Here is a 55,902-nt window from a genome sequence, read left to right on the forward strand (position 1 = left end):
CTGCTATGTAAAACACTAAATCTGCGAAAAGGACTCGCTGGTTTTACGGCAATTCCCGAAATTTGCTTTACTCGTGCAACAGGCTCTATTATAGTTTTTTTCCGCACATTCATGCCTGATCCTTTTCCCCGGCCCGAATCTTCTCCCCTTCGCCCGGCGGAGACCGGGGGAAGCGAAGCCGGGAATGGGGTCTGGGACGGAGGGGGGAGCTGGTTCGAGCAACCGCAAGGAATTTACCATCTTCGCCGGAGCGGAGGGGCGCAGGAACCGGCCCCCGGCGAACCGCCGGGGGCCGGTTCCTGCTGAAGCTTCCACGCTTACGCTTTCGCGCCGCGGGTCCGCCACCAGTCTCGGAAGATCATCCACAGCGCCCCAAGGCCGAAGAGGATTACGATGAAGCTCACCAGGAAACCCAGCACCGGGATGGCATCGACGAAGACCATCACCAGGATGCCGAGCAGCAACGGCCAGAAGCAGCTGGCGGAGTAGTCCTTGCGGAACAGGCGCAGGATCAGGTCCCCTATCAGCAGGGCGACGACCAGTTTGCTGCCATACAACATGACCGCCAGGAAGACGGCGCCCGCCAGGCCGAGGGCCGAAAAGCCGATTCCAAACACGGACGACATCAGCCCGAACAGGGTCACCACCCCGATCGCCAGCCCGAGCATCAGGATGATAATGCCGGTTATGATCCACGCGGTCCATCCGCCGACCAGGACGACCCCTCCCCAGACCAGGGCGGGCAGCGGTTTGGCGCGCAGGGTTCCGACGGCCCGATTCAGGACTGAGGGGATCAGCCAGACCGCCAGCGCCCCGAGCAGGACCAGGGTCAGCAGCTCGCGGATCACCCCGAAGACATAATTCATAAACATCGCGCCGAAGTCGATGACATGGATCTTCGCGTTTTCTCGATCCTCGCCGGCTTTCGGGAAGTCCTCGCTCTTGCGGTAGTGGTAGACGACGCCGCCCTCGGGCGCGGCTTGGATTCCGGCCGACTGCGTGACCGCGCTGTGGTATTCCAATTTTCCGCCGATGGCGGCCTCCTCGGAAATGTGCAGGCCGGGAGGAAGGATCCGACCGGTGGATGTAAAAGGGGTGTAGATAAAGTACGCGTAATCCTCCGCGTCCTCGTCCGGCTCCCCGATGTCGACGATCACATCGCGGCCGACCTTGCCGTTCACCTCCAAGGCTCCCAGCGCCGCCTGCACGTCGCGTTTCACTTCGCCGTCCAGGATGGCCTGGTATCCGAGCAGGAAGGCGTCCCGTTCGACGATCGATCCGGCCGAGAGGGTGATGCTGAAGGCGCCCCCATAGAGGTTCCCGCCGACGGTCCCCTCCGGACCGAGGATGATGGTGTTGCCGCCGAGGAACAGGCTGTCTCTCACGCTGCCCTCGACGATGATGTCCCCTCCCGCGGAGATGAGGTTGCCGTTCACCGCCCCGCTGATGCGGACCGTGGATCCGAAGGCCAAAACGTCGCCGTTGACGGTTCCGCGGATGAGGACGTCGGTTCCCATGGCGATCAGGTTGCCGTTGACCGTTCCGGCCATCTCCACCGATTCGTAAGCCAGGAACAGGTCGTCGTCGACCACCTCCCCCTCGCCGAAATATCCGTCGCGGTCGATCTCCAACGCCCGCGCGGGTTGCGCGTGGACGGCCGCCGCGGCCAGGACGAGCGCCGATGCGATCAGCACACGGACCGCCGGGATGCGAGATTTGGCAATCATGGTTTTCTCCTTTTCAATACCGTTTAACGAGCCCGGAATCCCTACCCCCGGTTTTTTTCCTCGTCCACCACCTGCCGCAGGGATTTGCTTTTCTCCACCCACATCCCCAGCAGGCCGAGTTTCCATCCATACGCTTCTCCGTAAGGCAGGTCCGGCCGCTGGACCACGGAGAAAATATCCCGCGCCGCAAGCCGCTGGAAGGCGCCGATAAGCTCCGTCCGGTCCGCCGCAACCCCGCGATGCGCGAGGCTGTCCGCCGCTTGGATCGGGGTGAGAATCGCCGCTCTTCCCGGCTGGCTCATGGCGAACAGCGCCAGCTTTTGGGCCGGAGTGGATTCCGTCCAAAGGTAGACAAAGTGGGCTTCCCCGGCGGTGAGAATTTCCTCCAGCGAGGCGTTCACGTCGGCCACGGTGAGGTAACTGCGGGTTAACCGGTTGTGCAGGTTGACCAGATTGTGGCAAACCAACTGCAGAAAGTACGGGTGTCCGGCGGTGACGCGCCAGATTTTTTCAAGCGCCAGATCGTCGTACTGCATCCCGCCGCCGGCCACGGGTTCCTGGATCAGCCGCATGGCTTCCTCGCGGCTGAGCAAGCCGATGTGGCGGTAGAGGCTGATGTTGAACAGGACGCTCCAATAATCCGACGCCAGTTCCTCCAGCCGGTGGGTGCCGCAGAAAACGACGCTTAGGTTCTCGGAATGCTGGATCAGGTGCCGCAGGAACGGGAACACCGCCGCATCCAGAGTCCCGCGCCGCACCGACGATTCCAATTCCTCGAATTCGTCCAGCAGGAGAAGCAGCGGGCGCGAGCCGAGACTCCGCCTCACCTCGGGCAGGAAATTCCGCTCAAAGAAGTACGTCGGATTCTCCGCGTACGCATCCAAACTCGGCGGAGCGACCGCCATCCCCCGGTCTTCCATCGCAAAGGCGATCTCCGAGGCGACCGAGTGGAGGAAGGCCGGCATGCCGGGATCCAACCCGAGCGCCTGGCCATCCAGGTAGACCGGAAGAAAGCCCTCGCCCAAGCGCAGGGTGAGTTGTTTGAGCAGGGAGGATTTGCCCGTCCGGCGCTGGCCGATGAGAACCAGGTTGTTGCGGTGTGCGGCCGTCAGGTGCTCGCACAAGAAACCCATGACGTCTTCGCGGCCGAAGAACAGCGGCGATCCGGCGCGCAGCGGGGTGCCGACCACATAGGGATTCGGGATGGCGCGAAATTCGCGCGGGGTTTCCAGCAGTTGTACGGCGTCGGCGAAGCTTTCGCATTGGTCCGCTCCGCGCGGATCGGTGTAGCGGATTTCGAACAGCGCGCGGAAACGCCGCAAGCCGGAAGCGAGCCGGGGGCGGACCCGGAATTCCACCTGCGCGTCCTCTCCCGGGCCCAAATGTGCGAGCGCCGCCGCACCGTCGAGAACGGCGTATTCGCCGGAAGGCTGGAGGCGCACCTCGACCCGGACCGCCGCGCCGCGGCCGGCGTTGCGCAGGGAAAGCCCGAGGACGACCACGTCCTCCTGCCAGGTATGGCGGGTGAGCAGTTCGCAAACGATCTGCGCCCGCGAATGCAATTCGCCCATCGCCCCGGTGACCACCGCCATCCAGTGTTCGGCGATGCGGCGGATGACGGGACGGTCGGCCGCCCCGAGGGCGGAGTGGGCCGCGTGATGGAGCCTGCCCAGCCGTTCCATGGCGCCGGCAAGATAGGCGAGCTTATCCTGCGCGGTGTCGACCCGTTCGTACGCCTGGAGCGAATTCGAGGCCGCCTGCAGTTCGGCCAGCATCGCCCGCAATCCGGTAAAGAACTCCTCCTCCGGCCCGGGTGGATCGGACGCGGCCGTCCAGCCGGCGATCTCCGAGACCGAACGCGCGGCTGCGGCGTTCAAGCAGGCGGAGTAGATTGCCAAACCCCGGACGGCGCCGGCCGGGGCGTTTCCAAGCTCTTGAAACTGGCGCAATTGGGCGGTGATTGTCCGCAGGGAGACCGGGAGCATCTCGGGGGAGTTGTGGCTTTCCAGCAAGTAGCTGAAGCCCTCCGCCAAGCGGGCGAGGCCGCCCGCCTTGGCGTTTTCCAGCGCGTTTGGAAGGTTGGCCACCAGCGCGGCGGAATCCGGGTTGTCGCGGGCCTCCTGGGTCAGCCGGTGGAACTCGGCCAGCGCTCCTTGCGGGTGGAGCAGGATTTGGTCGGCCGTCGCCTCCGCCCGGCCCAGCGGCGAATTCCAATGCTCGGCCAATTGGCGCTCAATCTCCGCCCGCTGGCGGGCTTCGGCCTGTTTCTCCTCGATCAATTGGGCGACGCGGATCGCGGTGCCGGCCTGATCGGCCAGTCCGAGCAGGAGCGACTGATCCTCGCGGGAATACTCCTCTCCGGAAAGCCGCGGCCCGAGGGCGAGGATGCCGACCAGGTCCTTGTGTCCGGTTCGCGGGGCGATCAGCGGGAGGAGCAGGGGGAAGGGCATCGCGCCGGATTTGGCGGCGATTCCTCCGCCTTCCAGCCGTTCGAGGATGTCCGGCCGCGGCGGAAGCGTGGGCGCCCCTTCCTCCGGCAATCCATGGGCGTGAGTCAGGGCGAACGATCCGCCCCCTTCGCGGAGGAACACCGCGCCGTATTGGATGTGCAGGAGCTGGGTGACGCGCAGCACCAGGGTCCGCTGCAATTCGTCGAGGTCGAACAGTGTCCGCAGTTCCCGTCCGAACTCGGTGAAGGCGAGGCGGAAATCCACCTTCTCCCGGTAGAAGCGCCGGTCGATGAAATCCTGCAGGCGGTCGCGCAGGGGGCGGAAGAGCGCGGCGATCGCCAGGGTGGACCCGACGATGACCAATTCCGAATTCTGGCCGGTGGCGGCGCGGACGATCGCCTGGAAGAAATAAATCCCAAACAGATACAGCGCGCCGAGCAAACCGGTCAGGAGGGCGTAGACCAGCGTGCGGTTGATCAGCTGGTCCACGTCCCACAGCCGGTATCGCAGGACGGCGATCATCAGAAAAACCGGGACCAGAACCAAGGCGATCGAATACGCGGTTTGGCTGACGGCCTGGAAGACAAGGCGCAGACCGCCTGGCTCGCGAAGCGGGGGGGCGAAGGCCGGCAGGAGGTAATAGGCCAACGAAGCGGCCACCGCGATGGTCAGGCCGAACACCACAAGTTTGGTCTGCTGTTTTTCCTGCCGGTTGGAGGCATGCAGGTAGCGGTAGATCTGGGAGAAGGCGCCGGCGCCGAAGCCGCCGATCAGCATCGACAGAAGACCCAGAGTGCGGAATGCGGCCACCGCTTGGTCGATGAAATCGGCCGAGATGTCGGTTCCCAACAGCCAGGCGACGACCCGCAATCCGGTTTGGACCGGGGCCAGCCAGCTGACCGAACTCGCAGCGGCGGTGATCTCCGGAAGGACCAGCAGGGCGGTCAGCCAGATGCCGAGCCCGAACGCCAGCGAGCGGGTCCACGACGGAACAAACCGGCCGTCGGGAAAGAGGAAAACGGTCAGCGCCGCGGCGGCGATTCCGAAGATCTGCACCGGACGCGCCAGCCACGCGAACCCGGCGCTCGAAAGGAAGGGGAAAACGGTGGCGCCGAAGGTGATCAGCGCGAAGGATACGAGCAGGGCGGTGCCGTCGTCGCGCTTCGACCAGAAGATCACCAGCGCCGCCGTTCCGAAGGCTGACGCCACCAGGAGTTCCAAGACCGCGAGAAAGACGCTGTAGGCGGCAGCCGGGATCCCGGCGTCGGCAAGAATTTTCAACTCCGACGCCGGAAGATCGGTCGCGATCCACCTCGAATGCGAGGCGACGGCGTACACCGCCATCGCCAAGAGGGCGGCCGCCACCAGAACCCAGGCCAGCCGGGCAACAAACAGCCGGCGGTCCGACGTCCGGGAGCCCGGGATGATCAATTCCAGCCGCTTGCGCAAAGAAGAAATGTTCATCTCGGTTAAAGAATATCCGGGGATCGGTTTCTCCGGTAGGTGGAGGGCGGGGGCGTTGTGTGCCGATTTCGGGTCAGTTGCGGGACGGGCGCGGGAGGTGACCGGAATGCCCCGGCGGGACGGAAAAGGGAACGACGATCCAAAAAGCCGTCAAGCCGCCGTGGTTTCGGCCGGCGTCCAGAAACCGGTCGGGCGCTTTCCGTGCCGAAGCCCTCGGTGTGCGCTCCAACCCATCGCGAGGGACGGGAAGTCAATCCAATGCCAGCAAGTAGCCTTGACCGCGCCGATTGACCAACAATTCCCCGGCGCTTCCCAGGGCGTTGCGCAGCTTCTTGACGACGCCGCGGGCCCGTTCAGGGTCCAACGTCTTCTCCCCGGGCCACAGGGCGGCTTCGATGTCCTGCGGAGCCAGCACGCGGCCGGGTTTCTCGAGAAAAACCTTCAGCAAGGAAAACTCGGTCGGCGTGAGATGGACCGCCTTTCCGGAGACGGTCGCCAGACTCCGCCGCAGGTCGATCAGGAAGGGGCCGCCTTGCAGCAGGCCGGGAACCGCCTGGCGGCGGACGAATTGTTCGAGCACCGTGCCGACGTACTTCCCGCCGCAGACCAAACCGGCCTCCGCCAATCCGGGACTTTCCCCGCCGGTCATCGGCAAAGCCGCCAGCGCATACCGGTCCTCCTCCCCCAGCTCGCTCCAGTAATATTGCAGGTGGGGTTCCAAATCGGCGAGCATCTGCTGGCGGATTGCGGGAATCGCTTCCGGAGGAACCTCGCCGGAAGAGTCCGCGGATTCGAACGCGCGGTAGCCCGCCACTTGAAGGAACAGCGGGTGAGTCCCCGCGAGCGAGAGGATCGGATCGAGGGAGCGGTCCGCGTACGGTTTGCCGGCTTTGGCGGAAAGGGTTTGAAGCATTTCGCGCGCTTCCCTCTCCTCCATCAAGCCGAGGCTCATGGGCGCGAAAAAATTAAAGAACGGGGACGAAAGCGTTTCCGGATTGACCCGTCCCAGTCTCCACAAAGGGTTTTTTGAGGCGGTGACGAAACGGACCGGATACTGGGCCGCCAGACCCCGCAAACGGTTGAACAGTGCGGTGCCGAACCGCGGATTCGACGCGACCAATTCGAATTCATCCAGCAGGATAACCAGGCTGCGGCGGCCGCCGGAGAATTCGCGCCGGATGCTTTCCAGAAAATCCGCGTACGGAACGCCGCCGGATCCTCCGTCGAGGGAGCGGCGGACGGCGCCGTAAAAATCCGCTTCTCCCAAACCGTCGAGGGTTCCGCCGTCAAGGAGCAGGAATTCCATGCGCTCCGGCGGGCATTCGTGCGCGGCGGCGACCGCCGGATTCGAGGCGTGCATCAGCAGCGACGTTTTGCCGATCCGCCGCGGTCCGGAAATCGAAACGCTTTGCCCTTTGCGCAGAAGGTCGAAAAGGTAGGCCAGCTCCCGTTTGCGGCCGAAGAAGAATTCCGGACGGGATACCGGACCGCGGTGGTAGAAGGGGTTGTCGGCCATCTCGGGGATATTGTAGCACGGGCGGACCACGGGCGATTCCCGCCCACGCTCCCCCGCCGGAATGCCCGCCGCCGGCGTTTAACCCGCGGCCATTAGGTTCGAGATGCACGGCGAAGAGCGATGAAGGAGGAACGATCCCGTTTCGCTTTTGCGGGAAGTTGGGCGGGCGGCCGACGGTAATTATTCTCCGGCGTGAATTCGATCGGTGGAGGAAGCATTCCCCCGGTCGGTAGTCCTTTTTGCCAAGCGGGGTTAAAATTGCGCCGCGATCGCCAAGCAGAGGGTTGAAAATGCGATGGAAGATGGTCGGCCCGATCTAAGCCGGGGCGGGGCTCGGCCGGCTTGTTCCACGGCCTGCGGCAAGCAATGCTTATTATAGGAAGCGCGGGAGGGCTTATGCGGGTTTTCCGGCGGGGACGTCTGGCCGGCATCGGGGCGGTTTTGGCGGTCATCCTGGCGGCATGCGGACAAAGCGCCGGCGACGGCGGGGCTGTCACGCCGATGGAATCCCCCACGCAATGGCAGCTGCCGCCGGCCTTCACGCCGACCCTCAGCGCAACGGCGACCCTCGAACCGCAGGCGGAGCCCTCGGCAACCCTAACCGCGCCGCCCGCCCCGGCGATGACGTTCCGGCCCCTCGCGGCCGGGTGGAACCATACCTGCGCCGTCACCGCCGAGGGGGGAGTGATGTGCTGGGGAAGAAACGATAACGGCCAGTTGGGAGACGGCTCCCGGACCAATCGAAACCGGCCGGTCGGCGTGAAGGGCCCAACGGTCCTTGCCGTGGCGGTCACCGCCGGATGGGGCCACACATGCGTCCTAACCGAGGACGGCGGCGTCCTGTGCTGGGGCCGCAACAAGTACGGCCAACTTGGCGATGGGACGAACCAGCGCAGCAGCGAGCCGGTGGCCGTATCCGGGTTGGATTCCGGCGTCGTCGCGATTGCGGCCGGAGATGACCACACCTGCGCGCTGACCGCTTCGGGCGGCGTGCAATGCTGGGGGTTGAACGAATCTGGCCAACTCGGCGACGGCACGACCGAATCGCGGAATACCCCCGTCGACGTTCCGGCGCTCAAGGATGGCGCGGCGTTCATTGCGGCCGGGACGGCCCACACCTGCGCCGGGACTCTCCGCGGGGAGGTGATGTGCTGGGGGAACAACGAACTGGGGCAGTTGGGCGACCGCTCGGAAAGAACCGCCTGGTACGCTCCGGCGCCCGTTGTCAACCTCTCCGGAGGCGTCGCCGCGCTGGCCGCCAAAGGCGGACACGCGTGCGTCCTGACCGAAGCGGGCGGTATTCTGTGCTGGGGGCAGAATGCGTACGGGCAACTCGGCGATGGAACCAAGCAAAACCAATCCGCCCCGGTGAACGTCGCCGGCTTCGACGGTGCGGCGGCGGGCCTCGCGGCCGGATGGAGCCAGACCTGCGCGTTTTCCGCGGACGGCGTCCTGAGGTGTTGGGGGTGGAATTTCTACGGCCAGTTGGGCGATGACTCCGTCGTCAGCCGGCTTCAACCGGTGGAGGTGAAGGGCATCACCGGCAAGGTCGCCGCAGTCGACGGCGGCGGAGGGCACACCTGCGCGCTGACGGACGACGGCGCCGTGCATTGCTGGGGATTCAACGAAAGCGGTCAGCTGGGCGATAAAACCAACCAGGATCGCCTGCTTCCGGCAATCGTAAGCGGAATCACCGCCGAAGTGAAATCCTGACGTGCACATCTCGACCTCGCCGAACGGGGTCTCCGATGGACGGCCGCGGATCGGCACAGGCTGAATGGCAAGCCCCGACGCGTCCCGCAAGACGGATTTTTCATTGCGATCCGCTTTTCCGGTTTGGTCTTCCCCGGGAGGAAGAGCCGGCGAATACCCTGCGTTCTTCCCCTTGTCGTTTTTTCCGCATCGTCGGCGGATGACGCAAGCGCCGGCGCCGAACCGCCGGCGCCGTTTCCCGGCTTGGTCTTTACGACCCCAAGCCATAAAGCGCTCGGATCGGCATCCCGCCGCGGTGGCGGTCCGGAGGTCGTCCCGCCGCGGGGAACCCGCCGGCGATATTCCGACCTGCAGGCAGGATCGGGAAAGAGGCGAGGGATCGGGTTGATGTCGGTCTGTCCGGGATTATTTTCTATGCGCGGGATCGGCGGGAAAAAACCAATTGTCTGCCCACCCCGATGCGGGAAAAACACAACCCGCCGGAAAGGCTTTTTTTTTCCCCCCCCATCCGATCCTCCCGTCACCGTCACACGCTCCGCTCGTGACGGGCGTTCCGGGATTCATTTTTCCAGCCCGGATCTCATGATCGACGGCTTCGGGAAAGTGCACTCCTTTTTCCGAGGTTGTGGAGCCGGGAACCGATCCCGGCGCAATTCCGGGAAAGGTGATCGAACCTGTCCCGAGCGATTGTCAAGAACGGGGCGAGGGAAAGCAAGGGGGCGCGAGGGGAAGGCGGAGGAACGGGTAGCTGATCCTGAGGTTGAGGAGATATAAAACCAGCAAAGGAAAGCGTTTGTTCTTTGTAGAAAACCGTTTTGATTTATGAAAAATTTGCTCAGCTACATTGACTAGCCTATGCAAGGATGCTATGATTTTTCCTTGTACGCTTCCGCATCCTTGAGACGATTTGATCGTCTTTCGCAATCCAAAGAAAACGGATTTCCGTTGCCTCTTTTTCGGACCAGTATCTGTTTGGAAGAAGACGGAAACCGCGGCGGTTATCATGCGCGGGCTGGGGGGAGAAGCCGAATTCATTTTCCGGTAACGTTTTCATGATTACTCATTCGACTCATGCCCGACGGGTACCGCCGACGGTCGGACAACTAATGTGCGATACCGGTTGTCGCTTCCCGTCGGTTTCTGCCGATACCGGGGCTATGCAGACGCCGTTTAATCCGGCAACTCCCGGAACGATTATTCGATTTTTCCATAAAAAAAGCCCAGGGTGGTTTCCCCGTTCAAACCAAACGGCGATCTGTCAATCTCGCAAAAACCGAAGGCGTTGCCTGCCTGGGCAAGCTTCGGATCCCTTGGCCGGGTATATCCGGGCTGGGGGAACGCTGCGGTTGGCCAATACCTGTAATGAATTCGGCGAACGGAAATCCCCAGGACGACAGGCAGCGGAAAACCTGAACTGTTCTGGGATCTACGATGTCTCCCGGCGTGATCCGGCTGAGCCGCTTTGCGGCCGCCGGATGGACGAGGTCAAATTCGGAAATCCGGACTGCCGCGGCAACCCATCCCGCCGGGCGGGGAGGAATTTCAACCGCGGTGGCAAACCGGCAATCCAAAGGGCGGGAGTGATGCCGGCCGAAAAAAAACAACCTCGTCCTGGTCGTCCTTTTTCCGCCGCCCGCTTGACGATCGCGGGCTTTTCCGAAAACCGTCGGTCGGCATCTCCGGCGGCACTCCGACCGGCGCATTCCGATTCCGGAAGGGCGCGATGAGATCCGAACCGAAGGCGGCCTTCCCGTACTTGCTCGAGGTGAGAAACCTCAAAAAGCATTTCCCGATTCAAAAAGGCTTTTTTTTCACCAAGGTCATCGGACACGTAAAGGCCGTCGACGACGTCAGCTTTTTCATCCGGCCCGGCGAAACGCTGGGGCTGGTGGGGGAAAGCGGATGCGGAAAAACCACCACCGGGCGGCTGATCATGCGCGCCTACGATCCGACCAGCGGCGAAGTGTGGTTTGACGACTGCAAACTCGGACGGGTGAACGTCGCCGAATTGGATTCCAAACAGCTTCGCCAAATTCGCATGAACATGCAGATGATCTTCCAGGACCCATACTCCTCCCTGAACCCGCGCATGAACCTGCTGCAGATCGTCGGGGAGCCGCTGTTGGTCAACGGAGTCGCCAAGGGAAGGGAATTGCGGGAGCGGGTCGCCGAATTGCTGCGCGTGGTCGGCCTTCGTCCGGAATATATGATCCGATACCCGCACGCTTTTTCGGGGGGCCAACGCCAGCGGATCGGCGTGGCCCGCGCCCTGGCGCTCAATCCGCAATTGGTGGTTTGCGACGAGCCCGTCAGCGCGCTCGACGTTTCGGTCCAGGCCCAAACCCTGAACCTTTTGCAGGACCTGCAGAAGGATTTCAACCTGACGTACCTGTTCATCTCCCACGATCTCAGCGTGGTGGAGCACATCAGCGACCGGGTGGTGGTGATGTACGTCGGCAAACTGGTGGAGCACGCGCGCACCGAGGAGCTGTTTTACAACCCGAAGCATCCCTACACCGAAGCCCTGCTTTCGGCGGTGCCCAAGCCCGATCCGCGCCGTCGGACGACACCCATCATCCTGCAGGGGGATGTGGCCGACCCGGCCCACCCGCCCGGCGGATGTTATTTCCACCCGCGGTGCCGCTTCTGCATCGAGCGGTGCAGGACGGAGGAGCCGCAGTTGCGCGAGATTGCGCCCGAGCATTACGTCAGCTGCCATCGGGCAGACGAGTTGGCTTTGGCCGGGGTGTCGGAAATCGCCGGAAAGGAGTCGGCGAATTAACCCGGCCTGCGGAGAACGCTTTGAGCGAGAAGAAGAGATTTGCGCAGGAAGAAAGGAGGAACCCCGGCGACCATTGATGGCAACGACGATCCCGTCGAATCAAGACTGGAATCCATCCAAGGAGGAAACCCTATGAGCAAGCGCAAGATCACCAGACGCGAATTCTTGCAGGTTACCGCGATGACCGTGGGCGGCACCACCCTGGCGGCCTGCGGCACCGCCACCCCCACGCCGGCCCCGACCACCGCGCCCAAGCCCACGGCCGCCCCCACCGTGGAGACCGGCGCCGCTTATAAAGAACCGGCCATGCTGGAATCCTTGGTCGCCGACGGCACACTGCCGCCGGTTGCCGAGCGTTTGCCGGAAAATCCGTGGGTCGCCCCCGTCCTGGACAGCAACGGCGTCTCCGGCGGGATTATCCATCGCGGCTACACCGGCCCGGGCGACAAATGGGGCATGTCCAAACTCTGCGACCGCGGCATGGTCTGGTTCGACCTGGACCTGGTTATGCAGCCGCGTCAGTGCGAATCCTGGGAGGTCAACGAGGACGGATCGCAGTACACCTTCCATATCCGCAAGGGCATGAAGTGGTCCGACGGCGTGGAATTTAAATCGAGCGACGTCCGCTTTTGGTACGAGCAGGTCAAGCTGAACAAGACCCTCTACCCCGCGACGGACGGCAAGTGGTGGACCGGCAGCAGCGACGCCAAGCGCTATATGACGGTCGAAACGCCGGACGACTACACCTTCATCTTCAAGTACCAGGACCCCAAACCGCTGTTGATCTACATCATCGGCCGCGAAGGGATCGGAACGCCCGAGCACTACATGAAGGAATGGATCATGGACACGGCGACCGACAAGGACGCCTTGCAGGCCAAGGTCACCGCGGCGGGCTTCGAATCCTGGGACAAGTACTGGATCGACAACCGGCAGTTCTACATGTGGAACACCGAACTGCCGCACCTCGGCCCCTGGACCGCTAAGAACGATCTCAACTCGGAAAAGTGGATCATCGAACGCAACCCCTACTTCTTCGGGGTCGATTCCGACGGCATGCAGCTCCCGTACCTCGATGCGGTGCACAGCCGGAAATTCGCCGACACCCAGACCTTCAACCTCTGGATCGCCAACGGCGAGATCGACTTCCAGGCGCGCCGGGTGCAGGTCGGCGATTACACCTACTTCAAGGAAAACGAATCCTCCGGCGATTACCAGGTCGTGGTCTGCCCGTCGGCCCGGCACATGGTGGTGGTGCTCAACCAGGCCAGCAAGAACGAGCAGCTGCGCGCGTTCTTCATGAACCGCGACGTGCGGATCGCCCTCTCGCTGGCGATCAACCGGCCCGGAATCAACGAGTTGAACTACCTCGGCCTGGGCACCCCGCGCCAGTACAGCCCGTTGACCCTCTCGCCGCAGTACTACGAAAAACTCTCGAACGCCTACATCGAGTACTATCCGGCCAAGGCCAATCAGATGCTCGACGACGCCGGATACGCCGCCAGGGACGCGGAAGGCTTCCGCAAGTATTCGGACGCCGAAGACGCGGAGACGATCTTCTTCGTCCTGGAAGGCCAGTTCGGCGCCGGAACGCCCGACGAGGACGCCGGCCAGCAGGTGGTCAAGATGTTCAAGGCCGTCGGCGTGAAGTGCGAGTACAAGTTCGTGGAGCAGACGCTCTACAACCAGCACTACACCTCCAACGACATGGACGCCGCCTGGTGGTTCGCCGACCGGACGGTCGTCCCGCTCGCGGCCGAAGCCCTCATCTTCCGCGGCGTGGCAAGCGACCGGCCCTTCGTCGACGCCTACAACAAGTTCTTCGACGATCCCGAAAACCCGATCGCCATCGAACCGCCGGCGGACCACTACGTCCGCAAGCTCCACGACCTCTGGGACCAGATCCTCAAGACCGGCGATCCGGCCGCGCAGAACGACCTCTTCCGCCAGATGCTCGACATCTGGGCCGAGGAACTGCCCATGATCGGCGTGGTCGGCGAACTGCCCGCGCTGACCATCGTCAAGAACGGGCTCAAGAACTTCGCCTCCAGCCCGAACGACGACACCACCTGCGACGAGTACGTCCGCAATCCCGAAACGCTCTTCTGGGAGGATCCGTCGCAGCACATGGACGACGCGTAACAAATCCCAGATCGCCGACGGCGTTCCCCCTTCCCGCAAGGGAGGGGGGAACGCCGTTCCCGGGCGGAGAATCCTCCTCCCCGGGAAAAACCGCGAATCGGGATGAGACGGCAATCCCCCGCCGGAGGTAACGCATGCTCGGATACATCCTGCGCCGGATCGCGATCATGATCCCGACGCTGATCGTCATCTCCATCATCACCTTCATCATCATCCAGCTGCCGCCGGGGGATTTCCTGACCTCGTACGCCGCCAGCCTGCGGTCCCAGGGCGAAGTCGTCGACGAGGCCGAATTGGAAGTGATGCGCGAACGCTATGGGCTGAACCAGCCCGTCTACGTGCAATACGCAAAGTGGATCTGGGGGATCGTATCCCGCAACGACTGGGGGCAGTCGATGTCGTTGCAGGTGCCGGTCAAGGACCTGATCTGGCAGCGGATGGCGCTTTCGATGGTCCTGTCGGTGGTCTCGCTGATCGTCGGCTGGTTCATCGCCATCCCGCTCGGGGTGTATTCCGCCACGCACCAATATTCCATCGTCGATTACGTCGTAACCTTCATCAGCTTTATGGGGATCGGCACGCCCAGCTTTTTGCTGGGGCTGGTCGTGATGTACGTTGCCATGAACTCCCTCGGGCTTTCCGTGGGAGGACTGTTTTCCGACAAATATCTGCTGGCGCCCTGGTCGTGGGAGAAGGTCGTCGACCTGGCCAAGCACATCTGGATTCCGATTTCGATCCTGGCGTTCAACGGGACGGCCGGCGGGCTGCGCACCACCCGCGCCAATTTGCTGGACGAGCTCAACAAACCGTACGTCGAGACGGCGCGCTCCAAAGGGCTGAAGGAAGGGCGTGTCATCTGGAAGTACCCGGTCCGCGTGGCGCTCAACCCCTTCTTCAGCACCGTGGGCTGGGAACTGGCCAACCTGATCGGCGGAGCCACCTTGCTGTCGATCGTCCTCAACCTGGAGACCGAAGGCCCGATGCTGCTCAACGCGCTGACCGCCCAAGATATGTACCTGGCGGGCAGTTTCCTGTTCCTGCTCAGCATCATGACGGTGATCGGAACCCTGGTGTCCGACATTCTCCTGGCGTGGGTCGACCCGCGCATCCGCATGACGTGAACCGGAGGGCCGCGCCTTCCGTGCCGCCGCGAGGGAATATGCCGAAGCCGCCCAAGGTTGTCTTGGAAAAGGAAGCCCAGATAGAGGAGAAGATCGCCGTCGCTTCGCCGCTGACGATGATGTGGTGGAAGTTCCGCAAGCACAAGATGGCGGTGGCGAGCAGCGTGTTCCTGGTTTTCATGTACCTGTTGGCGGTCTTCTGCGAGTTCGCTTCGCCCTATCTGCCGGATGAAACCCTCGCCCGCTACAAATCGGCGCCGCCGTCGGTCATCCGCCTCGTCGACGCCTCGGGCAGGCTGCACCTCCCGTTCGTGTATCAAAGCGAGGTCTCGCGGGATCCGGAAACCCTGCGCACCATCTACACCGAAAACCCCGAAATCCGGCATCCGATCAAGCTCTTTGTCAAAGGCCCGCCCTACAAATTTTGGGGGCTGTGGGAAACCGACATCCACCTGTTCGGGTTGGACGCGTCGACCGAGGAGGAGCGCCTGATGCTCTTCGGCGCCGACCGGATCGGGCGCGATGTGTTCACCATGACGATTTACGGCGGGCGCATTTCGCTCTCGATCGGCCTGATCGGCGTAGCCATCAGCCTGAGCGCGGGGATCATCATCGGCGGAATTTCGGGCTACTACGGCGGCGGCGTCGACAACGTCATCCAGCGGATCATCGAATTCATCCGATCCATTCCGCACATCCCGCTGTGGATGGCGCTCTCGGCCGCGCTGCCCCTGGAGTGGTCGGTCCTTAAGGTGTATTTCGCCATTTCGATCATCCTTTCGCTGGTCGGCTGGACGAGCATGGCCCGCACGGTGCGCGGCCGCTTCCTAGCGATGCGCGAGGAGGATTTCATCCTATCGGCCCGGCTGACGGGCTCGAGCGAGGGGCGCATCATCCTGGTGCATATGGTGCCCTCTTTCCTGAGCTACATCATCGCCATCCTCACCCTGGCCGTTCCGTACATGATCCTGAGCGAGACGAGTTTAAGCTTCATCGGCTTGGGCCTGCGCGCGCCGGCCGTCAGCTGGGGCGTGCTGCTGGCCGAGGCGCAAAACGTCCGCTCGATCGCGCTGACGCCGTGGGTCTTTTGGCCGGCGGTGGCGGTCATCTCGACCGTGCTGGCGTTCAACTTCCTGGGCGACGGAATGCGCGACGCCGCCGATCCCTACGCGCGGTAGGAGTCAGCCTTGGACCAAAACAACCTGCTCCTGAAAATGACGGACCTGAAAACCTATTTCTTCCTCGACGAGGGGACGGTCAAGGCCGTCGACGGCGCCGACATGGAGATCCGCAAGTGCAGTACCCTTGGGGTGGTGGGCGAGAGCGGCTGCGGAAAAAGCGTCGCCGCGCGGTCGATCATGCAGATCGTCGCCAAGGGTGGACGGGTGGTCGACGGCAAAATCCTGTTCCATCACCAGTTGTGCGAGCCCGGCGCGGACCGGCGCGGGAGTCCGTCGGCGGAAATCATCGACCTGGCCAAGCTCGATCCGCAGGGGGAGGCCATCCGCGCGATCCGCGGCGCCGAGATTTCGATGGTGTTTCAGGAGCCGATGACATCCCTCAGCCCGGTCCACACCATCGGCAACCAGATCGGGGAAGTGATTTCCCTGCACCAAAAATTGTCGCCGAAATTGGCGCGCGAGCGGGCCATCGAAATGCTCGACCATGTCGGCATGCCCCTCCCCGGGCGCACCGTCGACCGCTACCCGCACGAGCTTTCCGGCGGCATGCGCCAGCGGGCGATGATCGCCATGGCGCTTTCGTGCCATCCCAGCCTGCTGATCGCCGACGAACCCACCACCGCGCTCGACGTGACCACCGAAGCCCAGATCCTTGCCCTGATGCGCCGCCTGCAGGAGGAGCTCGGGATGTCGATCCTGTTCATCACCCACAACCTGGGGGTGATCGCGCAGATGGCGGACCGGGTGGCGGTGATGTACCTGGGGAAGGTGGTGGAAGACGCCGCGGTGGACGAGCTGTTCTATAACCCCCTGCATCCCTACACCCAGGCGCTGCTGCAATCCATCCCGCGCCTGGGGTTTAAGCAGGGGCGCGCAGAGCGGCTGGCGTCCATCAGCGGTTCGGTGCCGGATCCGTACAACCTTCCCAAAGGCTGCCCGTTTCATCCGCGCTGCGCCCGGCGCGTTCCGGGCGTGTGCGAGAAGGAAGAACCGCCCCGCGTGATCGTCGAGCCGGGGCACGAAGTGCGCTGCGTTCTCTACAAGCCGCCGTCGGGATAGAATACAATACGTCCGCTTGCCGACCGCACCGGGAAAGGCCAAGATAGCCGGAGGAGGAATCTCGGCCTTTTTCTTCGGCGCGGATGGAGGACGGGCGTGCGGATCCCCGTCCAGGAGGTGACGCTATGGTCGAAGCTACGCTCGATCCTTTTGCCGCGAGGGCTCCTTCCTATATCTCCTTCGAGGAACGGGAAGGGGCCTTTCCGTTGTCGACTACGCGGCGATCCGCGCCTTTGTGCGTCTCCCCGGAGGATCATCCGGGAGTGGTCCGGATCGCCCGGCTGCTGCAGGAGGATCTCCGCCGGGTGACGGACGCGGAGCCCGACCTGCTCCAGGACTCGGTTCCGTGCGCGAAGGCGGCGGTTCTGATCGGGACGCTCGGCCGCAGTCCGCTCCTCGACCGGCTGGGGAAAGCCGGGACGTTCGACGCGGTGGGCTTGGCCGGAAAGCGGGAGGCGTTCGTTCTGCAAACGGTCCGCCATCCGCTTCCCGGCCTGGAAAGCGCGCTGGTGATCGCCGGCAGCGACAAGCGCGGAACGCTGTATGGAATGCTCGACCTTTCCCTGCGGATCGGCGTCTCACCCTGGTATTGGTGGGCGGACGTGCCGGTGCCGAAGCGGCGCGGGCTGTTCGTCCTGCCGGGGCGCCACACCCTGGGCGAGCCGGCCGTGGTCTACCGCGGCATTTTCATCAACGACGAATCGCCCTCGCTCGACAAGTGGGCGCACGAAACCTTCGGCGGGTTCAACCATGCCTTTTACGAAAAGGTCTTCGAGCTGATCCTGCGTTTGAAGGGCAACCTGCTCTGGCCGGCGATGTGGGGGCGCGCCTTTTACGACGACGACCGCCTGAATCCGGAGTCGGCCGACCTGTTTGGGATCGTGATCGGGACTTCGCACCACGAGCCGATGATGCGGGCGCATCAGGAATGGTCGCGCTACGGAACCGGATCCTGGAACTACCAAGCCAACGAGCAGGTCCTGAGGGAATTCTGGGAGGCCGGCATCCGCAGCATGGGCCAGAAGGAAACCATCGTCACCCTGGGCATGCGCGGCGACGGCGATATGCCGATGACCACAGAGACGAACCTCGAACTTCTGCAGCGGATCATCCGGGATCAGCGTGGGATCCTCGCCCGCCTCACCGGGAAGGATCCGGCCGAAATTCCGCAGCAATGGGCGCTCTACAAAGAGGTGCAGGAATACTACGACCAGGGCATGCAGGTGCCCGACGACGTCACCCTGCTCTTTTCCGACGACAACTGGGGCAATATCCGCCGCTTGCCTGAGCCCGGCGCGCCGCCCCGGAGCGGCGGATACGGCGTCTACTACCATTTCGATTACGTGGGCGATCCGCGCAATTACAAGTGGCTGAACACCAGCCCGATTGCGCGGACCTGGGAGCAGATGCATCTGGCGTACCGCCACGGCGTGCGGCGGATATGGATCGTCAACGTCGGCGACATCAAGCCGATGGAGTTTCCGGCGTCCTTCTTCCTGGACTACGCCTGGAAGCCCGAAACCTGGCCGGCGGAACGCCTGCCCGAATACACCCGACTTTGGGCCGAACAACAGTTCGGCCCCGGGCACGCGGAAGCCGTCGCCCGGATTCTCGCCCAGTACACGCAGTTCAACAGCCGCCGCAAGCCCGAACTGCTCAGCCCGGAAACGTACAGTCAGGTGAACTACCGCGAAGCCGAAACTGTTGCCGGCGAATACCACCGGTTGGCCGAGGAAGCCGAGCGGCTTCAAAACGCCCTGCCGGAGGAATATCGAGATGCCTACCACCAGCTGGTGCTCCACCCGGTGAAGGCTTGCGCCAACCTGAACGCGCTTTACGTCGCGGCCGGCCGCAACCGCCTGTACGCCGGCCAGGGCCGGGCCGCGACCAACGACTTGGCCGAAGAGGTCCGGAGGCTGTTTGCCAGGGACGCGGAGTATTCCCGCTATTACAACGAAACGATGGCGGCGGGCAAATGGAACCACATGATGGACCAGACGCACATCGGATACACGACCTGGCAGCAGCCGAAGGAAAACGTCATGCCCGAGCTGCGGGAGATCGAGCTCCCCGACGCGGCGGACATGGGCGTGGCGATGGAGGGCAGCGGCGCTTGGTGGCCGCATGCTGCGGCCGAGGCGGTTCTGCCGGAATTCGATTGCTACCGGCGGCCGGCGCGCATCCTGGAAGTGTTCAATCGCGGCCGCCGGCCTTTCGACTTCGAGGTCCGGACCGAACAGCCTTGGCTGTCCGTCTCCCCGGCCCGGGGCACGGTGGAAAAGGAGCGCCGGCTGGAGGTGCGGGTGGATTGGGACAGGGCGCCGCGGGGCGCAAGCCGTGCGGCGCTGACGGTCATCGGCCCGCGCGGCGCGCGGGTTGTGGTGCAGGCGCCCGTGCATAATCCGTCGGCGCCCAAAGCGGAGCAGGTGTGCGGGTTCGTCGAGGGCGGCGGCTGTGTTTCGATGGAAGCGGAGCACTACAGCCGGGCGGTGGAGACGGCGTCGGTCCGCTGGCTGCGGATCCCGGATTTCGGCCGGACCCTTTCGGGCATGACCCCGATGCCGGTCACGGCTCCGAGCCAAACCCCCGGCGGCGAAACTCCCCGCTTGGAATACCGGATGCATCTCTTCCGCGGCGGCAAGGTGCGCGTGCTGGCGTATCTGGCTCCGACCCTCGACTTCCGGAATGCCCAAGGCCTGCGCTACGGCGTTTCCTTCGACGACGAGCCTCCGCGGACCGTACGTTTCCTGGTGACGAATCCCCATCCGGATTGGATGAAGGCGGTCAGCGACAACATCATCCTCGCCGATTCCGAACACGACCTCGGAGCGCCGGGAGAGCATGTCTTAAAATTCTGGATGGTGGATCCGGGCGTGGTCCTCGAGAAGCTTGTCGTCGACACCGGCGGCGTGAAGCCGAGTTATTTGGGGCCGCCGGAGAGTTACCGCCGGCTCGATCCCGCATGATGAACGAATCCCGGCGGCCGCCCAACGGATCGGCGGGAATCCCGTGCGCGCGCGGTTGTTCGAGGTTCCGGATCCTGTTGGACTGGACGGCCGGATTTCTGCTGGCGATGGTCATTGCCTCCCTGGGGCACGAATTGTGGCTGGTGTTCGTCGTCCGGACACTGCACGGCGACCAGTACGTCGTTCCTTTGGCGCACATTGCCTATTGCATGATCGCCGGGCTGATCTGGTTGGTTTTTTTCCTCGTCAGCCTGGAACACTTGAAACGGTCGGCAGGCCGGGGGACGTTTTGGGGAAGCGTCCTTCGGATTCTCGGTGAGCTGTTGCTGGTCCTTGCTCTGGGGGAGGCCTGCCTCATGGCCTACGGGTTCCATCCCGCCGACCGGGTCAGCTTTCTGCTGACGGCGCTGGAAGGTGCGGCGGGTGCGGGGATGTTGGCGCTTTCCGGCCGCTTCGCCGGGCGCTTCCCGGCGGACGCCGCAGCCGACCAAGGACATTTACCGCGCGGCCGATTCCCTGCAGATCGTTGCGAAAGGACGCCTTAATTTCAGGATGGCGGTTGCCGTTTCCCTCCGCTGGACCGGGAGAAAAGCATGACGATGGAAACCCTGGGATACCCCTTGGCCGACGGCTACATTCACCATTGGCTGGTGGCCGGACCGCAGGCCGTTCCGGTGGAGATCGAGCAATCCCCCGCCGGGGCGGAAGAGAAGCGGCGGATCGCAAGGCGTTTTCATCAAGCGGACATCGGTGTCGAGGGCGATCCGGTGGAGTACGGGGAGTATCACATCGGTGAAATTAAAGATCGGTGGCGGTACGTGCGGACCCGGCATGACCATTTGGTGGATCTTTCCGCCGACTACCCCTCCGTCCGCTATCTTCGCGCCTGGGCCTATGCCGAACTCTGGAGTACGACGGACCGGGATGTGACCGTCCGCCTCACAACCCATGGTCCGGCGGATTTGTGGATCAACGGACGGCATATCCACCGCCGGGAGCACTTTCAGGAACCGCTGCCGGCCACGGCCGCTTTCCCGGCCCGGATCAGCGAGGGTGTCAACCGATTGGTGGTGCGGTTCGAATCCGTCGCCGTGCGCGCAGGCCCGCTGGCCATGGCCCTGCGGTTGACCGGTCTGCCGGAGAAGAAAGGACCCGACGAAAAAGCGGTCCGCATTCCGACCTGCGCTCCGGCGGCGCGCTACCGGCTGAAGCTGGAAGAGTTGTTTGAAGCCTGTCATACCCGGCAGGATGTTTTCACCCGCAACGAGAAGATCATGGTCTATTTGCCGGAAGGGAAACGTACGGCCGAGGTTCCTTTCGTGATCCGCCTGCAGTCGCCCGAAGCCAGAATATACGCCGAGGCCAAGCGGGACGGCACGCGGTCCGAAGCCCAACAGCCGATGGGGTATCCCTACCAATCCCCGGAGGGCGACTACCGGTTGCGGTTTTTGCCGATCCCCGAGGAATTCTACGAGAAGAACGTCCGGATCACCCGCTACCGGGATCTGTCCACGGTGACGAACGAGTTTTCCCTCCGGCCATACGGAACCTATCCGGAACGGAAACGCGAGTGCCTGCAGGATGCCGCCCGCCGCCGAAGCGGCTTGTTCTCCGAGATCGCGAAAATGGAGGGGGGCTGGTGGAAGGATCTGGATCCTTCGGCTGTCCGGCAGGCTGCGGAGGAGGTGAACGCGCATGCCGCCGATTCGGTGCTTTCGCTGTGCGGCTTGCTGGGGGCGGAGTTCCGCTATTCCAAGGCAGAACGGTTTCCAGCGGACCTGCTTCCGCCGCTCGAAACATGCATTCTCGGCTATCGGTATTGGGACGACGAGCCGGGCGGCGACGCCATGGATTTCCGCGGCGAAAGCCGCGCCATCCTCTTCCACGCCTGCGAGATCCTGGCGGGACAGCTGCATCCGGATGGGGTCTTTGTCCACTCCGGAATGACCGGACGGCGGCACCGGGAGAAGGGGGAACGGCTGGCCGCGGAGTGGCTGGAGAAGCGGCTGCGCCGCGGTTTTGCGGAATGGGATTCCAGCCTCGGATTCGCGGAGATCGTCCTTGCCCTCTCCACCCTCACCAGCCTCGCCGAAGACGACCGGATGGTGGAGCTGGCGGCGCTCGTGCTGGACAAGCTGTTTTTCACCATCGCCGTCAATTCCTTCCGCGGAGTATTCGGTTCCACCCAGGGGCGCGCGCAGACTTCCCAAATCCTGACCGGATACCGCGAAGCCGCCTCCGGAATCACCCGCCTGTTGTGGGGCATGGGAATTTTTAACGCGCGGAACGCCGCGCCGGTGAGCTTGGCGTGCTCGACGTACGAGCTCCCCCCCTTAATCGCGGCGATCGCCGCCGATTCGCCCGCGGAAATCTGGAGCCGCGAACGGCACGCGGCGGGGGAGCCGGGCGGAGCCGTTGTGGACAAAGTGACGTACAAAACCCCAGACGGAATGTTGTGCTCCGCTCAGGATTGGAGAGCCGGCGAAATGGGTTCGCGGGAGCACATCTGGCAGGCCACCCTGAGCCCGGCGGTGACGGTGTTCGCCTCCCACCCGGCTTGTGCCTCGGAAGAAGACGCCCGCCGCCCGAATTTCTGGCTTGGAAACGTCCGCCTGCCCCGCGTCGCCCAGTGGAAGGATCTGCTCGTCGCAATCTACCGGCCGGAGGACGACGATTGGATGGGATATACCCACGCCTATTTTCCGGTGCACGGGATGGACGGATACGAGATCCGGGAGGGATGGGCTTTTGGCCGGGTCGGGGACGGCTATATCGCCCTGACGGCCGCCCGGGGGCTGGAGTTCATGAAAACAGGCGACAGCGCTTTTCGTGAGTTGCGCTCGACCGGAACGCCCAACGTGTGGGTGTGCCAGATGGGGCGGGCCGCCCTGGACGGGGATTTTGAATCCTTCAAGAGCAGGGTGCTGGAGATGCCTTTGAAAGTCGACGGCGACCGGGTGGAGGTCACCGGCCTGCGCGGCGGGCAGTGTCGTTTCGGGTGGGAATCCCCGTTTCTACTCGACGGAAAGGAACAACCGCTCGGGAATTTCAAACACTACGAGAACCCATATTGCACGTGTGAAATGGACGCGCCGCAAATGGAGATCCGTTTTGGGGCGGATATCCTCCGGCTGCATTTTGAGGACTAGGCGGGTCCCTGAAAGGGAATGGAAATCTCTCCAAGGGATAAAAACTCTAAGGAAGTACACCCCCGGGTTCTCCTCAGCCTATCCTTCATCCGCATCTCGGGTACCTTTTCCGGAATTGCACCGGGACCGGCTTCCCAGCCCCACAACAGCGGAAAATGCAATTAATCGAATCCGTCAGTCTTAAGAGATGGGCTGGGAGAATGTATCCCGGAACGCCTGTCCCGCGCGGAGTGCAGAACAGTGACGGGAGGATGGAATGAGGGGGGAAAGATGAAAAAAAAGGTAGGTTGGGAAAGAGGAACTGGTTCTTTCCACGATTACTCTTCCGGCTTTCCATTGCCGAGGCTGCCGAAAGCGGGAAATCCAGATGGAAAAACAGCCTTTCGTAATCGGACCGTGCTTGCCTATTACCGTTATTCGGCCGGCGGAGTATTTTCCCTATGCGGTCGTGTTTTTTTTAAGCGCCGGCCGTGTGGGGAGCGGCGGTGAAGCATTGTTAAAGCGCCGGGTCGTAGGACCGGTCCTGCGGGCCGTGCCGGGGCGGAGATCACTCGAATTCCTCGGATTCGTCGTCGGTGTAAAAAAGCCCGAGGTCGTCACGGGTCGGGTTCTCCTCGGCGGCGAGCAATTGCCGTTCCTGCTGTTCCCGCGCCCGGGCGGCCGCTTCCTCCATCGACCGTAGCCGCTCGACGACCCCGCACTCGCGAAGCAGCTGCTTCCCTTGCGCAAAAAGTTCCGGACTGCCGCAGATCCGCACGGATTCGTCGAATATTTTGCATGCCAACATCCGTTCGAAGGTATCGAAAGCGGATTGCTCCCGCAATTTTTGGAACCGCTTGACGACGTAATCGATTTCCTCGCGGAAGGCGGGGTGCTTGAGGTATTGATACTTTTTCCGGTACACGGCTTCGTCCAGCCGGGCGACCAGGTCATCGGGCGCCTCGTCCCCGACGACCACCACGATGTCCAAATCCGACCCGCAAACCATGCTGCCCGTACTGCGTTCCGGCCTGTCCACGGCATGGGCCATTTCATAGACGATATCGCCGGCCAAGACCGCACAAAAAGGTTGCTGGCCTTCGCCCCCGGCGGCGAAAGGTTCGGCGATCTCGGTCAGAATCTGCGTTGCAAGCTCCCGTTTCTTGCGGCTGATTTCTTGGATCGTCGAATGGAGTTCCCGCGCACGCCTGTCCAGCGCGGCGGGATCCTTCGCCAAGCCCACCGCCGTGTAGGTGAGGAACTCCCGCAAAATCGAAGGGGACAGGCGCAGGTATCCGGCCACCCGCCGGTCAAGGCGCAAATATCGCCGGCCGATCCTGCGGACCGCGAGTGCGGGCGACAGTAGGCAGGCCTTCCACAGCGGAAACGCCTCGCCGCCCAAGGCTTGATGGAGTCCGGCTCCGGTTTGGGGACCGGATTGCTTCAACAAACCGATGATCGATTCCCGCATGGGCTTCGGCTCCGGAATCTTTTCCAAGGATCGAGCGCGGCGTGCCGCCGGATCCGACTTTCCCCTGCGGGTCATCCGCGGGCGTCGACCATTTCATACCCGCGCGCCTCGACCTCGGGCCGGCGGGCCAACAGCTGGGCGCCGGCCGTTTCGTCCAGGACAAACACCATCCGCCCGCCCCGCTTTGCGAATGCCTGGCCGTAGGATGCCGGGACTGCGCAGGTCACCGGCCCCAGGACCGCCTCGCATACCGGGCTGGTTTTCCGGGCGCCGTTGGCGAGCAGAACGACCGTCTTGGCCTGAAAGATCAGCTCCACGCCCATCGAGACCGCGTAGCGCGGGCTGGTGTCAACCGAGGCGAAGTGCCCATCTGCGACGGCGTTCTCCACCGTGCTGTCGTCCAAGCGGACAAGCAGCATGGGATTGCCCTCGAAAGGGATCCCGGTTTCGTGGAATCCGACATGGCCCCGTCCGCCGATCCCGACCACGTGAAGGTCGATTCCGCCGCAACCGGCGATTTTCCGCACATAGGCGTCGAGAATCCGTTCTTGCACCTCGCGCAGAAAGCCGCAGGCGCCGGACCGGATGACGACGGCTTTTCCCTGATCGGCGCCTTGCAACTCGTAGCAATCCGGATGCCGCTCCAGCGCATCGATTAATTCGTTCTGGTCGATCAACGTTCCCCAAGGCACGTTGGTTTCCCGGAATTTGCGGTTCAGCCGGGAGAACAAGACCGAGATCATGAAAAAACAGTAGGATTCTGAATGCAGTCCGCGCTGCTGCGCGTTCTCCCCGGGCAGGCCCACGTATTCGTCGAGGTTGAAGGATCGGATCCGACCCGGATCGATCCGCCCGGAGTTGAAAGCTTCCGCGAGATTTTGGTACAGCCCGGTGGGGGAACTGCCCGTGGCGAGGCCGAGTACGTACTCCTCGGCCGCCGCTTGCCGCTTGCGGATGTCCTCCTCGACGATGGCGGCCGCCGCCTTGCTCATCTGGTCGAAATCGCGGGTAATGACGATGGTCAATGGCATGTTGTCCCGTCTCAAGGGAAGCGATTGGTTGAGTTGACAGGCGGGGGATCGAAGGGGAGCCGCGCGGTTCGGGACGAACCGCGTCGCATCCTGTCAGCAGTCCGGACGCTTTGCCTCCCCCGCCTGCCGGAGGCAAAGCGTCACCGGCGGCGCCGCAACGGCGCGGGCCGTTATGCCAGAATCGTCATCAGGATTCCGGCGTCCAATCCCGCGTAGACCAAGGATTGAGTCAGGGGGTAGACGTAGCTGGTGACCTTTTCTCCGGTTTCCAGGGTCAATGTGCGCAGTTCGAAGTAGGGCCGGGGGGCCCGGCGGTACCACCCGGTTGCGCTGCCTTGCAGGCCGATCAGCTTTTCGGCTTTCCGCCAACCTAAGAGGAATTCGACTATCCGCAACGGCTGGCGGTAATCCAGGACAAGAAACCCGGAGTCATCCTGCAGCACAAAGTCCTCCGAATAGAAGAGGCCCGGCACCCCGCGGCCGATGATTTTTCCCGCGATCGTGCAGGGGATGGAACGGACAGCGGACACTTTCACTTCGCCGATCAGGGATTTCACGTTGCGCGCTTCGTCGAAAGCGTGGCGGTAGGAGAACCTTCGCTGCAGCCACCATCCACCGAAGGTGCAGAGCAGGGCGATCCCCAGCAATTTCCAACTCGCGCCGAGCGCGATTCCCAGCGCCAGGGAGGCGGCGGTCCCGCCGAGCAATCCGAGGAGCGGGAGGCATTGCACCAAGCCGTCCACCAGGAACTCGTCCCAATAGCTTTCCGGACGCTCGGCTTGGAAGCGAAACCGCGAGGTTGGCCGATACTCCCGGGTTTGTTGTTCCAACGCCCGAATTCGCTTGGCCGGCAGGGGATGCGAGGAATTCAACTCGAAAAGGCCGGCCCAAGGATTCCAGAGATCCCATTTCATCGCGTCTTCTATCGCGGCGGCGGAAACCGCGCCGGTTCCGGCGCCGATCAACGCGAGGGTTTGGGCCACTTTGGGGTCGAAGATGCCGAAAGCCCTTCCCGCAACCATGCGGGAGTCGTCTTTTTTGCCTGCTTCCTTCGGCGCACGGGCCAGCCCGTAGGCGATTTTCACCAGCGCCGAGGACAGCGCATCGGGGTTGCGGGTTTGTTCCCCCGAGAATTGGTCGGCGTAATATTCCCGGATCCGCGAGAGCATAAGAACGATGTATTGGCTGATGATGTACGCCGCATACGACAGCAAGCCGATCAGAGCTGCGTACCCTCCGCTGCGGTACTTTTGCCGTCCGCTTCCGCGAATGGTGATGTAGAGGACGTACAGCACCAGCGGGATGGCGGCGGCCATGGTCATCACTACGAAATCCCAGTGGGCGATGTGACCCAGCTCGTGCGCGACGACGGCCTGGCGTTCCTCCGGATCGAGGCGGTCCATCAGCCCCGAGATCACCACCAGGCGCGCGTCGCCCGGGTAGTGGCCGAAGGTGAAGGCGTTCGGGTTGCCGTCGCGGATCACGCCGAAGCGCGGCGCGGGAATCCCATGCTCGGCGCAGACCTTCTCCATGAACGCCGCGAGCTGCGGATCAAGGCTGTTGGCCTCCCGCCATTCGATTTTGTAAATCAGTTCCAAGACGAACGGCCCGAGGACGTATTGGAGCAGGAGGGCTCCCAGGGCGAAGGCCACCGCGACGACGGACGGGAGGTCGAAGTAAATCACCACCCCCATCCCGACCGCGAACAGCAGGCCGAACAAAAGGGCCAAAACCAGCGCAGACCGAAAGAAAAGGTTGATCATATCCTTCCTCCCGTAATCGCGGGATTCATCCGGCGGATTGATTTTTCCCCAAGGCCGGAACCGCGCCCTGTGCTTGAGATGGCGCCTTGAAGCACTGAAGGTTGACGCTGTAGGATGGGGATGGACCGGTTTCTACGGATTTTTCCCCATGATACATTTGCGGCCATAATATGTCAAAAAGGGCGGCGGGAACCCTGCCGGCGTTCCCGGGAACCGGGCCGTCGCTCCTCGCGTACCTGCGGGGTCGGATTGCGGCGGTGTTTACCAGGCGGGGAGCAATCCTCAGCGCCGCTTGGAAAGAGGAAAGCGGCCTCCGCGGTCGGACACTAAGGTTGGGTCGAGGTCGGGCTTGACGGAATCGGCCGAGCATGTTAATATGCCGCCCACGATGCAACCGAACCGGGCTTTCTTCTTTTACGCGTATTTTTACGGCTACCGCCAAGCAGCCGTCGCTTCGCGTTAAGAAGGTCCGGAACCAGCAACCTTCCCAAAACATACCGCGAGGCCAGACGGCCTCGCGGTTTTTTTTATCCCCCCCGCGGATCCGGCTGGCGGCCGGACCGGCGGGGCATTCGGAGGCCAGCATGCCCGTTCGGGGAATTCGAGGGGCGACCACCTCGCCCGGCAACCATTCCGAGGATCTGCTCGGGCGTACGAAGGAATTGCTGACGGAAATCCAAAAGCGCAACGGCTTCCAGCCGGAGGAGTTGGCGTCGATCGTCTTCACCACCACGCCGGATTTAAACGCTGCCTTCCCGGCGACGGCCGCCCGCGAGATCGGCTGGAACGATACGGCCATGCTCTGCACCCACGAGATCGACGTGGCCGGCAGCATCCCGCGCTGCATCCGCGTGCTGATCCTCTGGAACACCGCGCGGTCACCGGAGGAGATCCGCCACGTGTACCTTCACGAGGCGGAATCGTTGAGGCCGGATTTGGCGGCGGCGCCGGCGGAAAAACCGGCCCCGGCTCCTTTCCGCGCGCCGGTCTCGATCGCCTTCCAGGGGGAGCACGGCGCCTTCTCGGAAGAGGCCATCCTGCTTGGATTGGGCGCGGAGACCTCGCGGATCCCCTGCCGCACGTTCCAGGAAATCTGCCTGGCGGTGACCAGCAGCCGCGCGGAGGCCGGCTTGCTGCCGGTCGAGAATTCGACCACCGGGTCGATCCACACCTCCTACGATCTGTTGCTTGAAAACGACCTGCACATCATCGGCGAATACATCCTTCCGGTCCGGGAGTGCGCGATGCTGGCCCCCGGCGTGGAAGTCGAAACGGTCCGCCAGGTGATCAGCCATCCCCAGGCGCTGGAACAGTGCGCGCGCTGGATCGCCTCCCAGCATTGGGAAGCGGTGCCGGTCTACGACACCGCCGGCGCGGCCCGGATCCTCGCCCAGGAAAAGCGACCGGACCGGGCGGCGATCGCCAGCGAAACCGCGGCACGCCTGTACGGCTTGAACGTCATCGCCCGTTCGATCCAGGACATCCAGGTGAACTACACGCGGTTTCTCCTGTTGGCCAAGGAGAACCGCCCGGTGGCGAAGCCGGCCAAGACTTCGCTGATTTTCGCCACCCGGCACAAACCCGGCGCGCTTCACGCCTGCCTGAACGTGCTTGCCCGGCGCGGAATCAACCTCTGCAAGATCGAATCCCGCCCGGACCGCAAGAAGCCCTGGCACTACCTGTTCTATCTGGATTTTGAAGGCGATGCATCCGATCCGAAGGTGATCGACGTGTTGGCGGAACTGAGCACGCATACGGAGTTTGTGCGCCAATTGGGCTCCTACCCGACCCGGACCCTGGGGGAAACCAAATGAGCGCGCAGGCGGACGGGCGGCCGGAATTTTCAAGAAACGGAGAGGGATTATGGTGATTGTCATGCAAAACCATGCCAAGAGCGAGGATATCGAGGAGACCGTGCGTCACATCCGGCAAATGGGATACGGCGCGAACGTCTCCCGCGGCGAGGAGCGCACGGTGATCGGCGTGCTCGGGGACGAGCGGCCGATCGACTGGGAGCAGATGGAGATCCTGCCGGGGGTGGAGCGGGTGGTCCGGATCCTCAAGCCGTACAAGCTGGCGTCGCGCGACGCGCGTCCGGAAAACACGGTCGTGCGCGTGGGATCGGCCGTCATCGGCGGCGAAGCGGTGGTGTTCATCGCCGGGCCGTGCGCCGTGGAAAGCCGCGAGCAGATCCTGGAAACCGCGCAGGCCGTCAAGGCGGCCGGGGCGCACATGCTCCGCGGCGGGGCGTACAAGCCGCGGTCCTCGCCGTATTCCTTCCAAGGCATGGCCGAGGAAGGATTAAAGCTGCTGGCCGAAGCCCGCGACGCCACCGGCCTGCCGGTGGTGACGGAGGTGATGGCTCCCGATCAGGTCGGGACGGTCGTGAAGTACGCCGACATGCTTCAGATCGGCGCGCGCAACATGCAAAACTTCCCCCTCCTGCTGGAAGTGGGGAAAAGCGGGCACCCGGTCCTGCTCAAGCGCGGGATCAGCGCCACGGTCGAAGAGTGGCTGATGGCCGCCGAATACCTCCTTTCCAGCGGGAATACGCGGGTCGTCCTGTGCGAGCGCGGAATCCGCACCTTCGAGACCGCCACCCGCAACACCACCGACATCAACGCCATTCCGGTCGTCAAGCGGCTCTCGCATCTGCCGGTGATCGTGGATCCGAGCCACTCCACCGGAAAGGGCGAATACATCGAGCCGGTCTCCCGTGCGGCGATCGCCGCCGGGGCGGACGGCTTGATCATCGAAGTCCATCCGCATCCGGAAGAAGCGCTTTCCGACGGCGCGCAAAGCCTGCGGCCGGAATCGTTCGCCGAGATGGTTATGCGGGTAAAGCGAATCGCCGCCGCCGTAGGGCGGAGTTAGGCGGATCCGCGGCGGCGTTGCCCCGAATGGCGTAGAATCGCGGACGCCGCGCATCGGCGCCGCCCGGCTCGACGGCTGCCGGCGGTTGCGATCTGCCCGGTGGTCGCCCGGGCAAGGCATTCCCATATCCGGGGGTCGGAAAACGTCCCGGGCGGACCGGCGGCCCGGACTTCGCCCGACCGGCAGGACAGCTTCCCGCAGCTCCATGATTTCCGATTTGAGGAATAGAAGATCCTTTTGCCATGCCCCCCGAAAACGCAGAGTCGCATAGGATCCAAGATTTTGTCGTCGGCATCGTCGGACTGGGACTGATGGGCGGTTCGCTGGCGCTCGGATTATCTGGAAAATGCCGCCGGCGGATCGGATTGGATTCGGATCCCGTCGCGGACCAGGCGGCGCTGGAGCGGGGGGCGGTCGACGAGCTGGCGCTCCACCTGCCGGACTTGGTTGCCAAATCCGATTTGATTGTTCTGGCGGCGCCGGTCCGCACGATCCTGGCGCTTCTGCGGGAGCTTTCGGAGATCCGTCCGCCGCGCGGGGAACGCCGGATCGTCATCGACATCGGCTCCACCAAAAGCGAAATCGTCAAGGCGATGGAGGCGCTCGGCGAGGGCTACTCCCCGGTCGGCGGACATCCGATTTGCGGGCGCGAAGTCCAGGGGATCCGCCATGCGGATCCCGGGCTGTACCGCGGCGCACCATTCGTACTCACCCCCATTGACGGATCGGAGCCGTACGCGGCGGATGCCGGCCGGCAGTTGGCCGCGGTCCTCGGCGCCCTCCCGCTGGAGCTCGGCGCCGCCGAACACGATACGCTGGTGGCGAGCACCAGCCATCTGCCGCACTTGGTGGCGGTGGCGCTGGCACAAACCGCCCGGCGCCTGCCTTCCGCTTCCGCGCTCGTCGGGCCGGGCTTTCGCGATACGTCGCGGCTGGCGGCTTCCAACCTCGAGATGATGACCGATATCCTTCTGACCAACCGCGAGCATGTCCTGCAGGCCCTCGAAGAATACATCCACCGGCTGGAGGCGCTGGGGTTGCGCGTCCGCGAAGGGGATGAGGCCCGATTGAAGGTCCTGCTGGCCGAGGGACGGCGCGCCCGGCAGGAACTGCTCGAGCCTTCCGACCCCCAGGGGACGGCATGAGACTTCGCTCGCGGCGGTCGCCGGCGTTGCGCGGAGAAGTTCGTCTTCCGGGCGATAAATCCATCTCCCACCGCGCCGCCTTGTTGGCCGCCGCGGCGGAAGGGAAGAGCCGGATCGAAGGGATGCTGAACGCCGGCGTCACCCGCGTAATGCTGGATTCGCTCGCCTGCCTGGGCGCCGGTTTTTCCTGGGAGGACGGTGCCTTGTGCGTTACGGGAACGGGAGGTTGCGGATTCCAGCCATCGGGCGGGGGAGGAACAAAGGCTCAGCCTTTGTATTGCGGGAATTCCGCGACGACCATGCGGCTGTTGACCGGGATGCTGGCTGGAATTCCGGCGTGGGAATCCACAACCGGTGGACGGGAATTCCTCTTCGACGGATCCGAGCAATTACGAAAAAGGCCGATGAAGCGCCTTTTTGCACCCCTATGCGAAATGGGCGCCCGAATCTCGCCGACAAATGAGCCTGGACGCGCCCCATTCCGGCTTATAAGCAGTCGCCTGAATGGGATTGAACACCGGATGCCGGTTGCTTCTGCCCAAGTTAAGACCGCCCTTCTGCTGGCAGGTTTGGCGGCGGAAGGGTCCACCTTGGTCGAAGAACCTTCTCCTTCCCGCGACCACACCGAGCGGCTGTTGCGTTGGTTGGGAATCCGATTGACCGCCGAACCCGGATGGGCGCGGGTGTTTCCGCTTGAAAAGCCCCTGCCTTCGTTCGATCTCCGCATCCCGGGTGATTTTTCCTCCGCCGCTTTCCTGATCGTCGCGGCGGCGATTGTGCCCGGATCGGACGTTCTTTTCAAGGACGTCGGGCTTAACCCGCGCCGTACGGGATTGTTGGCCGTCCTGCGGCGGATGGGAGCCCGGATCGAAGAACGGACACATGCCGAATTGTCCGGTGAACCGGTCGGCGATTTGCGGGTCCGAGCCGGGGAGCTGGCGGGTACCGTGATCGAGGGCAGCGAGGTGGTGGACATGATCGACGAGTTTCCGGCGCTGGCCGTCGCCGCGGCGTGCGTCGGTGGAACGACGGAAGTCCGGAATGCCGCGGAGCTGCGGTTAAAAGAATCAGACCGGATTTCCGCCCTGGCCGGCGAATTGAGGGCGGTCGGAATTCCCGTGGAGGAAAGCCCCGACGGCTTCGCCATCCGCGGCCCGGCCTCGATCCGCGGCGGCTTGGCGGACGCCCGCGGCGACCACCGGCTGGCGATGGCGCTGGCGGTGGCGGGCATGGTTTCCGCAGACGGGGTCGAGATCGACGGCGCGGAGAGCATCGGCGAATCCTTTCCGGATTTCCCGGCGCTGGCCGGCGCCCTTGGAGCGAGGCTGGCATGAAGGCTGTGCTGATCGGGTGGCCGATCCGCCACTCCGTTTCGCCGGCGATGCACGACGCCGCTCTGCGGGCCCTCGGTTTATCGGGCGGATACTCCCTGCTTCCGGTCGAACGGGAGGCGGAGCTTGAGCAGGTGCTGGCCAAGTTGAAATCGGATCCGGATTGGAGCGGCGCGAACGTCACCGTGCCCTATAAGGAGAAGATCCTGCCGCATCTTGATCGGCTGGAAGGCGCTGCGGCGGAGTTGCGGGCGGCCAACACCGTCGTCCGCCGCGGAGCGGAATTGATCGGGCACAATACCGATCTGCCCGGCTTTCTCGCCGACCTGGAGCGGAACGGGATGGATTCCCGGGGCAAGCCCGCGCTGGTGATCGGATCGGGCGGTGCGGCCCGGGCGGTCGTGCTTGGGCTGGTGCAGAGCGGTTGCCCGGTCACAATCGTGGCGGTGATCCGGGATCAGGCGCGGACGCTCGCCGCCGAACTCGGCGGGGGAAGGGTGGACGTCCTGGGATGGGAGGATCCGGAATTGATCGAAAGGGCTCGCGGGGCGGGATTGATCGTCAACGCCTCGCCGGCGGGGATGTGGCCCGCGGTGCAAGCGACGCCCTGGCCTTCCGCTCTCCCGCTTCCGGAATCGGCCTGCGTCTACGATCTTGTCTATAATCCGATCGAGACCCGATTTCTGCGGGAGGCGAAGCTGAGGGGCAATCGGACGGCCTCCGGACTGGGGATGCTTGTCGAGCAGGGAGCGTTGTCGTTCGAACTGTGGACCGGAGTCCGCGCGCCCCGCGAGGCGATGATGTCGGCCGCGCGGGCGGCGATGGAAGCGGAGGAAAGGCAATGATCCGTCTGATGACCGCCGGAGAATCGCACGGCCCCGCCCTGACCGCCATCCTCGAAGGGATCCCGGCAGGTTTGCCCCTCCAGCCGGAGGACCTTCAGCCGGATTTGATCCGCAGGCGGAACGGCTGGCTGGGCGGTCCGCCCTACCGGGGCGCCAGCCCGCGAATGACGATCGAGCGCGACTCGGCGCAGATTTTGGCCGGCGTGATGGGCGGAAAAACCACCGGCGCGCCGATCGCGATCCTGATCGAAAACGCCGATCACGCAAAGTGGAAGGGGCGCCCCGTCGATGCGATGACCGTTCCGCGTCCGGGCCACGCCGATCTCACCGCGGCCTTGAAGTACGGTTATGACGATCTGCGCCCGGGATTGGAGCGGGCCAGCGCGCGGGAGACCGCCGCCCGCATGGCGGCTTGTTCGGTATGCCGGAGGATGCTTGCAAGCCTGGGGATATCCGTCGGCAGCTGCGTAGTCCAAATCGGGGCGGTGACTGCCGGCCTCGCGGCGGACCCGCCCGAAGAGCGGCTGAAGCGGGCCGAGGAGAACCCGTTGCGCTGCCCCGATCCGGCGGTATTGGAAAAAATGCAGGCCGAGATCGACCGGGCGATGGCGGACGGAGAAACGGTCGGCGGCGTCTTCGAGATCGCGGCGCTCGGCGTGCCTCCGGGATTGGGCAGTTGCGCGGCCTGGGAGCAGCGTCTGAGTGCGCGTTTGGGCGCCGCGCTGTTCGGCATTCCGGCGGTGAAGGGCGTCGAGATCGGCGGCGGATTCGCGCTGGCGGGGATGGCCGGAACGCAGGCCCAAGACGCAATCCGGATCGCGGGCGGCGCGCTGGTCCGCATTTCCAATCACGCCGGAGGCGTCGAAGGCGGGATCACCAACGGCCAACCGGTCGTCGTCCGCGCGGCGATGAAGCCGATTGCGACCACGCTTTCCCCGCAGCCGTCGGTGGATCTGGCCGCCGGCCGGAACGCCGAGACGCGCTACGAACGCTCCGACTTCTGCACCGTGCCGCGCGCGGCGGTCGTCGGCGAAGGAATGGTCTGCCTGGTCCTGGCCGGCGCGGTCTTGGAAAAGTGCGGAGGCGATTCGATGGCGGAGCTGCAAGCCCGCTTCGGCGGCCTGGCGCGGGGCGCGGCGGGAGACATCCGCCTCGATCCGAAGCCGAAGATCTTCTGGTGATTTTCCATCGGGTTGATTCTAGCAGGGTGTTGAAAAAGCCTAGCGATGTCATTGCGAGGAGCGAAGCGACCCCGGCCCACCCCGCGCCGGGGCGGGCGAAGCAATCTCCTCCTATTTCCAGCGAAGGAGATCGCTTCGCTCCCTGCGGTCCTTCGGAATGACACCCTTTACGGGCTTTATCAACAACCTGCTAGTGTTGTGCCCTAAAAATCCCTCTCAAAATTTTAGGGTTCAAAGGGCTGTCTGGAAAATGGGTAAACGGTTTTTCCGTTGAAACATCGCCTTCTGGCGGTGTCGTCATTCTCGCGCCGGCCCTCTGCGTGTTCTTCGCCGGGGGTGTCTTTCGCGGGGATCCAGGGATTGGGAGTTGTGGATGTCTGCGAAATACAATCCGCTTCCCTCGCTTTGCGAGGGCGGGCGCGGGGAAGCTATGCCGGGGCGAAGGACAAAACCTATAGCACCGGTGATGTTATGCTGAGATTATTCTGTCGAAATAAGATGTATGAGTATTTTCGAATCCGTGAGATAAATTACTAGTTGCCCATCCAGGGCGAACACGGAGATACGCGGATTTTTCCGAACCGCTCCGCGTCCCTCGTGGAACACGGCCTTCCCCGGTTCTTTTTTTTTGCGATACAATCGGCCGCACAATGCGAGCGGTTTTGCCCGGGTCCGCTGTGGAGGGCGGACGGACCGCGGGAAGGGAAGAATCTGCCGTCGAGGTTGGAGATGAACTTCTACATTTACGGACCCCCGGGATGCGGAAAAACCACCGTCGGGATGCTGCTTGCCGAACGGATGGGCTGGCATTTCCTCGACACCGATAAAATCATCGAACACGAAGCCGGGATGCCGATCACCGAGATCTTCCTGCAGAAAGGCGAAGCCGAATTCCGCAGCCGCGAAAAGGAGCTGTTGAAGAAGCTATCCAAATCCACCCGCACCGTCGTGGCGCTGGGCGGGGGAACCCTGGTGGATCCGGAAAACCGCGACCAGGTGGAGCAAGACGGCCCGGTGGTGTGTTTGATGTGCGAACCGGAAGTCATCCTCAAGCGCATGGGCGACGAATTAAACGCACGTCCGTTGCTCGCTGGACCGGGCCCTCTCGAACGGTTGAAATCGCTCCTCGCCAAGCGGGCGGCTTTGTACGCATCGTTCCCGATGACGCTCGATACAACCACCCTGGCCCTGGAGGATGTGGTCCGCAAGATCCAACTGGTGGCGGGCATTTTCCATGTCAACGCGATGGGGGCGGGTTACGACGTCCTGATCGGACGGGGGATACTCCCGCGGCTGGGGATGGAGTTGGAGGAGCGCAAACTGTCGCCGCCGTTTGTGGCGGTGAGCGATTCGAACGTTGCGCCGCTGTATCTGGATACGGTGTGCCGGGCGCTGGCGCCCGAGTCGGTCGAATTGATCGTCCTGCCGGCGGGTGAATCCACCAAGTCCCTCCCCACGCTGGAATCCGTTTACGCGGACCTGCATCGCTTGCGGATGGAGCGCCGGGGGACGGTGCTGGCCCTCGGCGGCGGCGTGGTCACCGACTTGGCCGGTTTCGCGGCCGCGACGTTCCTGCGCGGCGTTTCGTGGGTGGCGCTGTCCACCAGCCTGCTGGGGATGGTTGACGCAGCGATCGGCGGAAAAACCGCCGTGGACATGCCGCAGGGGAAGAACCTGATCGGCGCCTTCTACCCCCCGGCGATGGTAATCGAGGATCTGGACGTGCTCGCCACGCTTCCGCCGCAGGAACTGCGGGTGGGAATGGCCGAGGCGATCAAAACCGCCGTGGTCGGCGATTCCAAACTGTTGGGCAAGATCGAATCGCTCTCGGGCCGGATCACCCCCGACGGGCTGGATTGGATCGTCCGCAGGGCGGCGCGGGTGAAAATCCGCGTGGTGGAGGAGGATCCGTTCGAGCGCCGCGGCCCGCGCGAGGCGCTTAACTTCGGCCACACGCTGGGCCACGGGATCGAAGCCAACTCGGATTACCGGATCCCGCACGGCGAAGCGGTCGCGCTGGGCATGGTTGCGGAATCCCACTTGGCGGAAAAGATCGGTTTGGCCGAGACCGACTTGGGCGAGAGGCTGACGGTTCTGTTGACAACCTTCGGCCTGCCGGTAAAGCACGATGCGCCGGTGGATAAAATCCTTGAGTATGTCCGGGCCGATAAAAAACGGCGCGGCGGAAGGGTGAAATGGGCCCTGCCCATTGCGGCCGGAAAGGTCCGTGTGGGCCTCGATGTCGCCGAAGAGGATGTGAGGACGGCGCTGATATCCATCGGATGCCGGGGCTGAGCCGTTGCCGCGCCGCCCGCGGAGGAACCCGCGGCGCGGGGCGGCAACGGAGGCGCGGAGAGGGAGCGTATGGCGAAAATCCTGCTGATCCACGGACCGAATCTGAACCTGCTGGGGGAGCGGGAGCCGGAAATCTATGGCCGGGTGACTCTGGCCGAAATCAACCGCAGCCTGGAGGCCCTGGCGAAGGAACGCGGCGCCGAACTGCGGATTCTGCAATCCAACAGCGAAGGGGATATCGTCGACGCCATCCAGGAGGCGCGCGCGTGGGCCGACGGCCTGATGATCAATCCGGGCGCCTTGACCCACTATTCCCTGGCGATCCGCGACGCCCTGAGCGCCGTTCGGCTTCCGGTTGTCGAGATCCACATCTCGAACGTGTTCGCCCGCGAGGAAATCCGCCATCGCTCGGTTATCGCCCCGGTCTGCATCGGATCCCTTTGCGGATTTGGCTGGCGCGGCTACGAACTCGGTCTGCTCGGTCTCCTCGGATACCTCGATTCCCTCAAAGGCAAATAATCCCGGCGGAAGTGGATGCGGGCTCCCCCGGATGTCGAAAAATGTTTGGAACGGCGGTATAATCCCGCGAATCCCGTTTGCCGAAAAAGAGAAAACCGGTGCGCGGCGGAAATCCGATCCGGCGGACGGCCGGCGCGGAGGAGGGTCCGGCGCATTCCGGCGCGGGCGCGTTTGGAGGACAGGGAATGACGGAACCGATCAACGAGGTCAGGCCGTTTCGGGCGGAGCATTACAATCCGGAACGGATTGAGAACATCGGCCTGTGCCTCTCCCGTCCCTACGACGTGATCAGCCCGTCCGAGCAGGAGGAGTATTACCGCCGGCATCCCTACAACGTCGTCCGGCTGATCCTGAATAAAATCGAGCCCGGCGACGACGAGGGCAACAACCGCTATATCCGCAGCCGGGACCTGCTGGCGCAGTGGCGCGCGGAGCGGTCGATCGTTTCCTACCGGCGGCCTTCCTTTTGGGTGTATGAGCAGGATTTTCAGGTCGAAGGGCTTCCGCCGCGGCACGTCTCCGGCTTCATCGGATTGGTCCGCCTGCAGGATTACGAAAGCGGGAAAATCCTGCCCCACGAGAACATCATCCGCGAACCGCTGGAAGACCGCATCCGCCTCACCCGGACCACCCACACCCAATTCGAATACATCTGGAGCATGTATCCGGACCCGCACCACACCGTGGATCGGATCCTCGCCACCTGCGACCGCGACATCCAGGTGATCGACCACACCGAACTCTCGAACCAGTTCCGTCACCGGCTGTGGCGGCTGGTGAATCCGGAGCAGTGCGCGGCGGTGGCGGAGGCGGTCTCGGGCCGCCGGATCTACATCGCCGACGGCCATCATCGCTACCAGACGATGTTGACCATCCGCGACGAGATGCGCAAACTGCGCCCCGATGCCGGGCCGGATGCGCCCTGGGAGTTCATCATGATGTACCTGGTTTCGGCCAACCAGGAGGGGTTGACGACGATCGGAACCCACCGCATGCTCACCGGCTTGCCGGCCGTCCGCGAGCAGACCATCCGCGAGGCGGTCAAGCTGGGGTTCGTGGTCCGAACCTATTCCTTCTCGGAGGGCGATGAGCTCGAAGCCCGCGAAATGTGGCTGCGCGAGCTCCGCAACGCCGATCCGCGGGACCATAAATTCGGCGTGGCGCTCAAGGATGTCAACGCCTACTACCTGCTGGAAATCGACGAGAAGCGTGCCACCCGACTGGTGGAGGGGGAGAGCGGGTCCCTGAGCTTGCGCCTGCTCGACGTCTCGCTTCTGAAGTCCGTTGTCTACAAGATGCTCCTCGGGTTGGCCGAAGACCAGATCAAACCTCAGACCACCGTCCACTACACGCCTAAGGTCCAAACGGCGATCGACAAGGTCCGCTCCGGCGAGATGCAGTCGGCGTGGATTCTCAACCACACCGCTCTGGACGAAATCATGACGGTGGCCGACAACCGCGAAAAAATGCCCCAGAAATCGACCCATTTCTACCCCAAGCCGCTCTCCGGCCTGGTGTTTTTTAATATGAATAATTCGGCGAAGGGGTGAAGCCCCTCATCCGGCCCCTTTCTTCCGGCAGACAAAGGAGAGGAATGTCCCTCGAAAACGAATCGTCTCCGCCGGCGGAATCTCCGGTCCCGCGGACTCTTCCCTACCAGCGCCTGATTCTCCTTTTCCAAATCGGGGTCGTGTTGGTGGTTTCGGGCTTGATGATCGGCCAAGGGAGATTCCCGGGTTTGGATCTGGTCACCCTGCTTCTCTTCAGCCTGCTGCTTTGGCGCGCCCGGGACCGAATTTTTTTGCTGAACTTTGCCCCCTTCCTGCTCCTGCTGATAACCTACCAAAGCATGCGCAACATGGCGGACACCCTGGGCTTTTCGGATGTCCACATCACCGATCTCATCGCCTGGGAGCGCGCCCTGACCGGCGGGCGGATCCCGGCCTATGAATTGCAGCAGACTCTCGGGGCGCAATCCTATGCCTGGTTGGTGGACATCTTCGCGAATGCCTTCTACATGTCGCATTTTATTGTTCCGGTTGTGCTCGCCCTCCTGCTTTGGCACTATCGGCGCGCCCAGTACTGGCCGTATCTGCTTGGCCTGACGATGCTCTCCTATGCCGCATTTCTTACCTATGTTTTCTTTCCCGCCGCGCCGCCGTGGTGGGCGTCGCACTACGGCTACCTGCCGGGCATGCCGATTGCCCTATCGCACAGCGCGATTTCGCCGGAGGCGATCATCTCCTCCGGCAATCCCGTAGCGGCCATGCCGTCCCTCCATGCCGCCTATCCCCTGTATTCGTCGCTGTTCTGTTTGCTCGTCTGGGGCAGGAAGGGAATTCCGACGCTGATCCTTCCCTTGGGGGTGGCTTTCTTCTCCATGTACCTCGGCCATCATTACCTGATCGACATTTTCGCCGGTTGGGCTTACGCCGGAATCGCATTCGCCGGATCGATTATTTTAAGTCAGAAGCTGAGAATTCCAACCCGGCTGGTGAACGCCTACCAAAATGTGATGGCCAAGTTCAGCGGGGAAAGGATCGAAAAAGCATAGCTGCACAATCCGCCGATGTGCTGCAGGGTGCGCGTCCGCGGCGCTTTGAGGCGGCGATGAGAATAGTATAATCCCCCCGTCTTTTTATTTTGAGTGTCCCGCACGGGAGGTCGGTTGGGCATGATGGACCGGGTGAACGGCGATTTCTTTTCGAAGGGCAAACGGTTTTCCCCCGCGGCAACCGCCTTCGGTTTGTTCGTCCTGACCGCAATCGTCAGAATTCCGTTTCGCAGCCAGGTTCTCTTCAATTGGGATTCGGTGAACTACGCTTTGGGGATCGGCGGTTTCAGCATTCACCAGCATCGCCCGCATCCGCCGGGATATATCCTCTATATCGGGATCGGGAGAATCCTCACGCTGCTCACCCAGGATCCGAACGCCAGCCTGGTGTGGATCAGCGTGTTTTCCGGCGCGGTAAGCGTGGCGATGACTTATTGGTTTGCCAGAAAGTTGTTTTCCGAACGGGACGCCGTCTTTTCCGCCGTTCTATTGCTCACCAGCCCTCTGGTGTGGCTGTACGACGAAACCGCCTTGAACTACTCGGTGGAAATGATGATGTTCCTCCTGATCGGATACGCGTGTTTCCGGATGCTGGAAGGGGAGAGCCGATGGGCCTACGGCGCGGCCCTGCTGCTCGGGATATGCGGCGGAATCCGGCAAACGACGATGGTCGTTCTGCTGCCCCTGTTCCTGCGTTCCCTGGTTTCTTTTCGCAAACGGGTGATCGTTTTTGCCGTGGCCTTGTTGTCCGGCATCTGCCTTGCCTGGTTCGTTCCCCTGATGGCAAACTCCGGAGGCGTCGTTGGATTTTTCCAATCTCTCGCGGTTTTGTCTTCCACGCTGATCAAATACAACGGGTTTGATTTTTCCTATGCCATGTTCTACGGCGGAGGGATCAGCCTGTTGCTCTTCCTCGCCGGATGGATCGGCGGGGTAACCGTCCCGCGGGGGCATCGGCCGGCCTGGGAGAAGCAGTTCCTGTATTTTTGGCTGATTCCCAACCTGCTGGTTATCGGCTTGGTTCACATGGGCCAGACGGGATACATCCTCTTTCTCCTCCCGCCGTTGTTCATCCATACCCCGCCGAGATTGCGCGAGTTCATCCTCCGTTTTTTTTCCGCGGGCGGAGCGGACGGAGAAAGCCGCGGAGCATCCGTGGAATCCAAAATGATTCTCAGCCTCCTCGTCTTCGGCATTGCGGGGATTTCGGTTTTCCTGACCGGCGCCTATCCGTTGATCCGCTACCAAAATTCCACCTGGCAGGATGCGCGGCGCTTGGTGGAAACCTATTCTCCGGAAAGCACCATCATCCTGGCCGATGATTCCCGATCCCGCGGCTTCCGGCAGATCAGCTACTATCTTCCCGACTACCGGACCTTCATGGTGGCCGAGGCCTATCCTTCCGGCGCCTACAAACCCAAATCCGGAATTTTGCCCATGGGATGGGTTTTTCAAAGCGAGAACGGCGAAGATAATTATTATCTGGACCCGGATGGAAACATGGTTTACGATGCGCTGGCGCTGGAAGACGGGGTAACCGGCATTCTCTTGTCCAGTGAAAGCATCCGGGACGCCATGCAGGAAGGGATGGCGATCGCGGGGCAGGAGGCGGAGTTCGAAGCTGTCGACGGAGATTTCTATTACGTTTCCGTTCCGGAAGGGATGCACACCCTGATCTTTCGGAACGGATTGCTGTATTTCCAATAGCAAAGCGGAGGAGCCGGCGGAAATCGGGGCGAGGACAAGCCGTGAATCGGTCCCGTCAGCCCTGGAGAAAGAGGCCAGGGATGCGCCTTGAAAAAACTCCGGAGCGGACTCAAACGTATTTCCTTCCCTGATCCTCGGCCTGCTCCTCGGAAAAGCCGGATTAAAGGTGTGTTCTTAACCCGAAGCAAAAATTTTATAAACGTCCGTATCTGCTCAGCCTCAGAATGATTAAAAAGAACTATTCCCTGGCCCTCCCTTCACTCCCGCTCAAGGACAGGCTTTCCCCCTCTCCTGACTTATCTCGGGTGAGGGGGAAGGGGTTGTGGGGGTTGGGGTGAGGAACGGGCAGGAACGAGGAGCTGAGGAGATACAACAAAAGAAGGGTGGGGGATTTAAGAACGGTGCGGAGGAAGGGGATCATCCCCCGCAGGCGTTCGCCAGGTGCTGGATGTAGGTTTCCGCGAAGTTGTGGCGGCCGGATCCGTCGCAGGCGGCGCGGTAATAATAAAAGCCCGACGGCACCGGCTGCGCGATTGCGTCCAATGCCGCCATGCTCGGACTGCAAATCGGCCCCGGCGGCAAGCCGCTGAAAACATACGTGTTGTATGGTGAATCCAGCCCCAGATCGGCGTCCCGCAACGGGCTGGCCCACCATCCCCCGCGGTCGGTTTGGAAACCCAAGGCGTATTGCACGGTCGGGTCGACCTGCAGGCGCATGTCGATCGCCAGACGGTTGTACAGCACCGAGGCGATCAACGCCATCTCCTCCTCCAACATCGCCTCGCGCTCGATGATCGACGCCATCGTTACCGCCTGGTACACGCTCAACCCGCGGGACCGCACGGCCTCGATCCATCCGGGGGAGAGCGACTGCCAGAAGTTCACCGCCATCCGTTCCACCAGCCTCTCCGCCGCGTCGCCGGGAACCAGGCGGTATTGGCCCGGCAACAGAAAACCCTCGAGGTTCGCCCAGGACGGGATTTCCGCGTACAGCGCGGTCAGGCTGCCGCTGCTGTTGGGGCGCCCGGAGGCCGCCGCCAGAAACTCGGCCGGCAGCATGGGGATGCCCGATTGCGGCAGCGCCTCGGCGGTTTCTTCGAGGCGCCACCCGGCGAACAGCGTGAACAGGCGGATCTTGCTTTCGGCGCTGGCCAGCGAATCGGCGATCTGCTGCGGGCTTTGGCCCGCGCGGATGAGGAAGGAACCCGAGCCGATCCGCCTGTCGCCCCCGGTGTAGCGGAGGTAGTTGCAGACCAGGTCGGCGCTGTGAACCCAGGCCTGCTGTTCCAGCCGGACGCAGATCTCCGCCGCCGTCTCGCCCTCGACGACGTCAAACACCCCGTCCGCCGGCGCCGACGGCGAACGCAGGTCGTCGTAGTGCAGGCGCAGGTAAGCCCGCAGGTAAAGCAGGTCGAGCGTGGAAAGATCGTCCGCCGGCTTCGGCAGCGGCGTTCCGGAATCCTCGCTCAGTAGCAGGACGGCGCAGGAGGCGATCAGCGAGAGGATGATCCCGGACAGAAAAATCCCGAGGAACGGTTTCCACGCGTTGAGCTCCGGTTTAGGGTTGGGATTCCGCCTGGGCATCCAGATACTCCTGTAGGAAGGCCGCCGCCGCGAGCGAATCGTCCTCCGCGCGGCGGGCCTTGCGTCTCTCGCCGCGGATCAGGCGGATCTCCCGGGCGCGCGCCGTGGAAAAGGATTCGTCGTACAGATCGACCGGGACGGACGCCGCCGCGCGCAAGTCGGCGAGCAGCCGGTGGGTGAAGCGGGTTAGGTCGTCCGGGACGGAATCCGGCCCGCCGGATCGGCCGATCAGGATCCGTCCCGCTTGTTCGCGCCGGACGGCCTCCAGGATCTTCTCACACGCCTGCCGCAGGGATCCGGGCCGGAATACCTCCAACGCGCGCGCCGCCGTCCCGGTAGGATCGCTCACCGCCAATCCGATTTTGCGCAGGCCGGGGTCCACCGCGAGGATTTTCAATCCGCCTCCGCCAGAATCTCGATCTGGAAGGGGAACAGCGGCAGACAGGGAAGCCAATCCGGATACACCTCGACGCCGCGGACCTCCATGGCGCCGAACCGGCCACGGAGGATCGAAGCCGCCTGATCGGGGGATCGGCCCTGCAGCGCCGCGGCCATTTCCATTCGGTTGGGAAGGGCCACCGCCGAACCGGAGGCGGCGATCATGATTGCCCCCGCCGAGTTTTCCATAAGACGGATGGAAACGTCATCTGCAAACAGGGTTTCCCCCGGCCGCAGAGCCGCCGCCAGCTTCGTTCGGGCGCGGGTGCGGACGACCTCGGCCGGGCAGACCGACAGGGATGCGGAACCGTGCAGGGTCAACCCGACGCTGTCGGCGGCGGAATGTACGGGGAGGTCCGGCGCGTCCTGCGGGTCGAAGGTCACGCGCAGGGAGCCCTCCACCGCCATGCGTTCCGCGCCGGCGAGATTCTCAAATCCGGACTTGGCTTCCGCCATCATCCGTTCGGCCAGCTCCGTTTGCAGGGCGGCCAGGTCGGAAGCGGTGACGGAGTTCCGCCAATCCTGGGCGCCCCCGGACATGGGTTGGAAATTCTCCGCCTTTAAGGAAAGCCCCAACGGACCCATGACGCGGTTCACCATCCCGGCCGCCAGATTGGCTTGGGGCCCCGGCTTGGCCGCCCGTACGGATACGGATTGCGATCTTGCGGGCAGCAGCTGGATCCCTTCGAGGGTTTCAAAAAGGATGCCCCCGTCCGAGGACAGGAGCAAGCCCGGGGCGAGGTTAAGCACCCCCACGGAAATATTGGTGAGCGTGACTTCTCCGGCCGCGTAGGCGGTCGGGACGAGAAGTCGGCCTCCGGTGACGCGGCGCCCGCTGAGTGTCAACTGCAGGGTTAGGCGGCGGCAGTAGGACGGATCGAGGGATTCGGATCCCGCGACCGTCCGCGTTGGGAAAACCGCATGCACCTTCGCGGAGGGAAGCAGCAGGAACAGAACGCCGGCGATGGAAAGCGCGGCCGCCGCGAACCACCCGATCCGCACGAGCGCGGGAGGCGCGGGCCGCCCCGACGGGCGCGGAGGCGCGGTCGGCCGAGTTCTGGGTTTGGGACGCGCGCGCCGCTTCTCCGCGCGGGAGCGGGTGGACAGACCGGCCAGGGCGGATGCGGTAAGGGTCGGATAGCAGGCGATGCCGGCGGCGCGCGCCAGTCGGAGGACTTGCCCGTCGGTGCTGACCACCGCCAGCTCCGAGCCGGCCGCCGCCGCCCAGCGGGCCATCAACGCCAGGTCCAGGCGGCGGGTGAGGGGCTCCTCCAGCACGTTCCAAAGCAGAATCAGGCGGCCGGCCTGGGTGCGGGCGATTTTGTCGCGCATGGAATGCAGATCGTCGGTTCGTTCCAGGGTGAGGATTTGCTCTTTCATGGGCTCCGGTTGGGCCATGGATCGCGGACGATGGACCATGGCCGGTCAGCCGATTGATTTCTATGATCCGGCTGGAGACGAAGACTCCCGGCGAATCACCGGCGAGGTTCCGGTCTATAGCCGGGCTTCATCCGAGCTTTTCTTTGACCGCCGATCGGATGGTTTGCAGGGCGTCCTCCAACCGCTGCGGATCCGTGCCGCCGGCCTGGGCCATGGCTGGCCGGCCGCCGCCCCCGCCGCCAATCAGCTTGGCGGCGGCTTTGGCGAGCTCGTCCGCGCGCAGCCCGCGGGCGGTCAGGTCGTCGCTGACGGTGACGATCAGGAGCGGCTTGTCGTCGACGACGGAGCCGATCGCCGCGATTCCGCTGGCATGCTTTCGGCGGAATACGTCGGCGAGGGTCCGCAGCGTATCAGCCCCGGCCTGCGCCACCCGGACGGTCAGCACCGGAACGCCGGCGATGGCTTCGATCCGCTCCAGCGAGGCCTCGAATTCCGCGCCGGCCATCTCCTGCCGCAGGCGCTGGTTCTCCTTGCGCAGCCGGTCCAATTCGTCCATCTGTTCGAGCACTTTGCGGTCCACTTCCTCGGCGCCCACGCCGAGATAGGCGCCGGCCTGCTGCAGCACCCGGTTGCGTTCCTGGACCAACGCGACGGCGGTGTGGCCGGTTACGGCCTCGATCCGGCGCACGCCGGAAGCGACGCTGCTCTCCGCGATGATCAGGAACAGCCCGATGTCGCCGGTTTGGGTTACGTGAGTCCCCCCGCACAATTCGTAGGAAAAGGGTTTTTCATCGTCGCCGATGGCGATGGTGCGCACCGTCTCGCCGTATTTTTCGCCGAACAGCGCCATGGCCCCCTTGCCGACGGCCTCCTCGCGCGCTTCCTCGGTCGGCGAGACCGGATAATTGGCGAGGATCGCCTCGTTGACGTAGCGTTCGACCTTTTCCAGGTCCGGCTGGCTGACCATGCTGTGGTGGGTGAAATCGAACCTCAGCCGGTCCGGGGCGACGAGCGACCCGGCCTGGCGCACGTGGTTTCCCAGCACGTAGCGCAGTTCCGCGTGCAGGAGGTGGGTGGCGGTGTGGTTGCGCATGACGCTCCAGCGCCGCTCTTCGTCCACCTCCATCCGCGCCAAGTCCCCCTGCGCCGGACGCCCGGAGTTGACCTTTCCGCGCAGTACGATCAATCCGCCGACCGGGCGGTGGGCTTCCGCAACGACGATGTCCCAAGCCGTATCGTTGCCGCCTTCGGCACCGGGCATCCACAGCAAGCCGCTGTCCGCCACCTGGCCGCCGGATTCAATGTAGAGGCACGCCCGCGGGAGGATCACTTCGACCTCGTCGCCCTCCTGGGCGGTTTTCACCCGCTGTCCGCCGTGCAGGATCGCCAGGATCGGTTCGTCCATTTGGAACGTGGAATACGGATCATATTCCACGCCGTTTTCCGGCAGACCTCCCTCTTGTTTGAGCTCTTCCAGCAGTTTCCGGTAGCGCTCGGCCTCCCGGCCGGTCATCTCGCCCGCCGTCTGAGCCGCCCCCGAGACTTCGCGGTGCTCTTCCATCGCCTGCCGAAAACCCTCCGCGTCCACTTCCATCCCGCTTTCGCGGAGGACGTCGCGGGTGATCTCGAGCGGCAAGCCGTAGGTGGCGTACAGGTCGAAGGCGCGGCGGCCGGGAAGTTTTTTTTCGCCCTTTTGGCGCAGATCGATCAGCACTCCCTGCAAGTAGTCCATCCCCAAGTCGACGGTTGCCCGGAAGCGGCGCTCCTCGAGGGTCAGCGCCGAGGCGACCGCCTCGCGGTGCCGGACCAATTCCGGGTAAGCCTCGCCGTAGGTGGCCACGACCGCTTCGGCCACCTGGGCGAGGAATGGCTCGGTCAGCCCGATTTTTCCGCCGAACAGCGCCGCCCGGCGGATAATCATCCGGCAGATGTAGTTGCGCCCGACGTTCCCGGGAACCACCCCGTCGGCGATCAGGAACGCGGCGGCGCGGGCGTGGTCGGCGATCACGCGGTAGGCGGTGAAATTCTCCTCGCGCTGTTTGTCCGAATGGCCGGTAAGCTTTTGGGCGGCCTGGATCAGCGGCCACAGCAGGTCGGTGCGGTAGTTGGAATTCACGTCCTGGAGGACCGCGACGAGGCGGTCGAAGCCCATCCCCGTGTCGACATGTTTCGCGGGCAGGGGCTCAAGCGTGTCCGGTCCGGTCCGGTTGTACTGGATGAAGACCAGGTTCCACAGTTCGGTGAAGCGGCGGCAGTCGCCGTTGACCCGGCAGACGTGTCCGGGAACGGCCCGCTTGTCGCAGGCGTCTTCGCCGCGGTCGAGGTGAATTTCGCTGCACGGCCCGCAGGGTCCGGTATCCGCCATTTCCCAGAAATTCTCTTTGCGTCCGAACGGCAGGACGTGCGCCCGGTCCATCCCCGGCTGGTGTTTCCATTCGTTTGCGGCTTCCTCGTCGGCGGCGATATCGCCCTGGTCGTCGAGAAAATAGGTCGCATAGAGTTTGTCGGCCGGAAGCCCCCAGACTCCGGTGAGGAGTTCCCAGGCCCAGGCGATGGCTTCCTTTTTATAATAGTCGCCGAAGGACCAGTTCCCGAGCATCTCGAAAAACGTGTGATGGGTGTCGTCGCGTCCGACCTCGTCGAGATCGTTGTGCTTGCCGGCGACGCGCATGCACTTCTGGCAATCGACGGCCCGCACGTAGGGGCGCTTGTCGGTCCCGAGGAACACGTCCTTGAACTGCACCATTCCGGCGTTGGTGAACAGCAGGGTGGGATCGTTGCCGGGAACGAGCGAAGCCGAGGGGACGACGGTGTGGCCGCGGGCGGCGAAGAAATCGAGAAATTCTTTTCGGATTTGGGCGCCGGTTTTGCGCGCCCCTTTGCGCGCCTTGGCGGGCTCGGCGCGGGAAGATTTGCTTTTCGGCATCCGACCTCCAGAAAGGGTGAAACGATTATAGTCGAGAGGGGTTGGGAATGGCAATCCGGCGATGAAGCGCACCGGCCCCGCGGATGGGCGGCTTCGGAACCCGTTGGCCGCAACATTCGCCGATCCCGCAAAGGATTCTGTTTTTTTCATCCTATGGGAACGCCCGTCCACGGGCGGCGCTTTGGGTGGGAGAAAAAGGCGGAAGTTTTTTTACACCCCGTCCGCCCTTTTCGGCATACCGGGTTTGACGGGTTTGCCGAATCGGCTGACGGATCCCGCTTTGGTGTAGAATCCTTCGACAGACAGCTCGTCACGCGGTACGGCCTGGAGGAAAAGATGATCCGGATAATCGCCGATACGACTTGCGCTCTGCCCCGTGAAACCACCCGCAAGCTGAACATCCCCATGCTTCCGCAAATCATCATCTTCGGCGAGGAGACCTACCGGGATGACTCGGAGCTCGACACGGCCGGCTTCCTGACGAAATTACGGGCGTCGCCGGTCCTTCCAAAGACCGCCGCGCCCCCGCCGGCGCTGTACGCTCCGGTCTTCAAAGAGCTTCTCGACCAGGGGGATACGATCCTCGCCGTCTGTCCGTCGGCGGAGGTCAGCGGGACCCTGCGGTCGGTCCAGGTGGCCGCGCAGGATTTTCCCGGCGCGCCGATTCACATCGTCGACATGCGGACGATCGCCGGAATGCTGGGCGCCGCGGTGCTTCTGGCGGACCGCTGGGCCAAGCAGGGCCTGGGGATCGAGGAGATCCTCGCCAAATTGGAAACCCTGAAAAACCGGCAACGCACGTATTTCGTCGTCGACACCCTCGAATACCTGCACAAGGGCGGGCGGATCGGCGGCGCCAGCCGCCTGGTGGGGGAGGTGCTGCAGGTGAAACCGATTCTTCACATCCTGGACGGCCGCGTGGAAGCGTTTGAAAAACAGCGGACCCGCAAACGGGCGTTGGCCCGGCTGGCGGAGCTGGTGGCCGAGGAATGCCCCAAAGGCAACGACTCGTTCCTATGCGTCATGCAGGCGGATGCGCAGGGGGCCGCCGAGGAGCTGGCCGGAGGATTGCGGCGGCAAACGGGCGCGCAGGAGATTCCGATCTACGAGCTTCCGCCGGCGATCGTCACCCACGGAGGACCCGGGACGCTGGCGGTTGGGTTCTACGTTCAACCGGTTACCTGATTGCTTTGTGGGGGGCGCCGAAGGGGGGCCAGCCCCGGACCGCGGCGCCCGCGGGCGGCGGATCGCGTTACGGGATCAGGTGAACAGCGCCGTCCGCTTGTGCTTGCGGAACCATTCCACCGTGTCGGCGAAGGTATCCATCAGGCTGCGGGGGTGGTACCCCAATTCCGCCGTCGCTTTGGCGTGGCTGATGGCGGAATTGCTGCGCAGCGTCTCCAGCGAATAGGATGTGAACCGCGGTTTGATTTTGCGGTGGAGATAAAGCAGGGGGGAGAAGCGGGCGGCGAAGCGGGCGAGCGAGAAGGGGATGTAGATCCGGGAGAACCGCCTTCCGGTCAAATCCCACAAGACGTCGATGATCCGTTGGACGCTGATCTGTTCGCCCGAAAGGATGTAGGTTTCGCCGTTGCGCCCCTCGTCGGCGGCCCGGATCACGCCGTCGGCCACGTCGCGGACATCGACGAAATCGTAGGCCCCGTCGACGTAGAATTGCGCCTTGTGGTTCACGCAGTCCAGGATCAACTGTCCCAGCTCCGAGCAGCGAAAATCGTGCGGCCCGATCACCCCGGTGGGGCAGAGGATCACCGAATCTAATCCGTCGCGGACGGCTTGCAGGACCGCCAAGGAGGCTTCGGCTTTGGAGCGGTCGTATTCGCCGGCGGCGTTTTCCGGATCGAAAGGAAGCCGTTCGTCGATGCAGACGCCGTGGGGGGCGCGTCGGATGGCGTGGATCGAGCTGGTGTAAATCAGCCGCCGCACGCCCGCCCGGCGGGCTTCGGCGATGACGTTTTTCGTCCCATCGAGGTTGACGCGGCGCACGAAGGGATTCCGCCCCGGGAGGATGGAGATGATCCCGGCCAGGTGGAATACCCGGGTCACGCCCCGCATCGCTTGGCGAAGCGAAACGGGGTCGAGCACGTCGCCGGTGACCATTTCCACTAGCATGTCCTTGAGCGGGAGGGTATCCTCGCCCGGAAAGATCAAGACTCGCACGGCTTCGCCAGCGGCGATCAGTTTCCGAACCAGCACGTTCCCGATGTGTCCGGTGGCCCCGGTCACCAGATTCATACCGACCTCCTTGTCATTCCGTCCATCAACATCCGCAGGCTCTCCCGGCCGACCTTTCCCCAATCCGCCGCCTGCGGATCCACCACGCCTTGCAGCAGCACGCCGACCGCCAGTGAGATCACGGCCATTGCCGCGGTTTCGCCCTCCGGCGATTCCGTGGGAAGCGCCGGGTTCATTTCCGCGATGATTCCTTTAAAATAATCCCGGTATTTCGCGTAAGGGGCGGTCGCCGCCTTCCACAACTCCGGATCGCGCGCAGCGTGAGCCCAAAATTCCAGGAAGATCGGCAGCCGGCCTTCGGCCTTGGTTATCACCTCCGGAAGGATGTCCGCCATCCGGACGACGGCCTCCGGCGTATACGGCGAATTGCCGCGCAGGGCTTCCAAGCCGGCATCGAGTTCCTTCAACCAATCCGCCAGCAATTCCATGAAGACGGATTGCTTGGATTCAAAATGATGGTAAAAAGCGCCCTTGCTGATGCCGGCCGCGCTGCAGATCTCGGCCACGGATGCGGATTCATAGCCGGATTTGGAGAATAATTCCTGGGCGGCGAAGATGATTTTTTCTCGGGTTTCAATGCTTCGGGTTTGCACGGAAAAGATACCGACCGGTCGGTTTATCAAATTTACCCTTATTTTTCAGGGAAGTCAACGTTCGATTGTCTTGCAAAATATTGACTCTCTTTCCCCTCTCGGGTACCATCCATCTGCCCGGCCGGACCGATGCGGCGGAATATGCCTAACTCTTGCGGATATGCGGAGAAGCACCGGTGAGGCGGTTCTTGCGAGCGCCATCGGGAAGCTTGGTTGGGAAATCGCCAAGATGAAAATAAACCGCGGTGTATTCGCCCCTCTGCTTGCCATCCTCGGTTTGTTGTCCGTTTATTTCATCACTCTGAAACCAGTCTTTCTCTATCGGGAAGGACAGCTCCTCCGGGTGCTGACGCATGCCTCTTCTGTGGCGGTCGTCCTTCGCGAAGCCGGGATGACGTGGCAAAGCGGAGCCCAGCCCGTCCCCGGCCTGGAGGCTCCCGTAGGCTGGGGAATGACGATAGAAATCCCCGCCGAAGGCGCGATACCCGTTTTCGCCCGCGGCGGGGTTTCCCATGTTTCGTTTCCGGCGGACGAGTCCGTGTTCCTGCGCACGCTCCTCAGCCGCGCGGGGATCGAATTGACCGAAGAGGAATGGGTTTTCTGCGACGGCGTTGCGCTGCCCCCCGATAGTCTTTTGGACACCGCCCCGGAAACGATCGAAGTCCGCACGGCGGTGGAATTCGTCGTGTCGGAGGATGGGCGTGCCGAAACCTACCGCGCTCCCGGCCCGACGGTCGGGGAAGCCCTCTGGCAGGCGGGATTCACGGTGTTCGCGGCTGATCAGGTCGTCCCGCCGGCTTCGACCCGGTTGGACGCCGTCGGGCAAAGCCCGATCGTCATTGAGCTGATCCGCTCGCGGCCGATCACCGTCCGCGTCGACGGCAAAACCGTGGACACCCGGGCGGCCGGAAAGACCGTTGGTGAGGCCTTAGCCCGCGCGGGTTTCGCCCTGACCGGGCTGGATTACAGCATCCCCGCCGAGGGGGTTCCGCTGCCACCGGACGGCGAGATCCGGATTGTCCGAGTCCGTGAGGAGATTCTGCGCGAGCAGACGCAGATCCCGTTCGAGTTGGAAACCCGGCCGGATGAAACCCTGGAGTTGGACCGCACGCGGATCATTCAGGCGGGCGCCCATGGAATCTTGGAATCGACCGTCCGGGTCCGGTTCGAAGACGGAGTCGAAGTCAGCCGGATTCCGGAAGGACAACACGTCCTGCTTGCGCCGCAATCCCGGATCGTCGGATACGGAACCCAGGTGGTGGTGCGCACCGCCGAGACGGCCGACGGAACCATCGAGTATTACCGGGCGATCACGGTTTACGCCACCTCCTATTCCCCTTGCCGCCTCGGCGTGGATCCGCCCCGCTGCAACAACATCACCCATTCCGGAAAAATCCTCCAGAAGGGGATGATCGCCATGGTCTACCGCTGGTATGTCCTCTTTCAAGGCCATCCGGTGTACGTTGAAGGATACGGTCCGGCGACCGTGGAAGATTCCGGCGTGGGCCCCAACGCCCCGTATTGGATCGACCTCGCCTACCTCGACGACGAATATGTCGCCTGGCACCGCTATACCACGCTTTACTTCTTAACCCCGGTCCCGGCGAACGTGCCATGGATTCTTCCCTGAGCGAGTCGTCCTCCGGCGCCGTTCCGCCGCTGGACGTGCGCCGCTTGCTGCGCGGCGCCGGATTGCACCCGCGGAAATCCCTCGGGCAAAATTTTCTCGTGCAGGAGGCAGCCCTCGCGCGGGTGGCGTCGGCGGCCGAAATCTCCCCGGACGACACCGTGCTGGAGATCGGCGCCGGAGTCGGCAGCCTGACCCGCCATTTTGCGGCCGCCGCCCGGCGGGTGGTGGCGGTGGAGATCGATCCCGCCCTGGTCGTCATTCTAAAAAGCGTGCTGGCCCCGTTCCGGAACGTTGCGATCGTTGCCGGGGATATTCTGGCGCAGCCGTTGGAACGGATCGTGGGCCGGGTGGAAGGCGGGGAGTTTAAGGTCGCGGCCAATATCCCGTATTACATCACCTCGGCCGTGATCCGGCGCCTGGTGGAATCCCCCTTCCGGCCGGAACGGATCGTCCTCACCGTCCAGCAGGAGGTGGCCGAGCGGATTTGCGCCGCCCCCGGCAAGATGAGCCTGTTGGCGCTCAGCGTTCAATACTACGGCAAGCCTTCCATCCGGGGAAGAATCCACGCCGACATGTTCTACCCGGTCCCGGACGTGGATTCTGCGATTCTGCGGATCGACATCGACGGCGCCCGCCGGCGGTCGATTGAGGACGCGGACCGTCTGTTCCGCGTCGCGCGGGCGGGTTTTTCTCAGAAGCGCAAAATGCTGCGCAATACGCTGTCCGCCGGGTTGGGAATCCCTCTGAAGGAGATCGAATGGGGATTGACGGAGGCGGGCGTGGATTCAAAGCGCCGGGCGGAAACCCTCGCCGTCGAGGAGTGGATCAGAGTCGCCGGGGCCGTGTCCACGGACCGGGCGTGATGCGCGCTATCGGGCGAGGCAACTGCTTCCAAGCCCGCACTTCGGAAGTATTTCTCGGCTTGGCTTGACGCGGGCAACCATCCGACCATAATGGGTATGGCCTCCGACGGGAGAGCTCCCGCATGACGATGACAATCCGAAGCACGCCCACCTTTCTCCGTCCGCGGACCGTATGGCTCGCGGCGGCGTTCGGGATTCTGATCCTATGGCGGCAGCTGCTTTCGGAGCGAAGCCTGGAGGCGGCCGGTCCGGGCGCGCTGATCGACGGCCTGTTTTCCTTGATCTTTTGCGCGGCGGCCGCAGCCCTCTGCCTGGGATTGGGATTCTTCATGCTGCGATGGTTCCCTCCGGCGGAACTCACTTGCGGGGAACGATGGGTTTTCGCAGCAGCCGGAGGCGGCGGCGTGGCGGGGACGGTCTTGGCAACGGTCGGGATGCTGGCGGGAGCAACCCCCGGATGGGTCCAAGCCGTACTGATCGCCCTCAGCATCCCGGCGGGGTTTGGGTGGGAGGACGAATGGAGGGATGGGGGGAATCCGGCCGTGCATCTGCGGAAGATCCTCCGTTCGCTGCCTTCCGCCGACGCGGCGGTCGCGGGATTGGCGGGCTTGGTTCTGCTGACGTGCCTCATCCGGGCTTCCGCCCCGCCGTGGGATCCGGATGGATTGATCTACCATCTGGAGGCGCCGCGCCGATTCCTGGAGGCCGGCCGGGTGATTCCCTTGGCGGAGAATGCGCCCGCCAACTATCCGCTGTTGGTGGAAATGCTGTACATGGCCGGCATGGCGTTCGGGTCCGATACGGCGGCGCGGATCATGCATGTCGGCGCGTTTTTCATGTTGCTGGCCGGGACCGGCCTGTTCGCCCGCCGGTTGTTCGGAGTCCGGGTGGCGAGAATCGCGGTCGTGATCCTGCTCGGCATCCCGATCCTGCCTTTCTGGGCTACTCTGGCCCATACCGATATGGCCTGGGCGGCGTTTGAATTGCTTTCCATCTACGCCGCGTATCTGTTTCTGAACGAGGGCGGACGTCCGGCGGCGATCTTCTGGGCTGGCGCGTTGGCCGGGTTCGCCATGGCCTCAAAACTATTGGCCGTGGGGACGGCGGTATGGCTGGCGATCTGGATCCTGGCCGGGATGCGCCGGGAGCCTCGGAATTGCTTTGCCGCGTTGGCCGTGTATGGCATCAGCGCCGCCGCGCCCCTGCTGCCATGGCTGGCCAAGAACTGGATCGGATTTGAAAATCCGTTCCACCCGCTGGCGTTCGGGACTTTTCCGGCCGGCGCGGAACAGACCGTCTGGATGAATTATATGCAGAACGGTTTCGGAGTCGGCAGGGCTTTTTCGGATTACCTGCTGCTGCCGATCAATCTGTATTTGCGGCATGCGGATTTTTCCACGGTGGGCGGGACGATCGAACTACCCTCGTTGGTGTTCCCGCTGGCGGTTTTGCTTCCTTTTGTTCGGCCGGATGCGGCCGGCCGTAACCTTGCCGCCTTTGTCTTGTTCCGCGCGGCTTTTTGGGCCGCGGGAGCCCAGCAGATCCGGATGCTGCTGCCGCTGTTTCCCGTGCTCTCGATCCTCGCCGCCCTCGTCGTGCGCCGGATCGCCGAGCGGCTGCGCGAGGGCTTCGTTTACCGCGTGGTTTCGCGTTCTCTGCTTGGGGGATTGGCGGCGGCGACCCTGATCTACCAGGGACTGGATCTATTGCAGACCCAACCTTGGCTGCCGGCATTCGGCGCCCAAAGCAAGTCGGCTTGGCTGGCGGAGCAGGTCGGCGATTTCCGCGCCGTGCGGTTCATCGCCGAATCCTTGCCGGCGGAAGCCAGGGTCATGATGCTGTGGGACGGTCGCGGATATTATTGTGATCAGCGGTGCGTCCCGGATACGCTGCATGCCCAATGGACGGTCCGGGTTGCGGGAGGCGGCGATCCGGCGGCGGTGGCGGCGGGATTGCGTGCGGAAGGGTTCACGCACCTCCTCCTCAGCGGAAGCGACGCCGCGTTCCTGTTAAGCCATGATCCGGATGGATCCCAGCGGGCGGCTTGGGATTATCTTATCCGGGAATTCCTTCCCTCCTGCGGCAGGAGGGTTTACACCGACGGTCATGCCGCCGTGTATGAGATTGCCTGCGCGGGCGGGGAGGGGAGCTCGGGCGGAGGGAAGCCCGGTTCGCCCCGAAAGGGTTAGTGTAACCTTCTTTCTGTAAAAACACTCAGATACAAAAATGGTAGGTCTGGTGTATTCTTTCGGGTGACGAAACCAACGAAA

The 55,902-nt window shown here is 63.4% G+C and carries 36 protein-coding genes; 24 read left to right on the forward strand and 12 right to left on the reverse strand.

Annotated features, from left to right (window positions below; genetic code table 11):
• Positions 1-317 precede the first annotated feature (317 nt).
• The 3 genes from JW929_10735 to JW929_10745 all read right to left on the reverse strand — a co-directional run bounded on the left by JW929_10735 (position 318) and on the right by JW929_10745 (position 7,187).
• The gene (locus JW929_10735; GenBank protein ID MBN1439874.1) at positions 318-1,727 is read right to left on the reverse strand and encodes a polymer-forming cytoskeletal protein; all 1,410 of its coding nucleotides are present in this window, start codon (positions 1,725-1,727) and stop codon (positions 318-320) included.
• Positions 1,728-1,768: 41 nt separating this feature from the next.
• Positions 1,769-5,641, reverse strand: a complete 3,873-nt coding sequence (locus tag JW929_10740) for a GAF domain-containing protein (protein ID MBN1439875.1) — start codon at positions 5,639-5,641, stop codon at positions 1,769-1,771.
• Between the two features lie 250 nt (positions 5,642-5,891).
• Complete coding sequence (locus JW929_10745; GenBank protein ID MBN1439876.1) at positions 5,892-7,187, reverse strand: winged helix-turn-helix domain-containing protein; 1,296 nt, start codon at positions 7,185-7,187, stop codon at positions 5,892-5,894.
• A 366-nt stretch (positions 7,188-7,553) separates the two neighbouring features.
• Between JW929_10745 and JW929_10750 the strand changes: the two genes are divergently transcribed.
• From JW929_10750 to JW929_10790, 9 genes are all read left to right on the forward strand, one after another.
• Positions 7,554-8,870, forward strand: coding sequence for a hypothetical protein (locus tag JW929_10750; protein MBN1439877.1), 1,317 nt, complete (start codon positions 7,554-7,556; stop codon positions 8,868-8,870).
• A 1,723-nt stretch (positions 8,871-10,593) separates the two neighbouring features.
• On the forward strand, positions 10,594-11,652 hold the full coding sequence (locus JW929_10755) for a dipeptide ABC transporter ATP-binding protein (protein MBN1439878.1): 1,059 nt from the start codon (positions 10,594-10,596) through the stop codon (positions 11,650-11,652).
• 132 nt (positions 11,653-11,784) lie between these two features.
• A complete protein-coding gene (locus JW929_10760; GenBank protein MBN1439879.1) occupies positions 11,785-13,794 on the forward strand; it encodes an ABC transporter substrate-binding protein in 2,010 nt (669 codons plus the stop codon).
• Positions 13,795-13,928: 134 nt separating this feature from the next.
• Positions 13,929-14,915, forward strand: a complete 987-nt coding sequence (locus tag JW929_10765; protein ID MBN1439880.1) for an ABC transporter permease — start codon at positions 13,929-13,931, stop codon at positions 14,913-14,915.
• Between the two features lie 38 nt (positions 14,916-14,953).
• Positions 14,954-16,093: an ABC transporter permease gene (locus JW929_10770; protein MBN1439881.1), complete on the forward strand. Its 1,140-nt coding sequence runs from the start codon at positions 14,954-14,956 to the stop codon at positions 16,091-16,093.
• A gap of 36 nt (positions 16,094-16,129) precedes the next feature.
• Positions 16,130-17,155, forward strand: a complete 1,026-nt coding sequence (locus JW929_10775; GenBank protein ID MBN1439882.1) for an ABC transporter ATP-binding protein — start codon at positions 16,130-16,132, stop codon at positions 17,153-17,155.
• A gap of 125 nt (positions 17,156-17,280) precedes the next feature.
• On the forward strand, positions 17,281-20,121 hold the full coding sequence (locus JW929_10780) for a glycosyl hydrolase 115 family protein (protein ID MBN1439883.1): 2,841 nt from the start codon (positions 17,281-17,283) through the stop codon (positions 20,119-20,121).
• Positions 20,118-20,666 carry a hypothetical protein gene (locus tag JW929_10785; GenBank protein MBN1439884.1) on the forward strand — a complete coding sequence of 183 codons (549 nt, stop codon included), beginning with the start codon at positions 20,118-20,120 and terminating at the stop codon, positions 20,664-20,666. Before JW929_10780 ends, JW929_10785 begins: the two co-directional genes overlap by 4 nt.
• 48 nt (positions 20,667-20,714) lie before the next feature.
• On the forward strand, positions 20,715-23,270 hold the full coding sequence (locus JW929_10790) for a hypothetical protein (GenBank protein MBN1439885.1): 2,556 nt from the start codon (positions 20,715-20,717) through the stop codon (positions 23,268-23,270).
• A 547-nt stretch (positions 23,271-23,817) separates the two neighbouring features.
• Here the strand turns inward: JW929_10790 and JW929_10795 are convergent.
• The 3 genes from JW929_10795 to JW929_10805 form a co-directional block, all read right to left on the reverse strand.
• On the reverse strand, positions 23,818-24,720 hold the full coding sequence (locus JW929_10795; protein MBN1439886.1) for a hypothetical protein: 903 nt from the start codon (positions 24,718-24,720) through the stop codon (positions 23,818-23,820).
• A 71-nt stretch (positions 24,721-24,791) separates the two neighbouring features.
• Positions 24,792-25,751 (reverse strand): hypothetical protein, encoded by a 960-nt coding sequence (locus JW929_10800; protein ID MBN1439887.1) that lies wholly within the window; start codon positions 25,749-25,751, stop codon positions 24,792-24,794.
• A gap of 170 nt (positions 25,752-25,921) precedes the next feature.
• Positions 25,922-27,514: a M48 family metalloprotease gene (locus tag JW929_10805; GenBank protein ID MBN1439888.1), complete on the reverse strand. Its 1,593-nt coding sequence runs from the start codon at positions 27,512-27,514 to the stop codon at positions 25,922-25,924.
• 584 nt (positions 27,515-28,098) lie between these two features.
• Between JW929_10805 and pheA the strand changes: the two genes are divergently transcribed.
• The 11 genes from pheA to JW929_10860 all read left to right on the forward strand — a co-directional run bounded on the left by pheA (position 28,099) and on the right by JW929_10860 (position 41,965).
• Positions 28,099-29,328, forward strand: coding sequence for a prephenate dehydratase (gene pheA / locus JW929_10810; GenBank protein MBN1439889.1), 1,230 nt, complete (start codon positions 28,099-28,101; stop codon positions 29,326-29,328).
• Positions 29,329-29,377: 49 nt separating this feature from the next.
• A complete protein-coding gene (aroF, locus tag JW929_10815) occupies positions 29,378-30,388 on the forward strand; it encodes a 3-deoxy-7-phosphoheptulonate synthase (protein ID MBN1439890.1) in 1,011 nt (336 codons plus the stop codon).
• 242 nt (positions 30,389-30,630) lie between these two features.
• Positions 30,631-31,533, forward strand: coding sequence for a prephenate dehydrogenase/arogenate dehydrogenase family protein (locus JW929_10820; GenBank protein MBN1439891.1), 903 nt, complete (start codon positions 30,631-30,633; stop codon positions 31,531-31,533).
• Entirely contained in the window at positions 31,530-32,867 is a 1,338-nt protein-coding gene (gene aroA / locus JW929_10825) for a 3-phosphoshikimate 1-carboxyvinyltransferase (GenBank protein ID MBN1439892.1), read from the forward strand. The genes JW929_10820 and aroA overlap by 4 nt, the downstream gene beginning before the upstream one ends.
• Positions 32,864-33,709 carry a shikimate dehydrogenase gene (gene aroE / locus JW929_10830; protein ID MBN1439893.1) on the forward strand — a complete coding sequence of 282 codons (846 nt, stop codon included), beginning with the start codon at positions 32,864-32,866 and terminating at the stop codon, positions 33,707-33,709. Before aroA ends, aroE begins: the two co-directional genes overlap by 4 nt.
• Positions 33,706-34,890 (forward strand): chorismate synthase, encoded by a 1,185-nt coding sequence (aroC, locus tag JW929_10835; GenBank protein MBN1439894.1) that lies wholly within the window; start codon positions 33,706-33,708, stop codon positions 34,888-34,890. The genes aroE and aroC overlap by 4 nt, the downstream gene beginning before the upstream one ends.
• A 729-nt stretch (positions 34,891-35,619) precedes the next feature.
• On the forward strand, positions 35,620-37,185 hold the full coding sequence (gene aroB / locus JW929_10840; GenBank protein ID MBN1439895.1) for a 3-dehydroquinate synthase: 1,566 nt from the start codon (positions 35,620-35,622) through the stop codon (positions 37,183-37,185).
• Between the two features lie 69 nt (positions 37,186-37,254).
• On the forward strand, positions 37,255-37,704 hold the full coding sequence (gene aroQ, locus JW929_10845) for a type II 3-dehydroquinate dehydratase (protein ID MBN1439896.1): 450 nt from the start codon (positions 37,255-37,257) through the stop codon (positions 37,702-37,704).
• Between the two features lie 185 nt (positions 37,705-37,889).
• Positions 37,890-39,254 carry a DUF1015 domain-containing protein gene (locus tag JW929_10850; GenBank protein ID MBN1439897.1) on the forward strand — a complete coding sequence of 455 codons (1,365 nt, stop codon included), beginning with the start codon at positions 37,890-37,892 and terminating at the stop codon, positions 39,252-39,254.
• A 44-nt stretch (positions 39,255-39,298) separates the two neighbouring features.
• Positions 39,299-40,258 (forward strand): phosphatase PAP2 family protein, encoded by a 960-nt coding sequence (locus JW929_10855; GenBank protein ID MBN1439898.1) that lies wholly within the window; start codon positions 39,299-39,301, stop codon positions 40,256-40,258.
• 120 nt (positions 40,259-40,378) lie between these two features.
• The gene (locus JW929_10860) at positions 40,379-41,965 is read left to right on the forward strand and encodes a DUF2723 domain-containing protein (protein MBN1439899.1); all 1,587 of its coding nucleotides are present in this window, start codon (positions 40,379-40,381) and stop codon (positions 41,963-41,965) included.
• Between the two features lie 417 nt (positions 41,966-42,382).
• On the opposite strand, the gene mltG is transcribed toward JW929_10860, so the two are convergent.
• From mltG to alaS, 4 genes are all read right to left on the reverse strand, one after another.
• Positions 42,383-43,549, reverse strand: a complete 1,167-nt coding sequence (gene mltG, locus JW929_10865) for an endolytic transglycosylase MltG (protein ID MBN1439900.1) — start codon at positions 43,547-43,549, stop codon at positions 42,383-42,385.
• Complete coding sequence (gene ruvX / locus JW929_10870; protein ID MBN1439901.1) at positions 43,524-43,946, reverse strand: Holliday junction resolvase RuvX; 423 nt, start codon at positions 43,944-43,946, stop codon at positions 43,524-43,526. Before ruvX ends, mltG begins: the two co-directional genes overlap by 26 nt.
• Positions 43,943-45,367 carry a hypothetical protein gene (locus JW929_10875; GenBank protein ID MBN1439902.1) on the reverse strand — a complete coding sequence of 475 codons (1,425 nt, stop codon included), beginning with the start codon at positions 45,365-45,367 and terminating at the stop codon, positions 43,943-43,945. Before JW929_10875 ends, ruvX begins: the two co-directional genes overlap by 4 nt.
• A 127-nt stretch (positions 45,368-45,494) precedes the next feature.
• A complete protein-coding gene (alaS, locus tag JW929_10880; GenBank protein ID MBN1439903.1) occupies positions 45,495-48,293 on the reverse strand; it encodes an alanine--tRNA ligase in 2,799 nt (932 codons plus the stop codon).
• Between the two features lie 336 nt (positions 48,294-48,629).
• On the opposite strand from alaS, the gene JW929_10885 reads away from it, so the two are divergent.
• Entirely contained in the window at positions 48,630-49,478 is an 849-nt protein-coding gene (locus JW929_10885; GenBank protein ID MBN1439904.1) for a DegV family protein, read from the forward strand.
• A gap of 75 nt (positions 49,479-49,553) precedes the next feature.
• On the opposite strand, the gene JW929_10890 is transcribed toward JW929_10885, so the two are convergent.
• Together JW929_10890 and JW929_10895 are read right to left on the reverse strand one after the other, a co-directional pair.
• Complete coding sequence (locus JW929_10890; protein ID MBN1439905.1) at positions 49,554-50,546, reverse strand: SDR family oxidoreductase; 993 nt, start codon at positions 50,544-50,546, stop codon at positions 49,554-49,556.
• Positions 50,543-51,139: a TetR/AcrR family transcriptional regulator gene (locus JW929_10895; GenBank protein ID MBN1439906.1), complete on the reverse strand. Its 597-nt coding sequence runs from the start codon at positions 51,137-51,139 to the stop codon at positions 50,543-50,545. The genes JW929_10890 and JW929_10895 overlap by 4 nt, the downstream gene beginning before the upstream one ends.
• A 229-nt stretch (positions 51,140-51,368) precedes the next feature.
• Between JW929_10895 and JW929_10900 the strand changes: the two genes are divergently transcribed.
• From JW929_10900 to JW929_10910, 3 genes are all read left to right on the forward strand, one after another.
• Positions 51,369-52,769 carry a G5 domain-containing protein gene (locus JW929_10900; protein MBN1439907.1) on the forward strand — a complete coding sequence of 467 codons (1,401 nt, stop codon included), beginning with the start codon at positions 51,369-51,371 and terminating at the stop codon, positions 52,767-52,769.
• Positions 52,754-53,632: a ribosomal RNA small subunit methyltransferase A gene (rsmA, locus tag JW929_10905; protein MBN1439908.1), complete on the forward strand. Its 879-nt coding sequence runs from the start codon at positions 52,754-52,756 to the stop codon at positions 53,630-53,632. Before JW929_10900 ends, rsmA begins: the two co-directional genes overlap by 16 nt.
• 122 nt (positions 53,633-53,754) lie before the next feature.
• On the forward strand, positions 53,755-55,821 hold the full coding sequence (locus JW929_10910) for a glycosyltransferase family 39 protein (GenBank protein MBN1439909.1): 2,067 nt from the start codon (positions 53,755-53,757) through the stop codon (positions 55,819-55,821).
• The last annotated feature ends 81 nt before the right edge of the window (positions 55,822-55,902 follow it).

This window comes from Anaerolineales bacterium, assembly GCA_016928575.1.
In the GTDB taxonomy this organism is placed as follows: Bacteria; Chloroflexota; Anaerolineae; order Anaerolineales; family RBG-16-64-43; genus JAFGKK01.

Bases quoted from the DNA above. Each gene is read 5' to 3' on its own strand.
- JW929_10735 (MBN1439874.1), bottom strand. From the start codon at position 1,727: ATGATTGCCAAATCTCGCATCCCGGCGGTCCGTGTGCTGATCGCATCG.
- JW929_10740 (MBN1439875.1), bottom strand. From the start codon at position 5,641: ATGAACATTTCTTCTTTGCGCAAGCGGCTGGAATTGATCATCCCGGGC.
- JW929_10750 (MBN1439877.1), top strand. From the start codon at position 7,554: ATGCGGGTTTTCCGGCGGGGACGTCTGGCCGGCATCGGGGCGGTTTTG.
- JW929_10755 (MBN1439878.1), top strand. From the start codon at position 10,594: ATGAGATCCGAACCGAAGGCGGCCTTCCCGTACTTGCTCGAGGTGAGA.
- JW929_10760 (MBN1439879.1), top strand. From the start codon at position 11,785: ATGAGCAAGCGCAAGATCACCAGACGCGAATTCTTGCAGGTTACCGCG.
- JW929_10765 (MBN1439880.1), top strand. From the start codon at position 13,929: ATGCTCGGATACATCCTGCGCCGGATCGCGATCATGATCCCGACGCTG.
- JW929_10770 (MBN1439881.1), top strand. From the start codon at position 14,954: ATGCCGAAGCCGCCCAAGGTTGTCTTGGAAAAGGAAGCCCAGATAGAG.
- JW929_10775 (MBN1439882.1), top strand. From the start codon at position 16,130: ATGACGGACCTGAAAACCTATTTCTTCCTCGACGAGGGGACGGTCAAG.
- JW929_10780 (MBN1439883.1), top strand. From the start codon at position 17,281: ATGGTCGAAGCTACGCTCGATCCTTTTGCCGCGAGGGCTCCTTCCTAT.
- JW929_10785 (MBN1439884.1), top strand. From the start codon at position 20,118: ATGATGAACGAATCCCGGCGGCCGCCCAACGGATCGGCGGGAATCCCG.
- JW929_10790 (MBN1439885.1), top strand. From the start codon at position 20,715: ATGACGATGGAAACCCTGGGATACCCCTTGGCCGACGGCTACATTCAC.
- JW929_10795 (MBN1439886.1), bottom strand. From the start codon at position 24,720: ATGCGGGAATCGATCATCGGTTTGTTGAAGCAATCCGGTCCCCAAACC.
- JW929_10800 (MBN1439887.1), bottom strand. From the start codon at position 25,751: ATGCCATTGACCATCGTCATTACCCGCGATTTCGACCAGATGAGCAAG.
- JW929_10805 (MBN1439888.1), bottom strand. From the start codon at position 27,514: ATGATCAACCTTTTCTTTCGGTCTGCGCTGGTTTTGGCCCTTTTGTTC.
- pheA (MBN1439889.1), top strand. From the start codon at position 28,099: ATGCCCGTTCGGGGAATTCGAGGGGCGACCACCTCGCCCGGCAACCAT.
- aroF (MBN1439890.1), top strand. From the start codon at position 29,378: ATGGTGATTGTCATGCAAAACCATGCCAAGAGCGAGGATATCGAGGAG.
- JW929_10820 (MBN1439891.1), top strand. From the start codon at position 30,631: ATGCCCCCCGAAAACGCAGAGTCGCATAGGATCCAAGATTTTGTCGTC.
- aroA (MBN1439892.1), top strand. From the start codon at position 31,530: ATGAGACTTCGCTCGCGGCGGTCGCCGGCGTTGCGCGGAGAAGTTCGT.
- aroE (MBN1439893.1), top strand. From the start codon at position 32,864: ATGAAGGCTGTGCTGATCGGGTGGCCGATCCGCCACTCCGTTTCGCCG.
- aroC (MBN1439894.1), top strand. From the start codon at position 33,706: ATGATCCGTCTGATGACCGCCGGAGAATCGCACGGCCCCGCCCTGACC.
- aroB (MBN1439895.1), top strand. From the start codon at position 35,620: ATGAACTTCTACATTTACGGACCCCCGGGATGCGGAAAAACCACCGTC.
- aroQ (MBN1439896.1), top strand. From the start codon at position 37,255: ATGGCGAAAATCCTGCTGATCCACGGACCGAATCTGAACCTGCTGGGG.
- JW929_10850 (MBN1439897.1), top strand. From the start codon at position 37,890: ATGACGGAACCGATCAACGAGGTCAGGCCGTTTCGGGCGGAGCATTAC.
- JW929_10855 (MBN1439898.1), top strand. From the start codon at position 39,299: ATGTCCCTCGAAAACGAATCGTCTCCGCCGGCGGAATCTCCGGTCCCG.
- JW929_10860 (MBN1439899.1), top strand. From the start codon at position 40,379: ATGATGGACCGGGTGAACGGCGATTTCTTTTCGAAGGGCAAACGGTTT.
- mltG (MBN1439900.1), bottom strand. From the start codon at position 43,549: ATGCCCAGGCGGAATCCCAACCCTAAACCGGAGCTCAACGCGTGGAAA.
- JW929_10875 (MBN1439902.1), bottom strand. From the start codon at position 45,367: ATGAAAGAGCAAATCCTCACCCTGGAACGAACCGACGATCTGCATTCC.
- alaS (MBN1439903.1), bottom strand. From the start codon at position 48,293: ATGCCGAAAAGCAAATCTTCCCGCGCCGAGCCCGCCAAGGCGCGCAAA.
- JW929_10885 (MBN1439904.1), top strand. From the start codon at position 48,630: ATGATCCGGATAATCGCCGATACGACTTGCGCTCTGCCCCGTGAAACC.
- JW929_10890 (MBN1439905.1), bottom strand. From the start codon at position 50,546: ATGAATCTGGTGACCGGGGCCACCGGACACATCGGGAACGTGCTGGTT.
- JW929_10900 (MBN1439907.1), top strand. From the start codon at position 51,369: ATGAAAATAAACCGCGGTGTATTCGCCCCTCTGCTTGCCATCCTCGGT.
- rsmA (MBN1439908.1), top strand. From the start codon at position 52,754: ATGGATTCTTCCCTGAGCGAGTCGTCCTCCGGCGCCGTTCCGCCGCTG.
- JW929_10910 (MBN1439909.1), top strand. From the start codon at position 53,755: ATGACGATGACAATCCGAAGCACGCCCACCTTTCTCCGTCCGCGGACC.